The organism is Providencia sp. 2023EL-00965 (assembly GCF_033550225.1).
In the GTDB taxonomy this organism is placed as follows: Bacteria; Pseudomonadota; Gammaproteobacteria; order Enterobacterales; family Enterobacteriaceae; genus Providencia; species Providencia manganoxydans.
This window is the reverse complement of record NZ_JAWUEH010000002.1, coordinates 343587-401257: the sequence shown is the minus strand read 5'-3', so window position 1 is coordinate 401257 and position 57671 is coordinate 343587. Positions and strand designations below refer to the sequence as shown.

General features: G+C 38.8%; 53 protein-coding genes, 3 tRNA genes and 1 pseudogene. 29 read left to right on the top strand and 28 right to left on the bottom strand.

The genetic code is table 11. The features are described 5' to 3' along the window. Positions 1–23 precede the first annotated feature (23 nt). The 3 genes and pseudogenes from SC428_RS04770 to SC428_RS04760 form a co-directional block, all read right to left on the bottom strand. Positions 24–1039 (bottom strand): annotated as a pseudogene (locus tag SC428_RS04770) (ABC transporter permease). A gap of 11 nt (positions 1040–1050) precedes the next feature. Next, on the bottom strand, positions 1051–2607 hold the full coding sequence (locus tag SC428_RS04765) for a sugar ABC transporter ATP-binding protein (RefSeq protein WP_318706111.1): 1557 nt from the start codon (positions 2605–2607) through the stop codon (positions 1051–1053). A 76-nt stretch (positions 2608–2683) separates the two neighbouring features. Continuing rightward, positions 2684–3607, bottom strand: coding sequence for a substrate-binding domain-containing protein (locus SC428_RS04760; RefSeq protein ID WP_139158716.1), 924 nt, complete (start codon positions 3605–3607; stop codon positions 2684–2686). A gap of 464 nt (positions 3608–4071) precedes the next feature. Here SC428_RS04760 and SC428_RS04755 point away from each other — a divergent pair, with 464 nt between their 5' ends. Further along, positions 4072–7365 (top strand): M66 family metalloprotease, encoded by a 3294-nt coding sequence (locus SC428_RS04755; RefSeq protein WP_318706108.1) that lies wholly within the window; start codon positions 4072–4074, stop codon positions 7363–7365. A 92-nt stretch (positions 7366–7457) separates the two neighbouring features. Here the strand turns inward: SC428_RS04755 and SC428_RS04750 are convergent, their stop codons facing one another. Next, positions 7458–7799 carry an MliC family protein gene (locus tag SC428_RS04750; RefSeq protein ID WP_272579726.1) on the bottom strand — a complete coding sequence of 114 codons (342 nt, stop codon included), beginning with the start codon at positions 7797–7799 and terminating at the stop codon, positions 7458–7460. Between the two features lie 221 nt (positions 7800–8020). Here SC428_RS04750 and SC428_RS04745 point away from each other — a divergent pair, with 221 nt between their 5' ends. From SC428_RS04745 to ttcA, 3 genes are all read left to right on the top strand, one after another. Continuing rightward, positions 8021–8725, top strand: a complete 705-nt coding sequence (locus tag SC428_RS04745) for an aspartate/glutamate racemase family protein (RefSeq protein WP_318706105.1) — start codon at positions 8021–8023, stop codon at positions 8723–8725. Positions 8726–9099: 374 nt separating this feature from the next. Beyond that, the gene (locus SC428_RS04740) at positions 9100–9348 is read left to right on the top strand and encodes a helix-turn-helix domain-containing protein (protein ID WP_070929714.1); all 249 of its coding nucleotides are present in this window, start codon (positions 9100–9102) and stop codon (positions 9346–9348) included. 268 nt (positions 9349–9616) lie between these two features. Beyond that, a complete protein-coding gene (gene ttcA / locus SC428_RS04735) occupies positions 9617–10531 on the top strand; it encodes a tRNA 2-thiocytidine(32) synthetase TtcA (RefSeq protein ID WP_070929715.1) in 915 nt (304 codons plus the stop codon). Between the two features lie 338 nt (positions 10532–10869). Here ttcA and zntB read toward each other — a convergent pair whose 3' ends face one another. Further along, positions 10870–11853 carry a zinc transporter ZntB gene (gene zntB / locus SC428_RS04730; RefSeq protein WP_140179154.1) on the bottom strand — a complete coding sequence of 328 codons (984 nt, stop codon included), beginning with the start codon at positions 11851–11853 and terminating at the stop codon, positions 10870–10872. A 378-nt stretch (positions 11854–12231) separates the two neighbouring features. Beyond that, positions 12232–13854 carry a peptide ABC transporter substrate-binding protein gene (locus SC428_RS04725; protein WP_318706101.1) on the bottom strand — a complete coding sequence of 541 codons (1623 nt, stop codon included), beginning with the start codon at positions 13852–13854 and terminating at the stop codon, positions 12232–12234. Positions 13855–14558: 704 nt separating this feature from the next. On the opposite strand from SC428_RS04725, the gene tpx reads away from it, so the two are divergent. Continuing rightward, complete coding sequence (gene tpx / locus SC428_RS04720) at positions 14559–15062, top strand: thiol peroxidase (protein WP_070929718.1); 504 nt, start codon at positions 14559–14561, stop codon at positions 15060–15062. A gap of 44 nt (positions 15063–15106) precedes the next feature. Here the strand turns inward: tpx and SC428_RS04715 are convergent, their stop codons facing one another. From SC428_RS04715 to pspA, 9 genes are all read right to left on the bottom strand, one after another. Continuing rightward, the gene (locus SC428_RS04715; protein WP_070929719.1) at positions 15107–15481 is read right to left on the bottom strand and encodes an ATP-binding protein; all 375 of its coding nucleotides are present in this window, start codon (positions 15479–15481) and stop codon (positions 15107–15109) included. Between the two features lie 168 nt (positions 15482–15649). Next, the gene (locus tag SC428_RS04710; RefSeq protein ID WP_070929720.1) at positions 15650–16072 is read right to left on the bottom strand and encodes a hypothetical protein; all 423 of its coding nucleotides are present in this window, start codon (positions 16070–16072) and stop codon (positions 15650–15652) included. Continuing rightward, positions 16065–17630, bottom strand: a complete 1566-nt coding sequence (gene tyrR / locus SC428_RS04705; RefSeq protein WP_070929721.1) for a transcriptional regulator TyrR — start codon at positions 17628–17630, stop codon at positions 16065–16067. The genes SC428_RS04710 and tyrR overlap by 8 nt, the downstream gene beginning before the upstream one ends. 235 nt (positions 17631–17865) lie before the next feature. Further along, entirely contained in the window at positions 17866–18921 is a 1056-nt protein-coding gene (locus SC428_RS04700; protein ID WP_318706097.1) for a YcjF family protein, read from the bottom strand. Beyond that, positions 18918–20315 carry a YcjX family protein gene (locus SC428_RS04695; RefSeq protein ID WP_318706095.1) on the bottom strand — a complete coding sequence of 466 codons (1398 nt, stop codon included), beginning with the start codon at positions 20313–20315 and terminating at the stop codon, positions 18918–18920. Before SC428_RS04695 ends, SC428_RS04700 begins: the two co-directional genes overlap by 4 nt. 256 nt (positions 20316–20571) lie before the next feature. Continuing rightward, positions 20572–20754 carry a hypothetical protein gene (locus SC428_RS04690; RefSeq protein ID WP_070929724.1) on the bottom strand — a complete coding sequence of 61 codons (183 nt, stop codon included), beginning with the start codon at positions 20752–20754 and terminating at the stop codon, positions 20572–20574. Between the two features lie 229 nt (positions 20755–20983). Continuing rightward, a complete protein-coding gene (gene pspC / locus SC428_RS04685) occupies positions 20984–21340 on the bottom strand; it encodes an envelope stress response membrane protein PspC (protein ID WP_070929725.1) in 357 nt (118 codons plus the stop codon). After that, positions 21340–21570 carry an envelope stress response membrane protein PspB gene (gene pspB / locus SC428_RS04680; RefSeq protein ID WP_140179144.1) on the bottom strand — a complete coding sequence of 77 codons (231 nt, stop codon included), beginning with the start codon at positions 21568–21570 and terminating at the stop codon, positions 21340–21342. The genes pspC and pspB overlap by 1 nt, the downstream gene beginning before the upstream one ends. 69 nt (positions 21571–21639) lie before the next feature. Beyond that, positions 21640–22308 carry a phage shock protein PspA gene (pspA, locus tag SC428_RS04675; protein WP_070929727.1) on the bottom strand — a complete coding sequence of 223 codons (669 nt, stop codon included), beginning with the start codon at positions 22306–22308 and terminating at the stop codon, positions 21640–21642. A 243-nt stretch (positions 22309–22551) separates the two neighbouring features. Between pspA and pspF the strand changes: the two genes are divergently transcribed. The 8 genes from pspF (at position 22552) to fabI (ending at position 31303) form a co-directional block, all read left to right on the top strand. Then, a complete protein-coding gene (pspF, locus tag SC428_RS04670) occupies positions 22552–23556 on the top strand; it encodes a phage shock protein operon transcriptional activator (RefSeq protein WP_070929728.1) in 1005 nt (334 codons plus the stop codon). A 399-nt stretch (positions 23557–23955) separates the two neighbouring features. Continuing rightward, a complete protein-coding gene (locus SC428_RS04665) occupies positions 23956–24564 on the top strand; it encodes a hypothetical protein (RefSeq protein ID WP_140186534.1) in 609 nt (202 codons plus the stop codon). A gap of 477 nt (positions 24565–25041) precedes the next feature. Further along, entirely contained in the window at positions 25042–26727 is a 1686-nt protein-coding gene (sapA, locus tag SC428_RS04660; protein ID WP_070929730.1) for an ABC transporter substrate-binding protein SapA, read from the top strand. Beyond that, positions 26724–27689 (top strand): putrescine export ABC transporter permease SapB, encoded by a 966-nt coding sequence (gene sapB, locus SC428_RS04655; protein WP_070929731.1) that lies wholly within the window; start codon positions 26724–26726, stop codon positions 27687–27689. The genes sapA and sapB overlap by 4 nt, the downstream gene beginning before the upstream one ends. After that, positions 27676–28566: a putrescine export ABC transporter permease SapC gene (sapC, locus tag SC428_RS04650; RefSeq protein WP_070929732.1), complete on the top strand. Its 891-nt coding sequence runs from the start codon at positions 27676–27678 to the stop codon at positions 28564–28566. Before sapB ends, sapC begins: the two co-directional genes overlap by 14 nt. Next, entirely contained in the window at positions 28566–29561 is a 996-nt protein-coding gene (sapD, locus tag SC428_RS04645) for a putrescine export ABC transporter ATP-binding protein SapD (RefSeq protein WP_070929733.1), read from the top strand. Before sapC ends, sapD begins: the two co-directional genes overlap by 1 nt. Next, positions 29561–30364, top strand: a complete 804-nt coding sequence (gene sapF, locus SC428_RS04640; protein WP_070929734.1) for a putrescine export ABC transporter ATP-binding protein SapF — start codon at positions 29561–29563, stop codon at positions 30362–30364. The genes sapD and sapF overlap by 1 nt, the downstream gene beginning before the upstream one ends. Positions 30365–30514: 150 nt before the next feature. Continuing rightward, entirely contained in the window at positions 30515–31303 is a 789-nt protein-coding gene (gene fabI / locus SC428_RS04635; RefSeq protein WP_070929735.1) for an enoyl-ACP reductase FabI, read from the top strand. Positions 31304–31357: 54 nt separating this feature from the next. Here the strand turns inward: fabI and SC428_RS04630 are convergent, their stop codons facing one another. Continuing rightward, a complete protein-coding gene (locus tag SC428_RS04630) occupies positions 31358–32224 on the bottom strand; it encodes a DUF817 domain-containing protein (protein WP_318706084.1) in 867 nt (288 codons plus the stop codon). A gap of 260 nt (positions 32225–32484) precedes the next feature. On the opposite strand from SC428_RS04630, the gene gstA reads away from it, so the two are divergent. Next, positions 32485–33090 (top strand): glutathione transferase GstA, encoded by a 606-nt coding sequence (gstA, locus tag SC428_RS04625; RefSeq protein WP_070929737.1) that lies wholly within the window; start codon positions 32485–32487, stop codon positions 33088–33090. Positions 33091–33145: 55 nt separating this feature from the next. Here the strand turns inward: gstA and pdxY are convergent, their stop codons facing one another. From pdxY to anmK, 4 genes are all read right to left on the bottom strand, one after another. Beyond that, the gene (gene pdxY / locus SC428_RS04620) at positions 33146–34009 is read right to left on the bottom strand and encodes a pyridoxal kinase PdxY (protein WP_283125830.1); all 864 of its coding nucleotides are present in this window, start codon (positions 34007–34009) and stop codon (positions 33146–33148) included. 228 nt (positions 34010–34237) lie between these two features. After that, on the bottom strand, positions 34238–35512 hold the full coding sequence (tyrS, locus tag SC428_RS04615) for a tyrosine--tRNA ligase (protein WP_070929739.1): 1275 nt from the start codon (positions 35510–35512) through the stop codon (positions 34238–34240). Between the two features lie 255 nt (positions 35513–35767). Further along, positions 35768–36421 carry a pyridoxamine 5'-phosphate oxidase gene (gene pdxH, locus SC428_RS04610; protein ID WP_070929740.1) on the bottom strand — a complete coding sequence of 218 codons (654 nt, stop codon included), beginning with the start codon at positions 36419–36421 and terminating at the stop codon, positions 35768–35770. A gap of 24 nt (positions 36422–36445) precedes the next feature. Beyond that, positions 36446–37567 (bottom strand): anhydro-N-acetylmuramic acid kinase, encoded by a 1122-nt coding sequence (gene anmK / locus SC428_RS04605; protein WP_175442583.1) that lies wholly within the window; start codon positions 37565–37567, stop codon positions 36446–36448. A gap of 579 nt (positions 37568–38146) precedes the next feature. Between anmK and SC428_RS04600 the strand changes: the two genes are divergently transcribed. Continuing rightward, positions 38147–38614 (top strand): glycine zipper 2TM domain-containing protein, encoded by a 468-nt coding sequence (locus SC428_RS04600; RefSeq protein WP_070929741.1) that lies wholly within the window; start codon positions 38147–38149, stop codon positions 38612–38614. Positions 38615–39257: 643 nt separating this feature from the next. Here the strand turns inward: SC428_RS04600 and slyA are convergent. Further along, the gene (slyA, locus tag SC428_RS04595) at positions 39258–39692 is read right to left on the bottom strand and encodes a transcriptional regulator SlyA (RefSeq protein ID WP_070929742.1); all 435 of its coding nucleotides are present in this window, start codon (positions 39690–39692) and stop codon (positions 39258–39260) included. Between the two features lie 675 nt (positions 39693–40367). After that, complete coding sequence (locus SC428_RS04590) at positions 40368–40607, bottom strand: DUF1289 domain-containing protein (protein WP_070929743.1); 240 nt, start codon at positions 40605–40607, stop codon at positions 40368–40370. A gap of 272 nt (positions 40608–40879) precedes the next feature. On the opposite strand from SC428_RS04590, the gene gloA reads away from it, so the two are divergent. Then, on the top strand, positions 40880–41287 hold the full coding sequence (gloA, locus tag SC428_RS04585; protein WP_070929744.1) for a lactoylglutathione lyase: 408 nt from the start codon (positions 40880–40882) through the stop codon (positions 41285–41287). A gap of 206 nt (positions 41288–41493) precedes the next feature. Beyond that, a complete protein-coding gene (gene rnt / locus SC428_RS04580) occupies positions 41494–42135 on the top strand; it encodes a ribonuclease T (protein WP_070929745.1) in 642 nt (213 codons plus the stop codon). 91 nt (positions 42136–42226) lie between these two features. Here rnt and SC428_RS04575 read toward each other — a convergent pair whose 3' ends face one another. Continuing rightward, entirely contained in the window at positions 42227–42574 is a 348-nt protein-coding gene (locus SC428_RS04575) for a Grx4 family monothiol glutaredoxin (RefSeq protein WP_070929746.1), read from the bottom strand. Between the two features lie 483 nt (positions 42575–43057). Here SC428_RS04575 and sodB point away from each other — a divergent pair, with 483 nt between their 5' ends. After that, on the top strand, positions 43058–43636 hold the full coding sequence (gene sodB / locus SC428_RS04570) for a superoxide dismutase [Fe] (protein WP_070929747.1): 579 nt from the start codon (positions 43058–43060) through the stop codon (positions 43634–43636). 73 nt (positions 43637–43709) lie between these two features. On the opposite strand, the gene SC428_RS22170 is transcribed toward sodB, so the two are convergent. After that, positions 43710–43793: a YnhF family membrane protein gene (locus SC428_RS22170; protein WP_139158717.1), complete on the bottom strand. Its 84-nt coding sequence runs from the start codon at positions 43791–43793 to the stop codon at positions 43710–43712. Positions 43794–44063: 270 nt separating this feature from the next. Between SC428_RS22170 and purR the strand changes: the two genes are divergently transcribed. Then, the gene (gene purR / locus SC428_RS04565; RefSeq protein ID WP_070929748.1) at positions 44064–45089 is read left to right on the top strand and encodes an HTH-type transcriptional repressor PurR; all 1026 of its coding nucleotides are present in this window, start codon (positions 44064–44066) and stop codon (positions 45087–45089) included. Between the two features lie 3 nt (positions 45090–45092). Here the strand turns inward: purR and punR are convergent, their stop codons facing one another. Beyond that, positions 45093–45998, bottom strand: a complete 906-nt coding sequence (punR, locus tag SC428_RS04560; RefSeq protein WP_070929749.1) for a DNA-binding transcriptional activator PunR — start codon at positions 45996–45998, stop codon at positions 45093–45095. A 122-nt stretch (positions 45999–46120) separates the two neighbouring features. Between punR and punC the strand changes: the two genes are divergently transcribed. From punC to SC428_RS04540, 4 genes are all read left to right on the top strand, one after another. Then, positions 46121–47344: a purine nucleoside transporter PunC gene (gene punC / locus SC428_RS04555; RefSeq protein WP_070929750.1), complete on the top strand. Its 1224-nt coding sequence runs from the start codon at positions 46121–46123 to the stop codon at positions 47342–47344. Positions 47345–47829: 485 nt separating this feature from the next. Then, positions 47830–48978, top strand: coding sequence for a cyclopropane fatty acyl phospholipid synthase (cfa, locus tag SC428_RS04550; protein ID WP_070929751.1), 1149 nt, complete (start codon positions 47830–47832; stop codon positions 48976–48978). 137 nt (positions 48979–49115) lie between these two features. Further along, positions 49116–49871 carry a helix-turn-helix transcriptional regulator gene (locus SC428_RS04545; protein WP_140179136.1) on the top strand — a complete coding sequence of 252 codons (756 nt, stop codon included), beginning with the start codon at positions 49116–49118 and terminating at the stop codon, positions 49869–49871. A gap of 26 nt (positions 49872–49897) precedes the next feature. Further along, positions 49898–50185 (top strand): putative quinol monooxygenase, encoded by a 288-nt coding sequence (locus tag SC428_RS04540; protein ID WP_070929753.1) that lies wholly within the window; start codon positions 49898–49900, stop codon positions 50183–50185. A 155-nt stretch (positions 50186–50340) separates the two neighbouring features. Here SC428_RS04540 and SC428_RS04535 read toward each other — a convergent pair whose 3' ends face one another. Further along, positions 50341–50997, bottom strand: a complete 657-nt coding sequence (locus SC428_RS04535) for a riboflavin synthase subunit alpha (RefSeq protein WP_318706072.1) — start codon at positions 50995–50997, stop codon at positions 50341–50343. Positions 50998–51279: 282 nt separating this feature from the next. Here SC428_RS04535 and SC428_RS04530 point away from each other — a divergent pair, with 282 nt between their 5' ends. From SC428_RS04530 to SC428_RS04505, 6 genes are all read left to right on the top strand, one after another. Continuing rightward, positions 51280–52653 (top strand): MATE family efflux transporter, encoded by a 1374-nt coding sequence (locus SC428_RS04530; protein WP_070929755.1) that lies wholly within the window; start codon positions 51280–51282, stop codon positions 52651–52653. 159 nt (positions 52654–52812) lie between these two features. Further along, positions 52813–52889, top strand: a tRNA-Val gene (locus SC428_RS04525). Positions 52890–52915: 26 nt separating this feature from the next. Then, positions 52916–52992 (top strand) — tRNA-Val (locus tag SC428_RS04520). A 26-nt stretch (positions 52993–53018) separates the two neighbouring features. Then, positions 53019–53095: transfer RNA gene (locus tag SC428_RS04515), tRNA-Val, on the top strand. Positions 53096–53505: 410 nt separating this feature from the next. After that, the gene (gene pykF, locus SC428_RS04510) at positions 53506–54918 is read left to right on the top strand and encodes a pyruvate kinase PykF (protein ID WP_070929756.1); all 1413 of its coding nucleotides are present in this window, start codon (positions 53506–53508) and stop codon (positions 54916–54918) included. 659 nt (positions 54919–55577) lie between these two features. After that, complete coding sequence (locus SC428_RS04505; protein WP_070929757.1) at positions 55578–55817, top strand: major outer membrane lipoprotein; 240 nt, start codon at positions 55578–55580, stop codon at positions 55815–55817. 85 nt (positions 55818–55902) lie between these two features. On the opposite strand, the gene SC428_RS04500 is transcribed toward SC428_RS04505, so the two are convergent. After that, positions 55903–56979 carry a L,D-transpeptidase family protein gene (locus SC428_RS04500; protein ID WP_070929758.1) on the bottom strand — a complete coding sequence of 359 codons (1077 nt, stop codon included), beginning with the start codon at positions 56977–56979 and terminating at the stop codon, positions 55903–55905. 227 nt (positions 56980–57206) lie between these two features. Beyond that, positions 57207–57623: a cysteine desulfuration protein SufE gene (sufE, locus tag SC428_RS04495; RefSeq protein WP_070929759.1), complete on the bottom strand. Its 417-nt coding sequence runs from the start codon at positions 57621–57623 to the stop codon at positions 57207–57209. Positions 57624–57671 lie beyond the last annotated feature (48 nt).

The following is a 57671-nucleotide window of genomic DNA, read 5'->3' as shown; positions in this document are numbered from 1 at the left end:
GTTGATACAAAAAGCTCACTATTTTAATGTGCACCACGACGGTTTTTAGCATAAGTATCAAATGCAACTGCTAAAATAATAATTAAACCTGTAATTATTTGCTGATAATAAGCTGAAACATTCATTAAGACTAAACCATTAATTAATATACCCATAATAATTGAGCCAATAATCGTTCCCCCAATACGGCCATATCCTCCCATTAATGAGGTTCCGCCAATAACCACAGATGCGATCACACGTAGCTCAATGTCATACCTGCAACGGCTTCAGCACTTCCTAAACGTGCACTCAATACAAATCCTGCCAATCCCGCTAAACAACCAATCACAACATAAACGCTGACTAATACACGTTTGACATTAACCCCTGCTAGTCTAGCAGCTTCTTGATTGCTGCCTACGGCATACACAAAACGTCCCCAGCGGCTTTTATGCAGAGCCAAATAACCAATCAATGCAACAATAGCAAAGATCCAAATCGGTACAGAAATACCCAGTAATTCTCCACGTCCCCACCAGCGATAGCCTGCATCAAATCCAGAAATAGGCGCACCATCATTAATCACTAATGTTAAACCGCGCCAAATTGTCATACCGCCTAACGTCACAATGAACGGCGGTATATTCAAGCGAGTGATACCTAGTCCTTGTAAGAAACCAATAACGGTTCCAACCGCTAAACAAATGACTAAACCAACTAGCCAGCTCATTCCCCCCCACGCATTAGCATCTAAGCCAACTAAATTGTCCCCCTTAATAATAAAGGCCGCCGTCATCGCACTAACAGCAAGTATTGAACCAACCGATAAATCGATCCCCGCAGTTAAGATAACTAATGTCATGCCAACAGCCATAATGCCGTAAATAGACACTTCAGTTAGAATATTAGTCACATTGCGTTCTGTCAGAAAATTACTATTTTGTGTTTGGAAAAATAATACCAATAACACCATAAAAATTAGCACGCCAAAACGTTCAAAAAATGCAATAAAATCAATTTTATTACGGCTAACCGCCGTAGAAGATTGTTGTAACATATAAACCTCTCTTATACGGCAGTTTCAATCATGGAGTTTTGATGACAAATTGCCATCATCATCATTAATTTTTCCTCTGTCGCATCATCACCTAAAATTTCGCCTGTCATCCGCCCTTCACTTAAAGTAATGATCCGATCTGAAATCGCCATCACTTCAGGCAAATCAGAGGAAATAACGATCACGGCCACCCCTTTCTTAGCCATTTCAAAAATAACCTGATGCACTTCAGATTTAGTACCTACATCAATACCTCGTGTAGGTTCATCAACAATCAATACCTTCGGGGACATCGCCATACAACGAGCAAGGATCACTTTTTGTTGATTCCCGCCTGACAATTTACGCACTTCTTGTTCACTACTTGCCATTTTAATTTGTAAGGCTTGTTTATAACTTTCTATTAATGCATTTTCTTTATTGGTATCAACCATCCAACCCATTTTTAATAACTGGGATAAACCTGATAAGGACAAGTTATAACGAATCGATAACCCTAAAGCTGCACCTTCTTTTTTGCGATCTTCAGGAACTAAGGCAATCCCTTTATCTAACGCATGCATAGGCGTTGTTGGCTGGTAAGGTTGCCCATCAAGGGTAAACTCTCCTGATGTATATTTGTCAGCACCAAATAAGCAACGAGCAACTTCTGTTCTCCCTGCCCCCATTAACCCAGCAATACCTAAAATTTCCCCTTCATGAACATCAAAGTTAATGTCATGTAATGCAATACCATGCGGGTCGAGAGGAGGTTTTTCTTTATATAAATGCTTAACGGACAAGCGAATAGGTTTGTCTCGATGATAGGTTTCGCTCGCAGGACGTCGTTCAAAAATAACATTACGACCCACCATCATACGAATAATCTCTTGTACTGATGTGTCAGCAACATTCCCTGAGCCTGTATATCGCCCATCTTGGAATACCGTAAACTTGTCACAAATTTGAAAAACTTCATGTAAACGGTGAGTGACATAAATAACGCTAACACCTCGATGTTTTAATTCTCTGACGACACGATGTAAGCTTTCTACCTCAACATCACTTAATGCCGCTGAGGGTTCATCCATCACAATTAATTTAGCATTCAGTGTTAATGCTCTCGCAATTTCTATCATTTGCTGCTGTGCAACGCTTAAACGTGCGACTTGCGTGGTGGGTGAAATGGCTAGCTGCAAATAATCAAGAATGACTTTTGCTTCTTGATTAAGTACTTTTTCATTCACCATCCAGCGCATTTTTAGCGCCTCTCGCCCCAAAAACATATTTTCAGCAACTGTCATATTGGGCAGTAAATTAAATTCTTGGTAAATCGTGATGATCCCTTTTTGCTGGCGAACAACAGGAGAATCTGTTAATGAGAGTATTTCGCCATTAAACCAAATATCACCGCTAGTTTGTGGTTGAGCACCCGCTAAAGCCTTTAAAAACGTTGATTTACCTGCCCCATTTTCTCCTAATAAAGCGTGTACTTCCCCTGGCATCACGGTCATTTGAGCTTGGCTCAATGCCCAAATTCCTGAAAAGCTTTTCGCTAAATTGGTAATTTTAAGTAGTGGCTCTGACATAAAAACTCCTTTTCAGGAAATCAGGGATTTACTGCTAAAGAGGGATAACCATCTGCTCCCTCTTTAGCCCCTGAAATTATTTCAATTCACCGATACGTTCTGCTTGGTCTAGGTTGTCTTTACTGATAATGGTCGGGGCGTAATCAGCGCCTGTAATTTCTTTTTTATCGCGGATATTATCCACTAGTTGTCCCATCGCCATTTTCACCGCATAACCTGCTCGTTGATCGGCAGTCACCGCCATCCAACCTTCTTTAATTCGGCCTAGCGCTTCAGGACCTGCATCAAAACCAGTAACGAGTACTTCTCCTGGTTTAAAGCCTTGCGCACTCAATGCCTCAATTGCCCCTAATGCCATATCATCGTTAGCAGATAAGATCACGTCGGGTTTTTTAGGTAATGAAGGTAGTAAACTTTCAGTGATACGCATCCCTTCCGCTCGCATCCAGTTACCATTTTGATCAGCAACTAAACGGTATTTAGTACCACCTTCTTTTAAGCTATCTCGAATACCTTTAGTACGTTCAATATTTGAGGATGAACCAGGCTGACCCGTAATTAAAATAAGATCCGCTCCATCAGGAAATTGCTGTTTAACATATTCAGCAATGGCATAACCGCCTTTGTAATTATTGGCACCGAAGTGTGGGACTGGTTTTTGTGCATTGATCGTTCTATCAAGTGTCACGACAGGAAGACCCGCGTTTTGAATTTCAACTACCGCATCAGCAATAGCATTAACATCATTTGGTGAAACAATAAAACCTTGAGCACCACGTGTAATCGCATTCTCAATATCGGCGACTTGTTTCGGTGAACTGCCTTGGCCGTCTAAAACTTGAATATTAACATCAAGCTCTTTGGCTGTTTTTACCGCAGATTTTTGCATATGAACTTCAAATGGGCTCGCCAATGTTGGTGGACTAAAAACGATCTGTTCATTTTTTGCCATCGCCTGCGTCGTTAGCCCAAGAACAGCAACCAGCGCGGTTAATTTCATGATTTTCTTCATTTTGCCCTTCCCACTGATTATAGATGTGTGTTGTGTAGATTTTCGCCATCCGTTAACAAGGCGATAACATAGATATACAACAATGAAACATATATTCCAATTTTTGTTATATGAAAATTTTATTTTTGTTGAGCTGATAACGAAAACAGCGAGAAAGTGCTTAAAAAGTGTTAGATGGGTCACGATTTTCTCTGAGGGAGCGAACCATAGGAGATGATTGACGATAAAAATTTACTTCATACTTTCAATTTTAATGATGATTGAAATTTTCATTTTATTTCTGAACGAATTGATTTCTAGAACGAGTTGATATAGCAATAGTTACAATTACATTAATAAATTAAGAATGACTCTTAAATAATTTACTTATTATTTTTTTATTTTTCTATAGTATATCGACAAGTCAATTGGATTGATTAAATAGCCAGAGCTAATAAATAAAAAGGAATTATATGTTAGTTTGTACAGTTTGTATTTGCCAAAACCAGCAATCAAGTATTCTGCCTTCAACTGTTGTTGATAATAGTCATTCACAATCACTTATAAATTTGCAAAATGATAGAATAAATAATGGTCAGCTGAATGAAATATGGCAATATTTGCTGGAGCATCACACCGTGCTCAAAACATTAGATTTATTATTAAATAACCAAAATTTAAGTAAAAATACTGATAAGGAAAACAAACACTACAGTGCATTGATGCTAGAATATAAAAAAGAAATTGGAAAGTTATTTTATTTTAATACCAGTGAGTTCCCAAGCGATATTCAAGGAGAGCTTAAAGGAAATGTATTCTATGCTCAAAGTAGTATTATTCCAGCAGCTTACCATATAGATGATGATCAGCATCCTCATCTTGTTGCTGATCGTAAAACACTAGTCATTTTTAAGCCACATATAAAAATTGAAAATAATGGAAATTTAGAGCTAAAAATACTTAATAAAGATGATGAAGAGATATACTCCGCTAAATTAGCTCCCCCATCAGAGCTACCGAGATTACCTAACAATAAGAGTGATTTTATTGAACTAACACCAGACGATTTTTTTATACCAACTATTTTTGATGCTGATATTAACTCACCTGATCTAGTTAATCAAATATCTAAAGATCCATCTTATTTAAATCAGTTCTTAACTCAAAACACAACAATAAACTTAAACATACATGAAACAAGCTCACCATTTTTTCTATCATTTGATTCTTTAGCTAAGCATCCAAATAAAAAAATCATTTTTAATATTAAGAATAATGTTGATGCTAAAATAAAATACAATAATAAACTCATCAAAATGGCTAATGATCGGTCAATTGTTATAGTAAGTGATGCAGACGGTAATTGGCATACTCGTGAAGATGCTCGTTTATCTCAGCATTATAAACATGCATTAAACCATTATTCACAAAATAAAATTCCTACCTCTTTTGATATAAAGCTTGATACTAATGATAAAATTAACAAATATTCTAAAAACACAGAGTATTTTCATGAAATTCTGAATAAAAATAATTTAATAAAAATTTCAACTGGAGATGGATATTGGGCAAAAAACTTTCACTTCCCCAATGAAAAAAAATATGCAAACAAAAAAATACTCTTTTCATCACAAGCTTCCTTTCATAGCGATATCACTTATGACGATAATAAAATCAGAGTTTCTACTGGTGAGGAGCAATTATTGGTCAGCGATAACAATGGAGTATGGTCAATAGCAAATAATAGATATAAAGACCCTACTGACTATTCAAAACCTGATTCATTTGATATAAAAATAGACAATAATGAACAAATTCAGAAAATTTCTAAGAGTACAGAGCACTTAAATAAAATAATTTCCATAAATGATAGTATATCTATATCCACTTCTGATGGGAATTGGGCCTCAACCTTTATCCTAGATACAAACCCTAAATTTGCTAATAAGAAAATCTACTTTTCATCTTCTGCCAGTTATAATAGTGATATTTATTATGGTGATAAAAAAATCACGATAAAAACTAACCAAAGTAAACTGTTCGTCTCGGATAAATTTGGTTTTTGGCGCACAATTGAAGATGAAGCATTAATTTCTACTGAAGAAGAAATACAATATATTGAAAATGGTTGGTCTACCATTATTCCTAAAAGTCATATTAAACCAGAAATAAAATTGAGCTTTCACTATAAAAATAAGCAAGGCTCATTACCTACAATTAAAGTTGGAGCACCGTCCTCTTTATTACTGCATACTATTGATATTGGTATGTTAACACCCTATCGAGATAAACTCAGATTCCAAGATGATCCTGAATTACACCGCCAACTTTTACAGCAACTCCCCACCAGTCGATTAATAGTGACTAAATATAAACCTGTTCAACTCAATGAAGTTGTTTTACCAAATGGTACCCGCTATACACAAAAATCCGCTGATAGCGGTGGAGGACACAGTGGTGATATGCGAGAACAGATTGCTAAAGATCTCATCTCTGATGGTATTAACTTAGCGAATTATGGTATCAATTCCTCAGCACCGAATGAAAATAGTTATTTACCTACGCCGCAAATAACGATTCACAATGCTATTGGTAACTATAACAATGGTGTTCAAGTACATGGCTGGTCAGGTGGATCGGGTAAAGCGACACTTTATGAGTCCACTGGAAACGAATTTAGCCATGAATTAGGTCATAATTTTCAAATCGGACACTACCATAAAGGATTTCATGGTGGCGTACATGCACATGCTAATCATAAAAACTCAACATGGGGATGGGATGCTGATAAGAATATTTTTATTCCCAATTTTGAAAAAGAGAAAAAAAATGAATTAGTCTATCTAGACGATAGAAACACAACCAATCAACCCACGGCTCATCCCTATAAAAAACACACCATGTCTAAAGATGCGATGTCAGGTGGAAAACCTTATGACCCATCTATTAATGCATTTACCCTTTATACACCCGCTACAATGCAATCAATTCAACAATATTTTGAAAATCATATTGAATTTAATCAAGATTCGCCAACCGGTTATAAAAAATGGGATCCTAAAACGCAGAAAATGGAAGACTATGAACTTAGCCTAAATATTGCAAAATTGAGTATTAAGATTAAGAACGGAACCAATATTGAACAAAATGATCTAAATTATTTTTTTAATAAAAACGATTATTTAAAAATTCATAGCTATAATAGCCATTATACACCTAATATTTATATCCCTGATGCCACAGAGAAAAATAAAGGTAATATTATCGAGGTCTTTAGAGAATCCGACTATAACATGAAAATTCATATTAATAGTGATAAAATAAATATTAAACATGGTGAAAAATTATACTTTAAATCTAATGGGCAATCATGGGAGCAATTATCAAAGGTCATTCATAGCAAAAAACCATATAAACAAGGTATTCCTGTCGTTACCCTAATTGGATATTATGACCCTGAAAATCAACTACAACATTTTATTGCCCCCGCATTAGAAGGCTCGTATGGAATGGTTTATCATCCAGATGCAGAAAACCAACAAGGCGCATTTTTACGCATAACACTCGCCAATGGGCAAATTAATGATTATAAACTTAATCAATCTAGGGCGGTTAATAATAAAATGAATAAATTTCATATTAATATTGAACGTAAGCTGTCCCCAATAAAAGCAGAATTATTCATTAAAGGAAAATCTATTTTAACTCAAGAGATACAACTGGATAACGAAGAGCTCACAACCACAATAAATGGTATCACGCAGTAATTTTTTCTTACCCCTAGTATTCACTAGGGGTAACTGTAAAATTTCATTTCGCTATTGTTCAAACATAATTGTTTGCCATGCGAATATACGCATTAGTTCGATGACTTAACCAATGTGCACGTACGGCCTTTATCATCAGAAACGCGGTTATTGACCACATCGTCTTCAGCAATAGTGGCTAGATTAAATTCATTTTTTCCTCGTGCCCAGATCTGCATATTTTCGCCCACATAACGGGCACCACTGGCGGAAGGAACACTTTTAAGCACAATTAACTCATCGCTGTATAACATAGCTGCCGTGTTTTCATCTGGGAAAGAGACTTTTATTTTCTGGCCTTCACAGTTATAAGTATCCGTTTTTGCGGCATAAGCTGAAGATGCTGTGAGTGCGGATATCAGCGCTAACGTAGCAACCGAAATAACTTTACGCATACTTGCTCCTTGAATAAATTGGTTTAATTAAAATTCAACATAAGTATCATAGTAAAGATAGCACTTAGTATCATAATATTCTTCCTTAAATAGACCTTTTTTGTATAATCATTTTATGTCTTGAGTCATTGATAAGTAGTTACACTTACTTCTGAACTGATTAATGACTTATTCAAACAATGCTTTCCCTTGTACAACGGGATCATAATTAAGGAACATACATGAAAACAATCGGCTTAATTGGGGGAATGAGTTGGGAATCTACACTACTTTATTACAAACAACTTAATGAAGGTGTTAAGCAACAGCTCGGAGGTCTTCACTCTGCTAAGATTGTACTTTATAGCGTGGATTTTGCCGAAATTGAACATTTACAAGCAGCGGGACAATGGCAACTTGCCGGACAATTACTTGCACAGGTTGGTAAAAATATAGAGCAAGCAGGTGCTGATTTTATCGTCCTTTGCACCAACACCATGCACAAAGTTGCCGAGCAAATCGAGAATAATACTAATATCCCGTTACTGCACATTGCAGATGCCACTGGTGAACATATTGTTGCTGCTGGAATAAAAACAATTGGCTTACTAGGTACTGCTTTCACAATGGAGCAATCTTTCTATAAAAACCGCCTTCAGGAAAAATATAATTTATCTGTCCTCACACCTTCAGATGAGGATAGGAAGATCATTCATGATATTATTTATCAAGAACTGTGTTTAGGGAAAATTAATAATCATTCTAAAAAACAATATCAAAGAATTATGGCATCATTGGTGGAGCAAGGTGCTGAAGGGATTATCCTTGGATGCACTGAAATTACTCTTCTTGTTGGTCAATCTGATACCTCTGTACCACTATTTGATACAACAGCACTACATGCAAGTAAAGCTGTTGATATAGCCTTAAACAAAAAACAGAGATGAGTTTATAAACCTTTTTATATAACTCATAAAATTCTTTTATTACACAGTGACATGGGCTAAATATAATAAATATAGCTCATTAGATTCCACTATCATCAACATCCAATTGAGATCTTCTTTATGTGAGTATATTTACTTACAATTAAAATATGGAAGAGAAAATTTATGTAAACCCTCTAGTTTTAATATCTGTAAATATCTAAATTTGATATTTTTTAAGTTAACTTATCTTTTTTTTTATTATTTAATAAAGATTAAATTTCTTAGATATTAAATTTCAATTTTATTAACCCTATTTACCAGAAAATGACTATTGAATTACTTGTTTTATATCTGATAATAGTTATTACATTCTATACTTGGAATAAATACTCATGAAATCATCAAAATCTAGAGGTGTTTCTTTAGGTAAATATATTAAGCAGTTACGTACTTCTCGGAATATTTCGACAACGGCTATGGCTGCTGCATTAAAAATACCTGAAAGTAATTATATTCAATACGAATCAGGTACTCTTTCAATTTATGTGGAACACTTAGTGATTATTGCTAGTCTCCTTGATGTCGATATCATCTATTTATTAGAAGCATTTGAAAATCCTAAAAAAGATATTTGGATCTGAGTAAATTCGCTAGCATCAGTGTGTTCCACATAAACATTTAGCTCTACCAACCTCGATGCATGTTTCTAACTAAAAATAATGCGCCTTCCACCGTTAACCGTATCAAAAGGCACCTTCCTTCTGTTATCATGAGTTCCTTTTTGGTATTTTGCCGTAAATTTGTGCGCTTTAACTTAGTCGCTCTGAGAGTTACCATGAGTATAGGCGCCTTCAGGACAATTTATCATCAGTTAATTTATTTATCAGCAACGGTATAGAACAGTAGAAAATGAACGCACAGAAAGAACAATATAACTTTAATAAGTTACAAAAAAGATTACGCCGCGATGTAGGGCAAGCTATTGCCGATTTCAACATGATCGAAGACGGCGATCGCATTATGGTCTGCTTGTCTGGCGGTAAAGATAGCTATACTCTACTTTCTATCCTACAAAGTTTGCAAAAAAGTGCGCCTATCTCTTTCTCTCTGATTGCCGTCAATTTAGATCAAAAACAGCCTGGTTTTCCTGAACATATTCTTCCTGAGTATCTCGATAAACTGGGTGTTGAGTATAAAATAGTTGAAGAAAACACCTATGGGATTGTCAAAGAAAAAATTCCTGAAGGAAAAACCACTTGTTCATTGTGCTCTCGCCTACGCAGAGGGATTTTATATCGCACTGCCACTGAACTTGGTGCAACAAAAATCGCATTAGGCCATCACCGCGATGATATATTGCAAACCTTATTCCTAAATATGTTTTATGGCGGGAAATTAAAAGGTATGCCACCAAAACTAATGAGTGATGATGGCAAACATATTGTTATCCGCCCTCTTGCTTATTGTCGCGAAAAAGATATTGAGCGTTATTCACAAGCAAAAGCGTTCCCGATTATCCCTTGTAACCTTTGTGGTTCACAACCTAACTTGCAACGTCAGGTGATCAAAGATTTACTGCGCGATTGGGATAAGCGCTACCCTGGACGTATCGAAACGATGTTTAGAGCGACACAAAATGTTGTACCATCACACTTATGCGATACTGAACTGTTCGATTTTAAAAATGTATCTCACGGCGGTGAAGTGATTAATGGTGGCGACCTTGCCTTTGATCGTGAAGATATCCCTACACAGGTTGAAATTGATGAAGATGACAGACCTGAATTTATGGCTGCGCGTTTAGATATCATCGAAGTGAAATAATTTTATTGCCACCTTCTGGTGGCATATACTGAAAATGACTTGTAAAGACGGCTAGGCGACACGTAACTATCGCTCACCATACCTGAGCCCAAAGCGCTGCAACTTGAAGTCTAATGAGTCTATTTTGAATGCAAAAAAAAGCCGATGTGATATATACATCGGCATTACAGTGGTCAATTATTCTGTATAAGAACTCAATATGAGAAAAACTACAATTATGGAGCACAACGTTCATCGCTCAACGTTGCATTCACCTGCGGAACTAATAGTGCCTTAAAACGACGTGCTTTTTATTGATTTACCTCAAAAGAGATAAGGTTAGTCGTAATAACTTATTTTTAAAGCCAACGGCTACGTCTCAACCACCAGAAAACCGTACCAATGAGCGCAGCAAGTAAAAAACAAAATACACTGAAAGCAAATCGGAACTCATTACCGGGGATCCCCCCTAAATTGACCCCAAACAACCCAGTCAAAAATGTAGTTGGCAAGAAAATCATAGCGAGTAATGACATGGTATAAATACGACGATTCATCATCTCAGTCATCATATTGGTAATTTCATCAGACATAATGGCCGTTCGAGATACAAAGCCGTCTAAATCTTCAATACAGCGCCCTAAACGATCAGAAATCTCCTGTAAACGCCTTCGGTCTGTTTCATCAAGCCACAATAATTTTTCTGTTGTCATACGCGCCAGCATATCCCTCTGCGGTGCCATATAACGACGGATCACAATGATTTGTTTGCGCAATAGTGCCAACTCACCACGCTCAGGGATTTCACCGTTTAAAATGAAGTCTTCCATTTCAATCAAACGTTCATGTAATGTATCCGTAAAATCGCTGATTTCATCAGTGATCGCATCTGCGACCGCTACCAGCCAATCACCTGTGCTTTCAGCGCCAACACCTTCTTGCAAATCGGTTATCACTGTATCCAGTGAATTCACTTTTCTGTGACGACTTGAGATGATTATACGCCCATTAATAAATACCCTGAATGCAACTAACTGTTCAGGCCTTTGGCCAACATTGGTATTTAGTGTTTGCAAGGTTAATAAAACACCATCACCAACTCTTAAGATGCGCCAACGCCCTGCATGGCCACAAAGTGCAGATTTGACCTGTTCATTAAATAATTCTGAGCCTTCGATCCATTTCTCACTATCCCGATTTTTATAATCATAATGTAACCAAAATGGATTTTGTTGTGTTGCACTTGCATTCACATCGAGAGGAAAAAAACCACCATCTCCATTTAACTGAAATGCATGTACAGGGCTAGAGCTCTGAAATAATGAACCATAGATCAGCGCCATGCTGCTGTCTCCTTCCATAAAAATATGTATTAGCTATAGCATAGAGGGAATATAACAGTAATATCAAGAAAACAACGGTATATTAAGAATTGTGCACTACCCGCTTTCAAATAACGTCATCGCCATTTTCGTTAAATAGCCATACGCAATTTGCCACAAACGAACAATAAATTAACATGCGATTGCATTAGTATCACTCAGGTAGTGTTTATTCCTTTTTTGGTCCTCCTTCTGACTCTCCAGCAGAAGGAGCTTTTTCGTGATGAAATGACAGTAGCCGATTAAATATAGACTTATCTTCCGTTGCAGCGCGGTGACCTTCACTTTTCGCCTACCTGCCTCTTCAAGTTCTCTGGAATATATAAACCAGAATGTTAATCAATGTGCTGTAATATAAAAACTATGGCTATAAGCAACATCTTCTGGGTTTTCAATTGGATAACCTTTTAGCCACGGTTTAATTAATCGTGCATTGGTATATTGGTAGATAGGTGCGATTGGTGCTTCTTGCGCAATAATCGCCTCAGCTTGGTTATAATAACGATTTCGTAAGTCTGCATTCGTTTCAATACTCGCTGACGCAATCACTTCATCGTAGCGTTTACTATTAAATTTTGGAATATTGCCATTATGTTGTGAAGTCAACAGTGATAAAAATGTTGATGGCTCATTAAAATCACCAATCCATGATGCTCTGATCACATCAAAATTACCGGTATTACGGCTGTCAATATACGTTTTCCATTCCTGATTAACTAATTTGACCTCAACACCAAGTTTTTTCTTCCACATTGAAGCAACAGCAATAGCAATTTTTTGATGATTTTCCGAGCTATTATATAACAGTACCAATTCTAATGGTTTATGAGGGCCATATCCTGCTGCTTGTAATAGTACTTTAGCCTGCTCATCTAGCTCTTTCTGGGTGTAACTTTCATAAATTCCTTTTTGTGGCTTAAAGCCATCAGTGACATCAGGGGTAAAGTGATTGGCAGGTTTCTCACCTGTGCCTAATACTTTTTTAGCAATGAGTTGACGATCAATTGCCATAGATAGCGCTTTGCGCACACGTACATCGTTAGTGGGTGCTCTTTGTGTATTAAATGCATAATAATAGGTTCCCAGCTGATCTGGCGTGAAAACCTCATTTGGAATATCAGCAAGTAACTTTTGATAACGCTGTTTCGGGAAGGATTCTGTGATATCCAAATCACCCGCTAAATAACGATTCGTCGCATGTGACTCTTGGTTAATCGGCACAAATGTCACTTTAGTGATCACCGTATTTGCATGATCCCAATAATACGGATTTGGTGTTAATACAATTTTTTCATTCACTACCCTATCAGAAAGGCTAAATGCACCATTTCCAACTAAATTGCCCACCTTAATCCAATCTGCACCGTACTTTTCAATTGTCTTTGCATGTACCGGAAATAAGCTAAAGTTAGCCGTTAAAGAAGGGAAATAAGGAACGGGTTTGTCTAACACAACTTTAAGGGTATGTTTGTCAAGGGCTTCAACACCAAGTTGTTCTGCGGGAAGCTTGCCATCGATAATTTGTTGTGCGTTATTGATCCCTGCTAACGCGCCAAACCAAGCAAACGGCGATGTATTTTCAGGTTTAACTAACCGACGCCAACTGTATACAAAATCCTCGGCTGTAACTGGTTCACCATTTGACCAACGTACATCAGGACGTAGTTTGAAAAGCCATGTTTTGTTATCTGTGGTGCTCCAACTTTGGGCAACTCCAGGTATTGGGCGACCATGGTTATCTTGATTAACTAAACCTTCAAACAAGTCACGCATTACCTGAGCTTCAGTTAAACCAACTGATTTAATTGGGTCTAATGATGCAGGTTCATCTTTTAGATGACGTGTAACTTCTTGATTTTTTGCAAGTACAGTACCGGCTGGGATCACCGCAGAGATAGCCGGAGCCGCGGTAAATATCGCTGTGAAAATAATCGCTAAAGATGAAAGTGAGCATTTATGCATTTTTGGAATTCTGTCTTATTAGCAAAAGAATCAGCTAAGTATTTCGTCACCGAGACAAAAATAAACTCAACCATGATAAAGATATTTTAAACAATAAAATACCTCAGCCGGAAGCTTTAGATCGTACGTCATACCTAGAGCTTTTTATACTCTATATAATTCGAGGTGCAGTTAGGCGACAAGTGAATGAGTCGTTAGGAGCATATTTAAGTATGTAAACAATGTGAATTGATATTAGTCACATACTCAACACAAGTTGCTGCAACTTGAAGTATAACGAGTTATAGGCATCATATTCGTTCATTGACCAAAAATCCATACAGTATCGATTAATCTGCATATTAATATCACTTGCAGGTTTATATTATCTAATTTGCATTTATTCACATCATATCAAGTTAGCTAGATCCCTTTAACTAATGAATAGTTTTCTTTATTCATTATTAGAAAATATTAATCAAATGATAGAATACATATTACCTTATCATTTGCACTTTCTCATGCATCATCAAGCGCTAACTAAGGTATAATAAAAACCGATAAAGCCAAATGGCACATATCAATAGGATTTAATATCCAAACTGGTCAAAAATCGCTATGTGGGGTTTAAACTAATATAAATGATGAGTTTTATCGCAACTCATTGCGAATTGATGTTAGTCTAATAACTTGCACGTTGACTCACTAATGGGAGAACATAAATTATGTCACAATCAGTAAAATTAAAAGGTAATGACGTCTCTGTTGACGGTGTATTTTTACAAGCAGGACAGCAAGCAAAAGCATTTACCTTAGTTGCTAAAGATCTTTCTGAAGCAACACTTGATAGCTACAAAGGTAAGCGTAAAGTGCTGAATATTTTCCCTAGTGTTGATACCGGTGTTTGCGCTGCATCAGTTCGTAAATTTAACCAATTGGCTAATGACTTAAGCAACACAGTTGTTCTTTGCATTTCAGCAGATTTACCTTTTGCACAAGCGCGCTTCTGCGGTGCCGAAGGTTTAGATAATGTTGTCACGCTATCTACTTTCCGTAACCCTGAGTTTGCTCATAACTACGGAGTAGCATTAACCAGCGGCCCATTGAAAGGTCTAACGGCGCGTTCAGTCGTGGTATTAGATGAAAATGACAACGTGATTTACAGCCAGTTAGTTCCTGAAATCACTGAAGAGCCTGATTACGACAAAGCACTTGCTGCACTGAAGTAATTTAGCTGAGCAGCCAGTTTTATACTGGCTGCTTATTGATGGCTTTAGTCAACATAAAGCCAATTTAATGTTTTATGATGTTTTGCGTTAACAACATTCGCGAATAGTTTATTATCACCCATCATGTTTACCAACGAGTGGGAGCAACAACTGAGGATCTTCATCGCCTGTTCTTTATCAACAGGGCAAGATGAGGTAAGAATATCGATAATCAGATCTCTCGGTTTATTACCATTTTTAACTAACGCTTCCCAAGTAAAGCGATGACGCTTTTCCAGATAACGGGCTGCTGCTCGATTCATTAAATAGAGCTCAGCAGCTGAAGCCGCAACCTCAAACATATCATTTTTATAGTGGCGCTGGTTGAGATAATTGCGCAGTTTAGTCGTAACAATAAAGTTAAGAGCGAATTGATCCATAGCAACTCCTTGCAGGCTCTTAAACAGCCTTGCGACATCGGTTATCATCAATCAAAACAAAGCGAAAATATGGATGTGCTAACTTCAGTATAGTGTGCTTTTTGTGCTAAAAGATACCGCTGGCGATGAAAAATTCGTCAGCGATCACATTAATCATAAAAGGATTGTTTAATCAGGGAACATTCTAATTTCTAACTTAGTACCTTCTGATTGCTCAATAAACTTATACAACGTCTCTCCCCCTTCAAACATTAAGCTGATTTCTAACTGTTTAGAATTTGGCCAATGATAATCCGCTTCAATACAACCGCCTTGACTACATTTCACCTTAATATTTTTATTGGGTACCAATTTTTTAACCAAATTATAGCGATCTTCACTATCAAGCTGCTTATAACGCTCAAAGGCAACAGGTATATTTGCATTAGCAAAATCACATTCGATCAAATAGCCATTCTCATAAATATCATCAGGTTGTTGCTGTGGGGTGTGACAATACTTATCCATTTCAGCAGATTGAGTGAGCTCTTGCCCAATACTTTGGTGATTAAAACAAAATAACAAAAAAACCAGCAGTGGATAGTTATTCATTATCTTGCTCTTTTTTCTGATTCAAACCATATTCACGCAATTTGTTTGCAATTGCCGTATGAGATACCTCTAAACGTTTTGCCAATTTACGCGTACTTGGATAATCGCGATATAAGCGTGATAGTACCGATGCTTCGTAACGTTTAGTAATTTCATCCAATGATCCATTTAAAGAATCTATTGCAATAGCGGGTAAGCTGTCCGTATCCGGTAAATCAATATCATGGGCATTTAATACATCACCTTCTAACTGCGTTAAGCCTTGATAAATTGCATTTCGTAATTGTCTAACATTGCCCGGCCAATAATAACGGCTTAAGTAATCAATCAATGATGGTGTTAGTCGGGGTTTGGCAATATTCAATTCTTTAGAAAAGTTAGTAACGAATACTTCAGTGAGGGGTAAAATATCTTCTTGTCTGTCTCGTAGTGGCGGAATAGTCAGTGTTAGCACGTTTAAGCGATAATAAAGATCTTCTCTAAACTTTTTCTGTGCAACCAATTCAGGAAGATTTTTCTGTGTCGCACAAATCACTCGTACATTGACCTTTACTTCACGCTCTTCTCCTACACGCCGAAATGTACCATCATTGAGAAAACGTAGTAATTTAATTTGCATCTGTGGTGACATTTCGGCAATTTCATCTAATAAAACGGTGCCACCATTTGCCTGTTCAAAAAAGCCTTTTTTGCCATCAAGCGCATTTGGATAAGCGCCTGCCGCATAACCAAATAATTCACTTTCTACCACATCATCAGGCATTGATGCACAGTTTAATCCTAAAAAAGGTGCATTTCCTCGGGCACTGTGTAAATGGCACGCTTTTGCTAGCAAGTCTTTACCCGTTCCGGTTTCACCAACGAGTAATAATGGCTCATCTAACATGGCAATACGCTTTGCACGTTCGATGACATGTGACATCGCAGGGCTACTCGCAACAATCAAATCAAAGCCATCCACATCAACACCAACAATTTGCTGACGCTGTTTTTCTAAGATAGCGGCTGATTTAAGTAATAATACCGCACCAGTGCAATGTGATTTACCGTTTTCATCGTCCAAAATAATTGGAGTAACTTGCATCAAATAATCATTGCCTTTTACAGTCACCCTTTCGGTATAGGCTTCAGGCTCTTCTCGCTCAAACCAGCGCTGTAGCCCGTGATTATTGACTAAATTTGAAAAAGTTTTCTGTTTGATTTTGTTTTCATCAACACCAAATAATTGCAATGACATTGGGTTGACTAATTCAATATTTAGTTTGTTATCAATAGATAGGACAGGCTCTGGGAATGAATTTAACAAAGCCCAAACAGCTTTATGCTCTCTCTCTGAAGGCATAAAGAAAATACGCCGAACATCAATGACACCGTTAATACGGCGGATCTCTGCCATCAGTGTACTAAATACCTGAAAATCAACGGGGGTAAAATTAAGGTAGATCCGCCTTTGCGCTGATATTTCAATGCCTTTAAGGTCAATGTTTTGCAAGACGAGCAAGTCTAATAATTCACGAGTGAGACCGATACGGTCTTGGCAAGTCACTTCAAGGCGCATGGATTAAGAACCTTTAACGGAAATAGAAATAGTTATTAAATATTTTAGCGTATTTACAGCTGGAATACAGCAGATGTGTCACATATTATTGACAGCAATGATTTACAGCCAACAAATGACAAAGAAATTATTATAATAACGATGGAAAATAAAGCGTTATGATGAAATGAAAAAATGACGTTCTTTTCTACTGGCAAGTGTTGTTTACTATCAACGCAACCTGCCAGCAAAAGGTTTATTTCGTGCTTTTTTTACTAGGCACTGCATTTTTAAGTTGGCTTAATAGCTGCCCGCGAAAATCAGCTAAACGTGGTTTATCATCGATCCAAGGCAATGGGCGACATAACTCCATCGCTTTAATACCCAACCTTGCCGTTAATAAACCGGCTCCAATACCTTGCGCGGCACGAGTTGATAAACGTGCAGTAATATCCTGAGACAGCCAATCCATACCGACCTCACGAATTAATTCAGACGCCCCCGCAAATGCAATATTGATTAATACCATTCTAAACAAACGAATACGGCTATAGTAACCGAGTTCAATGCCATAAATGGCAGCAATACGATTAATTAAACGGATATTCCGCCATGCAATAAAAGCCATATCAACAATTGCTAGTGGGCTAACTGCGATCATCAGTGCTGATTCCGCAGATGACCGGCTGATTTCTTTACGTGCCTGCTCATCTAAGATCGGCTGAACTAGTTTGCTATATAATTCGATGACTTCGCGGTCGTTATGCGTTTCATGTATTGTCGTTTGCCAGCGCTGTATCGCGGGGTGTTGTTCTGAAAGAGCCGATTGTTTGGCCAATTTTTCACAGAATGCTTTACCCTGCCCCATACCATGGCTATGCAGTAATTCCCTCGCGATATCACGTTCTTGCGCTCTTTCTCTTAAGCGATATAAACGACGCCACTCTGTGATAACAGAGCCAACACCAGCAACAACAATTAAACCACCAGCGGCGGCGGTACCTAACGCGGTCCAATCTTGAGTAACCCAAGAGGTATGGATCCATATGCCTAATTGAGCGATAACACTGACACCAAACACACCTATCGCAGCACCAACCAGTCGACGCCAAAAGCTACGCTTAGGTTTCAAAGCTTCATTAATTAAGCTTTCAACTTCGCCCTCTTGAACGTCTTGTTCTGCTTCAATTTCAACAGATACAAAATGATGTTGCTCTTGCGGATCAAAGTATTGCGCTTTTCGCAATTTTTCATCATGTTCAGCCGCTGCCTGCTCAGAAAAATCGACTCTTGGCTTAATGGGCTCACTCATTTTAATTTATCTCCCAATAAGAACTCTAATGCACTATCCATTCGAATATGCGGTAGTGGCTGATCAAGGGGTATTTGCCGAGGACGGAAATTTTCAAATTCAAACTGCTGTTTTTGCCAAAATTGTTCATTTGGCAACCGCTTAGGAACCTCACCTGGATAAAAGGTCATCGTTTGGCCATCGCTCAAGCGCTCTCCTTTTAACGCAGGCAATTTTTCTCCTCGATAATCGATAATACCGCTGTCTGTCGCTTGAATAGAAGCCAAACCGATACAATCCATACTAATCCCTTCGAAAGCCGCATTTTGCCAAGCCTCTTGAACTAGCTGCTGTAACAATGAAACTAAATTAGTATGTTGATCGGGGGTAACATGATCCGATTTACTGGCCGCAAACAGTAATTTGTCAATGCAAGGTGAAAACATGCGCCTTAACAAAGTACGTTTACCATAATGAAAACTACGCATTAATTGAGTTAATGCCATACGCATATCATTAAAGGCATCAGGACCGCTATTTAATGGTTGTAAACAATCAACCAATACAATTTGGCGGTCAAAACGCTGAAAGTGATCTTTATAAAACCCCTTAACTACATTTTCACAATAATATTGATAACGACGCTGAAGCATACCAATGTTGGTCTGCTTATCGGCTTGAGCCAGCTTCTTTTCACCGTATTTTTCGATATTTGGCCACGGAAAAAATTGCAATGCAGGCGCTCCAGCCAAATCTCCAGGAAGCACAAAACGCCCCGGTTGAATAAAGTGCTGCCCTTCCGCTTTGCATTGCTCTAAATAAGTTGTATAAACTGCTGAAATTGCAGCGAGTAAATTCTCATCTGCCGGTGCAAATGGATCACATGACTCACACAGTTGTAGCCATGATTGTGCTAATTGGCTACGTTTTCCTTTTTGTAGCGATGCCATCTGTGCCGACCACTCAACGTAATGTTGATCAAGCATAGGAAGATCAAGCAACCATTCCCCGGGGTAATCAACAATTTCTAAATATAACGAAGAATTATCAACAAAATGACGGAAAAAGGAGTCCTCTGAGCGGTAATGTAACTTCAAACGTATTTCGCTCACACCACGGGTAGGTGTTGGCCACTGAGGAGGATCTCCATATAACTGAGAGATGCCCTCATCATAAGTAAAACGTTGGATTGAAAAATCACGCTGTGGGATACGTTTAACACCAAGTAAACGCTTATCGCGCGCAGCGGAAAATAGCGGTAAACGCGCACCACTATTGACATTCAATAATTGGTTAACAAGGGAAGTAATAAAAGCCGTCTTTCCACTACGGCTAAGTCCAGTTACGGCAAGCCTGACATGACGATCAACACTGCGATTCATCAAGTCGGTCAATTCATTTTGTAGCCGTTTCATAATTCTCCCACTCGCTCAATAATATTGATATCTAATTTAACATATACTCTAAATAATTCGAGGTTCAGGTAGGCGACAAGTCAAGATAGACGGGGAAGTATAGATAAACTATGCGACTCGGTAAACGTTGCATCGCCACTGATACCTTGAAGAAAAGCCCTGTAACTTGCCGTATGACGAGTATCAATTCGCTCATCACGAATTGCAAGAATGCAAGAATGCAAGAATGCAAGAATGCAACCATAGTCGCTATTTTTTAACGGGTTAGACGTTTTGTTAGGTAACTGATGACCCATTTGCTGCCAACGATTTTAATCACTTTGCCAATGACTCCACCTGGGCCATAGGTCATCGCTAATGTTACAACGACCTTCAATACCTTACCGACAGCCTGCTTTTTCACTTGCTGCTGGAATTTGCGTTTGATATGAGTATGCATTGTTTTACCGTATAAATTTCAATAAGTAATCATGTTCTACATAATTCGCGGTACAGCGAAGCAACAAACAAACGAGCCGCTAGGCGTATAGAAAACACGGTAGCTGACGCGAATGCCCCTATTCACCATACCTCAACGTAAAGCACTGCAACTTAGAGTATGACGCGTATACGTTTTAGGGAATAATGATTTCCATTATCCCCCGAAAACGCAGATGGGGGTGTTTGAATTATAAATCACGAAACTTACTATTTACCGTATAGGTATCAGAAGTCACATAACGCTCTATTTGGCGTAAACGTAATTCCCCTGATTTTAATTGAGCATCCACCTCATTAAATAAACTGGTCACCTCTGCACTAATATCTTGTTCGGCACGATAGCCACTTGGCGCATTAGGAACAACAAAGCACATAACAATATAGATGACCAGTGTGATACCAAAGCTCATAAATAGAGCCAATACTGTCAATGCTCTGACCAATGCAACCGGTACGTCAAGATATTGCGCAATACCGGAACACACACCGCCAAATACTCGGCGATCAGTTAAACGATATAATTTACGGTTGCGAAAATGAGTCATTATTTTTGCCTCCAATTTGGATGTTCCGCATCCAGAATATCTTCTAACGTTTTAATGCGTTGTTGCATACGTTGTGATTGCTCAGCAAGCTGCATTAAGCGCTGAATTTCATTTTCTGTTAGCTGGCTCTCCTGACCGCTTTTTTGTTTGCTGTAATGCAGCCACAACCAAAACGGTAGAATAAAGATAACAAAAATAATTAATACGAGAGACAGAAAAACATAGCCCATCACATTTCCTTATATCAAATGGTAATATTATCTTTTTCCCCTAATGCAGCATTAGGGGAATTATCATAACTATTCTTTGTTAGTATTAATTTTAGCTTTAAGCGCCGCTAATTGCGCGCTAATTTCATCGTCTGCTTTTAGTTCAGCAAACTGCTGATCTAAAGATTTCTGTTTGCCGATACCATAACTTTGCGCTTCACCTTCCATATGGTCAATACGACGCTCAAATTGCTCAAAACGTGCCATTGCTTCATCCAGCTTACCGCTATCTAATTGGCGACGAACATTACGGCTTGATTGTGCAGCCTCTAAACGAACCGTCATCGATTGCTGTTTAGCGCGCGTTTCTTGCAATTTATTTTCTAGCTCAGTGATCTCACCTTTCAAACGAGCTAAGGTTTCTTCAACAATAATATGCTCATGTTTCAGTGTATCAACCATTGCGCTCACTTTTTGTTTTTCAATCAGTGCAGCGCGAGCTAAGTCTTCTTTATCTTTAACCAGTGCTAGTTCAGCTTTTTCTTGCCAATCTGCCACTTGCTTTTCGCCCATTTCAATGCGACGTTCTAAGCCTTTTTTCTCAGCTAAAGTACGCGCAGAGGTTGAGCGGATCTCAACTAGCATATCTTCCATTTCCTGAATCATCAGGCGGATCATTTTTTGCGGATCTTCTGCTTTATCTAGCAAAGATGCGATGTTTGCATTAATGATGTCGGCAAAACGTGAAAAAATACCCATTATTTATTTCCTCTTGATGGATTATATCATTCAGTAGAGCCTCAACCCGATTTTGGCTTCCCACCAATACGTGATGCTCCGTTTAACTATTACATAAAACATATAGCAAGCAGCATGCCAACTTTCAATAAAACTCATTAACCATATGAATAAAAAGAAATAAATTATTTTTATATCATTTTCTCGTACAGTAAACTATAGTTGAGATCAGGTCAATAAAACCAACTGTTGGTGAAAATAACCATGAAAAATACTAACGATACCATTATTGGTAATTCATCTAATTTCTTAGATGTCCTTGAACGTACCTCTGAGTTAGCCAAACTTAACAAACCTATTTTAGTGATTGGTGAACGAGGTACAGGTAAAGAGTTGATTGCCGACCGCTTACACTTTCTATCCCCCCGCTGGCAAGAGCCTTTTATCTCTCTTAATTGCAGTGGACTCAATGAGAATTTACTTGATTCTGAGTTATTTGGTCATGAGGCAGGTTCTTTTACTGGTGCCCAAAAACGCCATCAAGGCCGTTTTGAACGGGCAGATAAAGGTACTTTATTTCTAGATGAACTCGCCACAGCCCCCATGTCTGTACAAGAAAAATTACTACGCGTCATTGAATATGGTGAATTAGAGCGTGTTGGCGGCAGTCAATCTCTCAAAGTTGATGTACGACTCGTTTGTGCGACTAATGCAAATCTCCCTGAATTAGCAAAAGAAGGTCGTTTCAGAGCTGATTTACTCGATAGGCTTGCCTTTGAAGTGATCCGCATCCCACCGCTACGTGAACGTGTCTCCGATATTATGTTGCTAGCTGAATACTTTGCGATAGCCATGAGTGGTGAACTCAAACGCCCTTATTTTAGTGGCTTTAGTACAAAAGCTCGACATGCTCTCGAACACTATTCTTGGCCGGGAAATATTCGTGAACTAAAAAATGTTGTCGAACGCTCAGTGTATCGTCATGGTGAAAGTGAAGAACTTGTTGAGACGATTATATTTGACCCCTTTGGTGAAAAATTATCTGAGCTTGCAGGCCCCAAACAATCTGAATTTGATAATATCTCCCCACTACCTTCACTTCCTTGTGATTTACGTTTATGGCAACAACAAAGTGAAAAACAATTAGTTGAGCATGCGTTACAGCAATGCCAATTTAATCAACGTAAAGCAGCTCAGCGATTATCATTAAGTTATGATCAAATTAGAGGATTAATTAAAAAACATCAAATTGAAGTAAATAACATTTAATGAGTAAAATTTAAATGCTAGGTTAATATTAACCTAGCTAAAATGATAGAGATTATATTGATTGCTCCCTACTTGAAATTTCAGAGTAAATACTGAAATACATTGAAAAAACTAGAATTAAATATAATACCGCCATAAATTTTAAGTGACTTAGCGGCTATTTAGACTATGACAGAGATTATTTACACTATAATATTGTTATTATTTATATACCATCCTATTATTAATTGGTAAAATAACTTGCTAATTATATCCATCAACAACTATAAGTAAAAACACTTAGCCACATAATAAACATTAAAATTAAAATCGAATAATCACCTTACTTTAATTAATGCTAATAATTAATTTTATGACTTTATGAACATTTCTTTTCTGACTACATTAAAGGGTAAAAAAATGACTGCCTTAAAAAAAATGATATTATTTTTTTTATTTATGGGTATTAGCTACTCTAGTCATGCAATGGATATTATAAAATTACTTTCTAAGTGTGACAATTCATTCTTTAAACAAATAAATCAAAATAAGCAATTTACCATGATCCCCGATGCCATCAGTCCATCAGAATTATTCAGTGACAACGGCATTTCAATTCCTTTACAGCATACCACTGAAGAAGGTATTGAGATTGATCATTTTATTGCCATCGCTATCGACCTCGATCGCTATAAAACCATCCCTAGCGATAATATAAGTGGCAAATTCTATTTTTGGGGATTTGAAACCTCACAAGCAGAGCTTGATGTTATACAACGTGTATCAACCAAACTCCCTCTAATTGAAGGGGGTGGATATTATGTCGCTAACTCCATGATGCGTAATACCAATGAAGATCCTTGGCAACATAATTTAGCGCCAGTCAGTGGTATTGCACCTACAGGAAACTCAGCTGAGAAGCTGTTCTTTATAGAAGCAAACAAGGAAAATGGAACGGTTAAACTAATGTGCACATTACAAGGAAATGTTAATGACGAAGACCTAAAAGCTATTGGACTTATTCATTAATAAATTTAATAAATCAACCAAGTTTTAGATAAAAAAAAGCCAGCACCCATGCTGGCTATAAAAAAAACACTGGAAGCAATGTGAGCAATGTCATGCCTAGACCTAAGCTTTTGCTTAGGCGGCAAAGAGAATGATAATAGTTATCAGTAGTATTTGTAAAGCGCTTTAATGAGATTTTTTCTCATTAAAGAATAACAGTTTGATATTTAAACAATTAAATTTTATTTCGTGTTTCGCTCGCTGATTCAACAATCTCGATTTGCTCCATACTCTAACGAATTCCTGTTGCTGGTAAACAGGTCGCTATAAGCACACAGATTTAGGTGGCTAGCGCCAGTGAATGCAGCCACCATCCTTAATAAAAGGCACTACAACTTGAAGTAGAGTGGGTATAAAAAATAGCTAATATTTTGCTTATACCCTGTCGACCCATTTTTAAGCTACAATAGGTCATTTCAGGTTAACGATATCAGTGATATGCGCCTAATAACTCTTTGGCTTCTATTTACTCTTTCACTAACAGCCCAAGCTCTTAGTGGCAATGTCTCATACAGAGATACCGTAGCGAATGATGTTCCTAAAAACATTCGGCAAAATGGCTTTATCTACTGTGTTAATGGCATTGTCACGACATTTAATCCACAGCTAGTGAGTAGTGGCCTGATTGTCGATCCACTTGCGGCACAAATTTATGACCGCTTGTTGGATGTAGACCCATTCACCTATCAGCTAATTCCTGAAGTCGCTTCTCACTGGAAAGTGCTCGATAACGGTGCGACTTATCGGCTAACACTGCGTAAAGATGTCAAATTTCAAGAAACGCCTTGGTTTACTCCTACGCGCAATATGAACGCAGATGATGTTGTCTTTAGTTTCTCACGCATGTTTGAAGTCCATCATCCTTATCATTATATTAATGGTGGCCGTTATCCCTATTTTGATAGCTTACAATTCGCCAATAGCGTGCAAAGTATTCGCAAACTTAATGACTATACCGTTGAGTTTCGTTTAAATGCGCCTGATACCTCTTTTTTATGGCATTTAGCTACCCATTACGCACCTATTTTATCGGCTGAGTATGCGGATTACCTTTCGAGTATCAATCGCCAAGAAATGATTGACTGGCGCCCTGTTGGTACAGGGCCATTTCGACTTGACGATTACCAAGCAGGCCAATTTGTACGTTTGATGCGTAATAATAACTACTGGAAAGGTGAACCACGCATGCAAGAAGTGGTTATTGATATGGGTGCCGGGGGAACAGGTCGTATTTCCAAACTGCTAACCGGAGAGTGCGATGTATTAGCTTACCCTGCTGCGAGTCAATTACCTGTTTTACGTGATGATCCACGATTACGTATCTCAATGCGCTCAGGCATGAACATTGCCTATTTAGCCTTTAATACCAGTAAGCCCCCTTTAGACCAACTGAAAGTGCGTCAAGCTATTGCTTACGCAATTAATAATGAAAGATTAATGCAATCTATTTATTACGGAACCGCAGAAACCGCAGCTTCAATCCTTCCACGTGCATCTTGGGCTTATGATAATCAAGCTAAAGTGACGGATTATAATCCTGAGTTGTCGAAAAAAATGTTGCAAGAGCTTGGTCTTGAAAACCTCAAACTCGACCTTTGGGTTCCTGTTTCTTCACAATCCTATAATCCTAGCCCACTAAAAATGGCAGAGCTGATCCAAGCAGATTTAGCTCAGGTGGGGATCATTATGAATATTCGCTCTGTAGAAGGACGCTTTCAAGAAAATCAATTGATGGATCGCTCTCATGATATGACATTGGCCGGTTGGGCTACCGACAGTAACGATCCTGATAGCTTTTTTCGTCCATTATTAAGCTGTGCAGCGATCGCCTCGCAAACTAACCTAAGCCATTGGTGTAGCCCAACTTTTGATGAAATATTACATAAAGCGTTACTCACTGAGCAATTAGCTGAACGAATTGACTACTATCATCAAGCTCAACAAATATTGAGTCATGATCTTCCCGTGTTACCTTTGGCTTATTCATTACGCTTACAAGCTTATCGTTTTGATATGAAAGGATTAGTCATTAGTGCATTTGGTAATACCTCATTTGCTGGTGTTTATCGAGATATGAATGAAAATAGCCCCCAAAATGACCGTAAGCAGGAGCAGCAACCATGATTATTTACTCGCTGCGTCGCATACTATTATTGTTCATCACGCTATTTTTTCTTTCTTTGGTCAGTTTTAGTCTGAGCTATTTTACCCCTAATGCACCATTGAGTGGCGCTTCACTTTATGATGCTTATTTATTCTATTTTGATGGCTTATTGCACTTCGATTTTGGTGTTTCTAGTATCAATGGTGAACCTATTTCAGATCAGCTAAGAGATACCTTTCCAGCGACCATGGAGCTATGTATCTTAGCTTTTATGTTCGCTTTAATTGTGGGGATACCATTAGGTATGATTGCCGCTTTTTGGCGTAATAAGCCCGCAGATATCGCGATTAGCACATTTGCTTTACTCGGCTTTTCAGTACCCGTTTTTGTATTAGCATTAGTTCTAACGCTGTTCTTCTCACTGCGTTTAGGCTGGCTTCCTGTTTCTGGAAGAATCGACCTGCTCTATAATTTAGAATCTGTAACTGGGTTTGCATTAATAGATGCTTGGCTTTCTGATTCACCTTATCGCCAACAAATGATCATTAATGTTTTGGAACATATGATTTTACCTGTATTAACATTGGCTTTAGCACCTACGACAGAAGTTATTCGCTTAGTTCGTAATAGCACCGAGGAAATTGCTAGTGAAAATTATATTAAGGCCGCTGCAACACGTGGATTATCAAGATTAACAATTATTCGGCGACATATATTTCACAATGCAATCCCCCCAATTATTCCAAAACTGGGGCTACAATTTTCAACGATGTTAACCCTGACAATGGTTACAGAGTTAGTATTTAACTGGCCAGGGCTTGGTCGTTGGCTGGTAACCGCCATCCGCCAGCAAGATTATTCGGCTATTTCTGCTGGCGTGATGCTAATAGGGGCTTTAGTGATCACCGTTAACGTATTGTCTGATATTTTAGGGGCGATGATGGATCCGTTGAAACATAAGGATTGGTATGTCCTCAGATAATTTTTATCGTGAACAGAAGATGCCATCCCCAACACGGGTGGTTTGGAATATTTTTTCTTCTGATATCATTTCTATGATCGGTTTCTACGGGGTACTATTTCTATTAATACTGTGCTTCGTAGGGCCGTATCTTGCGCCTTATACCATTGATCAGCAGTTTTTAGGCTATCAGTTATTGCCACCATCATGGTCTCATTACGGTAATGTCGCTTTTTTCCTTGGAACTGACGATCTAGGGCGAGATATCCTGAGTCGTTTGATCATTGGCACAAAATCCACTTTTGGCGCAGCACTCCTCGTGACATTTATTGCCACCTTAGTTGGCCTAATACTTGGTTGCCTTGCTGGTATGACCCGCGGTTTAAAATCTGCGGTTTTTAATCACGTACTTGATACCCTACTGTCTATTCCATCATTGCTACTTGCCATTATCGTTGTCGCTTTTATGGGAGCAAGCTTACAAAATGCCATGCTTGCTATCTGTTTGGCGTTGATCCCACGTATGGTCAGAACAATTTATGTCGCCGTTCATGATGAATTAGATAAAGAATATATTGTTGCTGCACGGTTGGATGGTGCATCAAATATTTTTATTTTGTGGTATACCGTATTACCGAATATTACCCCGATCCTTGTTACTGAGCTGACACGAGCGCTATCCATTGCCATTTTAGATATTGCTGCACTAGGGTTTCTTGATCTTGGCGCTCAGTTACCTTCTTCTGAATGGGGAGCGATGTTAGGCGATACTTTAGAGCTGATTTATGTTGCACCTTGGTCAGTGATTTTACCCGGTGCTGCAATTATGATCAGTGTCCTGTTCGTCAATTTGCTTGGTGATGGATTGCACCGAGCTATTAATGCGGGAGTTGAATAATGCCTCTGTTAGACATCCGCAATTTGACCATTGAGTTTTTGACGGCTAATGGCCCTGTTAAAGCGGTCGACCGTATTTCCATGACCCTATCTGAAGGGGAAGTACGTGGATTAGTGGGTGAATCAGGATCAGGCAAAAGTCTTATTGCTAAAGCCATTTGTGGTGTCACTAAAGACAATATTCGAGTGACCGCTGACCGTTTTCGTTTTCAAGATATTGATTTATTAAAACTTAGCCCACGAAAACGACGCAAATTGATCGGTCATAATATCTCAATGATATTTCAAGAACCGCAATCTTGCCTTGACCCTTCTGAAGACATCGGTAAGCAACTGATACAAGCGATCCCCGGCTGGACTTATAAAGGCCGTTGGTGGCAACGCTTTAATTGGCGAAAGCGTCGCGCTATTGAATTATTACATCGTGTAGGCATTAAAGATCATAAAGATATCATGCGTAGCTACCCTTATGAACTCACCGATGGTGAGTGTCAAAAGGTAATGATCGCGATTGCTATTGCCAATCAGCCACGCTTATTGATTGCTGACGAGCCCACAAATGCTATGGAATCAACCACTCAAGCGCAGATTTTCCGTTTACTCGATAAACTAAATCAAAATAATAATATGTCCATATTATTAATTAGCCATGATATGGAACTAATGTCCAAGTTAGTGGATAGAATTAACGTGCTTTATTGCGGGCAAACTGTTGAAAGTGCGACTCCTGAGGATATTCTACAACGTCCACACCATCCCTATACACAAGCGCTTATTCGTTCAATTCCTGACTTTGAAAGCCCTATTCCTCATAAAGGACGCTTAAATACGTTACCTGGAGCCATCCCATCATTAGAGCATTTGCCAATTGGTTGTAGGCTTGGCCCGCGTTGCCCTTATGCACAACGTACATGTATTGTCGCCCCACCACTGCGTAATATTAAAAACCACCTATTCGCTTGTCATTATCCGCTGAATACGGAGGAGCAATCTTAATGGAGGCACTACTTGAGGTACGTAACCTCACAAAAACGTTTCGTTTTCGTGAAGGACTATTTCGTCGTTATGAATTAGAAGCGGTGAAACCACTCAGTTTCAATTTGCAAGCAGGACAAACCTTAGCCATTATTGGTGCTAACGGTTCGGGAAAATCAACACTTGCTCGGATGTTATCAGGCGTCACAGAGCCAACCGCGGGGGAAATTATGATCCGTGGGCATCAGCTCAACTATGGCGATTATGGCTATCGTAGTCAGCGAATACGCATGATATTTCAAGATCCCAGTACTTCATTAAACCCAAGACAACGTATCGGCCAAACACTTGAGTTACCTTTAAAACTCAATACTGAGTTGACAGGTATTGAACGAGAACGGCGTATTATTCAAACCTTACGCCAAGTTGGTTTATTGCCTGACCATGCAGAGTATTACCCACATATGCTAGCTTCTGGGCAAAAACAACGTGTTGCATTAGCTAGAGCGCTAATTTTACAACCTGAAATTATTATTGCTGACGAAGCATTAGCTTCCCTAGATATGTCGATGCGCTCGCAAATAATTAACCTAATGCTCGAATTACAAGCAAAGCAAGATATAGCCTATATTTATGTCACACAGCATTTAGGTATGATGAAACATATTAGTGATAAAATGTTGGTAATGGATAAAGGCGTTGTCGTTGAGCGCGGTAATACTGCTGAGGTATTAGCAGCTCCGCTGCATGATGTTACTCGCCGATTAATTGAGAGTCATTTTGGTGAACCTCTTTCAATCGATGCATGGCGTCAGGATCTTTGACTGCTCCGACAAGCGCAGCAAAATATCCTTCTTGATATAATACATGGTAATATATAGCCGATTCATCAATAAGAGATGCGAAAACTACCCAAGACACGGTGTCTTCTGTTATATTCGCGTTTTCAATAGAAAATAAACAAGGATAATGCTATGGGTTTTTTAACCGGCAAACGCATTCTAATCACTGGCGTTGCCAGTAAATTATCAATTGCATACGGTATTGCAAAAGCAATGCGTGAACAAGGCGCTGAATTAGCGTTTACTTATCAGAACGAAAAACTGAAACCACGCGTTGAAGAGTTCGCGGCATCTTTAGACTCTAACATCGTTATTGAATGTGATGTGGCGGTTGATGCAAGTATTGACGCTCTGTTTGCTGAATTAGGAAAATCATGGCCTAAATTTGATGGCTTTGTGCACTCAATTGGTTTTGCTCCAGCAGATCAATTAGATGGCGACTATGTTGATGCCGTTACCCGTGATGGTTTCCGTATTGCTCACGACATCAGTGCATATAGCTTTGTTGCGATGGCAAAAGCATGTCGTGACATGCTTAACCCAGATGCAGCTTTACTTACTCTGACTTACTTAGGTGCAGAGCGTGCGATCCCTAACTACAATGTCATGGGCTTAGCTAAAGCTTCATTAGAAGCTAACGTGCGTTATATGGCGAACGCGATGGGTCCTCAAGGTATCCGTGTTAATGCTGTTTCTGCCGGCCCTATCCGTACATTAGCAGCATCTGGTATCAAAGACTTCCGCAAAATGCTGGCACACTGTGAAGCTGTAACACCAATTCGTCGTACTGTCACCATTGAAGACGTTGGTAACACTTCAGCATTCCTTTGCTCAAACCTTGCAGCCGGTATCACTGGTGAAGTGGTTCATGTTGATGGTGGTTTTAGCATCGCGGCAATGAATGAATTAGAGTTGAAATAAGTTATACTCTAGTTCGATGACGCCATCTTCGGATGGCGTTTTGCTATCTTGGGACTAGCGCGCAATAGCCACATTTGCTTTGATATGCTTAAGATGAACGACAATCGTGAAAGTGACAATCACTAATAACGACCACGCTCCCCATTTACCTGCATGCACAACTGACCATGCCCCAATCTGATTAGGGTACTGCCAGACCCCAAAAAATGTTCCAAAATTTTCAGCTAACCAAATAAAGAAACCAATTAACATAAATGCAAGTAATAATGGCATCTTACGTTCTTTATCTAACGGAGTATAAAAAACCATACTTCGTGCATATAAACCAAAAATAAACGCGGTAAGATACCAACGATAATCTTCAATATAATGATGACTAAAAAAGTTAATATAAATGGCTAGTGCAACAAGTGTCGCCATCCAATAGGGTGGATAATGTTGAATACGTACTTTAAAGAAACGCCATGACTGAATAATATAACTCCCCACCGCTGCATACATAAAGCCAGTAAATAAAGGGACACCCCATAATTTAGTATAAGCTTCATCAGGATATTGCCATGACGCGATCGTTGCTGATGTTTTGAATAGTTCCATAATAAAACCGACCATATGAAACACACAAATCGCCTTTAGCTCATCCCAAGTTTCCAGTTTTGACCACACTAGTAGAGCTTGAAAAATAACAGCAAAAACTAACAAAACATCGTAACGCGGTACCCCTAAAATCCCTTTTGCAGGCACTAAAAAAAGTGCTAAGAAAAAGAAACCGGCAAATAAGCATGATCTGGCATTAATCAACCCAAAAAACCAAAACTCTAAAACAAAACGTTTTAACCCTGTAATGTTATGAGGTCTATGCGCCATTAACAGATCATCAAGCCTACGAAGAACATTCAGCTTCTGGTACTCACTATCCATTCAGTTTACCTACACTTATTTTGAGCATTTATTTTTGATGTGGCGTTTTTGACTCAAATTTTAGCAGGTATGAAACTAAAAAAGATAAGAATCACTCTTAATAATTGATTCAAGAGGATAACCCCTCATGCCCTTACAAACTGATAGTAACACTGACATCTTAATACAAATTTTTTTATTTAAGCATGATATACTGTGATTCACTGGATTTAAGCTTGCTCGTTATCATTGCCAACATAACTATTTTTAGGGGTTTTATGATGAAATTGTATTATTCTCCCGGTGTTTGCTCCCTTTCTCCTCACATCATTTTGCGTGAAACAGGTCTGGATTTCAGCATTATACGTGTCAATTTAAAAGACAAAAAAACTGAAGATGGTGAAGATTTTTTAGCAATTAACCCTAAAGGCCAAGTCCCTGTGTTACTTTTGGACAATGGTGAGCTGCTAACAGAAGGCGCGGTGATTGTGCAATACCTAGCAGATCAAAAACAAGACAGGAATTTAATCGCACCCGCTGGCACGCTAAAACGCTATCATCAACTCGAAGCACTCAACTTTATCTCAACAGAACTTCACAAGAGCTTTGCACCTTTATTTACTCCGGGTACACCTGAAGACTATAAAGACATTGTTAGAGCGAATCTCGTTAAAAAATTCCAATATGTTGATGATGTATTGGCAAAAAGAGCTTTCTTTGCTGATGATAATTTCACCGTTGCTGATGCTTATCTATTTACAGTAACTAACTGGACTAAATTAGTTGGTGTTGATATTTCTCACCTTAAGCATTTAAGTGAATACTGCGGGAAAATAGCTAAACGACCTAAAGTACAAGAAGCATTGTCTGCGGAAGGCTTAATTTAATAGAGCCGTAGCGCTCCGTTTTTGTGAGCGCTACGGGTTTTACTGGAAGCCCTATTTAGTCAATTTCAGTTGCGCAAAATTTGTGTTCTGGCTTCACCATCTTGTCTTGAGCGGCCACCAACTGAAGTTCATACTCTCCCATTTTCTTAGTTTGTATCATCACTTCATACACAGCAGCAGCAACATGCTCTAATGCTTTAGGTAAACTTTCACCTTTTAGTAGATTAACCAACATCAATCCACTAGTTAAATCCCCAACACCAACTGGCTGTTTTTCACCAAAATCCACCAGCGGACGGCTCACATGCCAACTATGTTCTTCAGTCACTAAGATCATTTCAAAGCGGTCAGCTCTGTAACCCGCTCGGCTCAAATGCTTCACTAAAACAATCTTAGGGCCTTGACGACATAGCTGACGAGCAGCCTGTACTGCTTGCTCAACAGTTGTAATTGTTTCTCCTGATAAGGTTTCTAACTCAAGCAAATTAGGCGCAATAACATCACTTGCTTGTAACGCTTGTTGGCAAAGAAACTCCGCGACACCTGGAGCAACAATACAGCCTTTTTCTGGATGTCCCATAACAGGATCACAAAAATAGAGTGCTTGTGGATTAACTAACTTAATTTGCTTCACGATAGACAGAATATCGTTACCTTGTTCAGCAGAACCGATATAACCACTTAACACTGCATCACAAATTTCTAGCTTATGGATCTTCGCTAACCCTTGCACAATATCCGTTAAATGTTGCGCAGGAAATACAGTACCAGTCCATTGAGGGTACTGAGTATGATTGGAGAATTGAACAGTATTTAGCGGCCAGACATCGACCCCCATTCGGCACATAGGAAATGCAGCAGCACTGTTTCCTGCATGACCGAAAACAACATGGGATTGAATTGAAAGAACACTTTTCATGGGAAACCCAAAAGAATTGTAAGTCGAATGAAGAGAAATCAGTGATTAGCCATAGTGGAATAGACGTTCACCATTCTTTGTATTGCGGTAAGCAAATAGAGCATCCCAGCAACAAGCAAAAAATCTACTCAGAATCTGAGTGCTCTTAGTGATGCTACCATAAAAAGTATGATGACTAGAAATAGCCCGAAGTTTTCTTCGAGCTATTCTCACCATGGTTAGTCAGAGCTATTTCCAGTTGATCAAGCAGTCGTTTTTCTTACCACGACGGATCAGGGTGAAACGCCCAAACAAGCGATCTGTATCTGTAAATACATACATTGGGTCAGTTTGTTTTTGACCATTCACAGCAACAGCATTTGAGCTAATTGCCGTTCTAGCTTGACCACGAGAAGGCGTTAACTCAGAATCAACCAGTGCTTGTTGTAAATCAGCACCCGAATCCAGAGTAATACATGGCATGCCATCTTGTGCGAGCTGTTCAAAATCAGCTTCCGTTAAGTCAGAAACCGCACCAGAGAATAAACTCTCAGTAATACGACGAGCCGCCGCTAAGCCTTCATCACCATGAACTAATCGAGTCACATTTTCAGCGAGAACATATTGTGCACGAGGCGCTTTACCGCTGTTTTTATCTTCTTCTTCAAGTGCATTAATCTCACTGAGTTCCATAAAGGTGAAGAATTTCAAGAAACGATAGACATCAGCGTCTGCGGTATTAATCCAGAACTGGTAGAATTTGTATGGGCTGGTTTTCTTAGGATCAAGCCACACAGCACCACCTTCTGTCTTACCAAACTTAGTGCCATCTGCTTTCGTAATCAGCGGTACTGTCATCCCAAAGACTTGGTTTTGGTGTAAACGACGAGTCAGATCAATACCTGATGTGATATTACCCCATTGGTCTGAACCACCAATTTGTAACTCCACACCATGTTCTTTATTCAGGTTTGCAAAGTCATAACCTTGCAGTAAGTTATAAGCAAACTCAGTAAACGAGATACCAACATCATCACGATTTAGACGCTGTTTAACGGCTTCTTTATTAATCATTTGGTTAACAGAAAAATGTTTACCAATATCACGTAAGAAAGTCAGCACATCCATTTTACCAAACCAATCGTAGTTATTGGCTAATGTTGCGCTGTTATCGCCACAATCAAAACTCAGAAAAGGAGAGACTTGGTTACGGATTTTTGCTACCCATTCTTGGACGGTCTCTGCGGTATTTAATTTACGCTCAGAGGCTTTAAAACTTGGATCACCAATCAGACCCGTTGCGCCACCGACCAACGCCACAGGCCTGTGCCCGGCTAGTTGGAATCGTTTTAAACACAGCAAGGGAACCAGATGCCCCAAATGCAAGCTGTCAGCGGTAGGATCGAAGCCACAATAGAGAGAGATAGGGCCTTGCGCCAGTCTCTCTGCTAACGCATCCTCATCCGTTACCTGGGCAACGAGGCCCCGCTCTTGCAATTGTTTAATCAGGTTATTGCTAGACATCAATGACTCCATCAGTTGTATTTTGTCTATCTATACTTTAAATCATCCAAAGCACAGCTAAGCAACAAGTGAAATAGCTACTCTTTCTTAACGAAACACGCTGCGACTTGAAGTATGACGAGTATATTTTTTATTAAAAGTGCCACAAGACCGCCACCTAGCGGTTGTTCTCGTGAACATAGCTTGTCAGTTTTCGTAAACGAAGCTATAGCATAAAGCGCCTAGCTTTTAAGTGCCAGTTAAAAAAACGTTTTATTATGGTGCTAATCTATCAATTTTCCAACCATCCTCTTCTCGTTGGTAAATAAAGCGATCGTGTAAACGATTTGCACCACCTTGCCAAAACTCAACACTATTAAATACCACGCGAAAACCACCCCAAAAACTCGGTAATGGCACTTCGCCATTTTGAAATTTTTGTTTTAGCTCTAAAAACTTGCCTTCAAGAATACTGCGAGCTGAAATGCGTGATGATTGTTGTGATGCCCATGCAGCAATCTGACTATCTTTAGGGCGACTATGGAAGTACTTTACTACCTCAATCGGATTTAAACGTTCTGCAACCCCTAAAAAATTAACTTGTCGCTCAAGGGGATACCATGGAAAGTGTAAGCTTATCTTATTGTTTTTTCCTAACTGCTGCGCTTTACGACTTCCCATATTGGTGTAAAACACCAAGCCTTTTTCATCAAAATGCTTTAATAAAACAATACGTTGATAAGGTTGGCCTGTTTCATCAACCGTAGCAACACACATCGCTGTTGGGTCACTAAGGTTAGCTTCACAAGCTTGCTTCAACCACCGTTCAAATAAGTCAAGAGGATCCGCAGTTAGGTCTGCTCTACGCAGTCCCCCTCTTGTGTATTCACGGCGTAACGCAGCCAACTCTTGATTTTGTACCTCGTTCATCGTATTTCTATTTCCTTAACGCCATCATTTTTCATCAGTATTTGTAGGATAAATAGCACCAAGAACGGTTTCACGCTCAGCCCCCGTTACTGAAGCCAGATTACCCGATAAATTCGCGATAGTTCTTGCAGCAAGCCAAGCAAAAGCTAAGGCTTCCATATCATCACCACTTAATCCATATTTGTCACTCGTGCCAACCTCTGTTCCTGGCAACAATGCAGCAAGCCGATGCATAAGAAATGTATTTTTTGCACCGCCACCACACACAATCAGACGCTCACAACCACCACAAAGCAAAATTTGTTCAGTAATAGAAACAGCGGTCAACTCACATAAAGTTGCTTGTACATCATCAGGAGACACATCGTCAAAACCAGCTAACTGTTGGTCTAACCATTGCATATTGAAATATTCGCGCCCCGTACTTTTAGGTGCAGAACGCCTAAAATAAGGGTCACGTAACATATTTTTGAGCAATGCCTGATTAACCACACCAGAACTGGCCCAATGACCATTTTCATCATACGGTAGTTGTTTATGCCGCCATATCCAAGTATCCATCAACATGTTTCCTGGGCCGGTGTCATAACCTTTAACATAAGCTCCAGGGAAGAGTGCTGTAATATTGGATATGCCACCAATATTGAGTATGACTCGTTTTTCAGTTGGATGTCCTAATACAGCTAAATGAAATGCAGGTACCAACGGAGCACCTTGTCCACCATACGCCATATCTCGCCGTCTAAAATCGCCAACAGTAGTGATACCTGTTAATGCCGCTACCCGATTATTATCGCCAAGTTGCATGGTAAAAGGTGCTTCTCCGTCGGGTTCATGCCAAACCGTTTGTCCGTGACAGCCAATTGCAATGATATCTTTTGCTGCAACCCCTGTTTCTTTTAATAACTGTTCCACAGCCTGAGCATAGAGAGAGCCAAGTTCACGGTCTATTTTACCAACTTCAGACAGTGTTGTTTCTTGGCCTTGGCAAATATTAAGCACTCTTTTTTTTAGTTCCACAGGAAAGCCAATGCTTACGCTTGCTTGTTCAGCAACAAATTTATCACTAATCGCTGCCAGAACGACATCAACCCCATCTAAACTGGTTCCAGACATAATCCCTATATAACGGCCGGACTTTATCATCATCACTGTTCCTTTAGGTTTCACATACTCTATTGGTTGCTTAACTACATACCATTTTCATTCAGCGCTAAACGATTCTTAGACTTCAAAAGATTGTGCTTTGGCTGATACTTTTGTCAACCGAACATTAAAATTTCTCGTGCTAGCTCGCAGAAAAAAATCTTTAAGCAAAATAAGAAAGCCTAAAGTACAAAATACAGACAATGCAATTTACTTTTACGCACTAATACCCATCTCGTTAATTATAATTTATAGTATAATTATCAGACCAAGGTATTTCTCGATGAGATAGTGAAGAAACATCGGTATTAAGAGAATACTTTTTGTACGATGAACATCGAATGATGATTATATCGTGAATTTATTTAAGAGAAGTATTTAACAAAGTGTGCCTTACATTAGGAAATATTTCCTACTTTGAGATATTTTACCTAGTGTTTATGCCCCGTTTAAATCAGAATCAGTAGCCTGATAACCGTTTAAAACTTGGCATAACTTAAAGACATACCTAATATGGTAGTTAAAAGCGCTATTCATGCTACGTTATTGCCACAGACAGCCAGTCTCATAGGAGTAATTATGCTTAAGAAAGTTTTCGTTGGTGTTGTTGCAGTCGTTGTGTTATCTGGCTGTGTCAATACTAGTACACTTTCTGGTGATACTATTTCAGCCAAAGATGCAAAACAGGTACAAACCGTCACTTACGGAACAATACTCAATGCTCGCCCTGTTACTATCCAAGCCGGTGAAGACGAAAACGTCATCGGTGCAATTGGCGGTGCAGTTTTAGGTGGCTTATTAGGTAATACTGTAGGTGGTGGTACTGGTAAAACACTTGCAACAGCAGCGGGAGCAATTGCTGGTGGTTTAGCAGGCCAGCAAGCACAAGGTGCTCTGAATAAAAGCCAAGGTGTACAGTTAGAAATCCGCCTTGATAGCGGCAAGAATATTGTCGTGGTTCAGAAACAAGACCCTAGTGCTTTCCGTACTGGGCAACGTGTTATGATTGCTAATAGTGGTGGTACTGTTACTGTTTCACCTCGCTAATATTAGTATTAGAATATGTTCACCGGGTACTCTCGGTGAACATACATGTTTAGTTTGGGTTATGTGAAGCTCTTTTTTAAATACTGCTATACTCGTCCTATTTCAGATTGCAGCGTTGTGGACGCTATTCACTCGTGCCAGTCACATAGTTTATATGTTCCTCACCGTTCGTTTACTTATCCCCCTTCTGCTCCTCAATTTATTTCGAGTATATACATCAAACCATCGCTTTGTTGACTCATTCGCTCACATTATTCATATATCTATATGATCATTGTGTTAGGCTCAATCAGTCTCCTAGCCAATAGTGATATAATTAGAATATAGAGCTTCATATACAATTGTTAATTGAATTTTAGTTATTCATACTTGCTGTGTTTACTTATCCCTCAAAAAACGGTTAATCTGAAATATCGTATTTTCATTAAATTTCATGATGTTTTGACTTTAATAGCCATTTATATTCAATAAAACAGTTAAACCATTAACGATTTATCATTAAATAATAAACCATATTAATAATTAATTATACAATCAATTTACTTTATAAACATCAAAAAAAATAGATATCATCAGAAAAAGTAAATAATCTTTCAACATAATTTAAATTTGAATAATATATATAGGTCATAATATTTCTAGATTATAGATCTCCTTGTAGGCGAGAAATGTTTTTCTCTAACTTTAAAAGTAGTAATGATAACTGCCCTAACTCATCAGCAGTGATATTACCTAAGATTTCTTTACGCGTATTGTCAATAACTTCATCAACCGTTTTAATAAATGGCTCAGATTCATCAGTGAGCTTTATTCTCTTAGCACGTCGATCATTAACACAAGTATGACGAGAAATTAATTTCTTTTCCTCTAACTGATCAAGCGTTCGTACTAGTGAGGGCTGTTCAATGCCAATCGCTTTTGCCAGTTGGATCTGCGACTGTTCTGGCGGTAATTGACTAATGTTATGTAAAGTAATCCAATGTGTTTGTGTTAATTTAAGCGGTTTTAAGCGATGATCAATCAATGATCTCCACATGCGAACAACACGCGATAAATCAGTTCCTATTTGTGACTCCAATGTTCCCTCCTTATACAATACTATTTGGTTTAACAAATATACAAGTTATAAATTATATTTTAAATTATATATTAACTCCTTCTTGCTATGACAACCAATTATTATGAAAAACCATGATAAATACCTATTTATAGTCAATGTCAATCATTTGATTCGTGATATCAATCACTAGCAGAATTCACTCGTTTTATATATTAAAATCCATTTTATTTACTCGCATAAACTATCAATTATCTTGTTAATAAGAATAGCCTTACTCCTGTTTCAAATCTATCTATTTTAACCCTTATAGTAATTACAATTAACAATAAAAATAACAATTCTCAATTAACCCTTTAAAAACAATAAAATATAGTTAATCTTAAAATCATGTTATTTTGGGTTATATTACTTCTATTTAATCATCATTTTGAATAAATAAAAATTAATTGAAGAGTGCAAATGTAAATTAACAACAATGAATTAATTAACAATTAAATCATACTAAAAACAATACTAAATATTGCTGAATGATAAGAGAGCAGCATGCTAAGTTCATTAAAAAACAATATAATGAGTAGCTGATAAATATAATCATCATATTTCAACGTAAAATACTTCAACTTGAAGTATTTTGAATATAAAAATTATACTTGATAGATATTCAATCAGTGGAAGGCTAGGTAGGTGAACCGGTCAAAACAGCTCTTGTTGTGCTGTAGGTGGATCCTCTTGTGTTTTTTTTATCGCAAGCGAGCGCATATAACGCTGGCGACATAAACGTAAAATATTACGCTTCTGGGGATCTGTAAATTTTAACCAACCAAAACGCTCTTCACGAGAGCGATAGCAACCTCGACAATAGCCTTGTTCGTTAGTTTGACAAATTCCGCGACAAGGGCTCTGGATTTCAAAAAACTCAAGTTGCTCCGCCATGTAGATACCACCTAACGATAAACATTAAATAATGATATACTCCATAAATACGATTATATCTATCATTTACTAATAAAAATTAAATAATTCGAAGTACAGTTAGATGACACCAATGTGTACAAGTGACGCAATATGAGCTTGTTCGACAATAATACTGCAACTTGAATTACCTCAAGTATAAACCCATTTCGTTGTGCTCAAGAGCACAGATACGTTATATTAATCGTTAAAACGATTCAGTTTCACTCAGTTACTTTTTAGGGAGTCTTAATATGCGCTTATTACATACCATGTTACGTGTGACAGACATGCAGCGTTCGATTGATTTTTATACCAAAGTATTAGGTATGCGATTACTGCGTACGAGCGAGAATCCTGAATATAAATATTCATTAGCATTCGTTGGTTACAGTGATGAAAGTGAAGGTGCTGTCATTGAGCTCACCTATAATTGGGGAGTTGATAGCTACGAATTAGGTACAGCTTATGGCCACATTGCCCTTGGCGTCGATAATGTCGCTCAAACCTGTGAAGATATCCGTCATGCAGGAGGTAATGTCACACGTGAAGCAGGCCCGGTAAAAGGTGGTAATACCATTATTGCTTTTGTTGAAGATCCTGATGGCTATAAAATTGAATTAATTGAAAATAAAAGTGCTAGCAAAGGTCTTGGCAACTAATTAATTCGAGTTATTTAAGTTAAGCAGTAAATATTACTGCTTAGCTTAATACTATTAATAATTCGAGGTGCAGCAAGACAGCCAGTAACAGTAGTCACTGAACCTTAATGAAAAAGTGCTTCAATTTGAACTATGACGGGTATATGCAAAATTTTACTGGGTTTGGCATAATAACCAACAACTAGAAACTCTAATATGAATGTCTAATGTCTGATAAAAATAATCCAAATGCACTGGTGAGTCGCTTCAGGGGCTATTATCCTGTTGTTATTGATGTTGAAACTGGTGGATTTAACGCTAAAACAGATGGCCTACTCGAGATAGCCGCCATCACCTTAAAAATGGATAAAGAGGGTTGGCTATCACCCGATGAAACACTCCATTTTCATGTCGAACCATTTGAAGGGGCAAATTTAGAGCCAACAGCCTTAGCATTTACAGGAATTGATCCCACAAATCCTCTACGTGGCGCTGTCAGTGAATATGATGCACTCCATGCTATTTTTAAAATGGTACGAAAAGGCATGAAAGCCACTGATTGTAACCGTGCCATAATCGTCGCGCATAATGCAACGTTCGATCATAGTTTTGTCATGAATGCAGCTGAACGTGCGGGCCTAAAACGCAATCCTTTTCATCCATTCGCCACTTTTGATACTGCTGCACTAAGCGGTCTAGTCTTTGGTCAGACTATCTTAGCAAAAGCGTGTGTTACCGCAGGGATCCCCTTTGATGGTAAGCAAGCACATGGTGCGCTCTATGATACTAACCGTACAGCCCTACTTTTCTGTGAATTAGTCAATAAATGGAAAAAGTTAGGTGGGTGGCCATTAGCCGAACAAGACTAGTTGATTCAACGTCTCATAGCAAAAAACCGTATTAGCCAATCAGGGACTAATACGGTTTCTTAGAATTATTTAGACTATCTCTACAGGGAAATTACTCTGCACTTGCCTCATCAGCTGAGCGATACTTATCAGCTGTTTCTTTAATCAGTGCTTGTAATTCACCACGCTGATACATTTCCATGATAATGTCACAACCCCCTACTAACTCACCATCAACCCACAATTGTGGGAACGTTGGCCAATTAGCATATTTTGGTAGTTCTGCACGGATATCAGGATTTTGCAGAATATCGACATAAGCGAAACGTTCACCACAAGCAGATAGAGCTTGAACTGCCTGAGCAGAAAAACCACAGCTAGGAAGCTTAGGAGAGCCTTTCATGTACAGCAGAATTGGATTTTCTTTGATTTGGCGTTCGATTCTTTCAATTGTCGTCATTTTTTTACTTCCTTAAAGCTTGGGTGCTGGTTTTGCAGTCAGTAAACAATCGCAAATGCAGATGATGCAACTGTTACTAAGCGAGAATATTTGACCGAAAATATTACTACACATTGTTTCATACAATATGCCAGTTTTACAGGGGCATTACTATAGCACCCTCAAATAGAAAAAGGGATTTTTTCTCTATCAGTCTTTTAAAGATAGTTAAATCAAATTAGCTTTATTCTAGCAAACGCATTTTGCGATTTTAGGCTTTATTATCTATATGATTTTACGATGTATTTATATGCTGAATTTGTTAATATAGTACAATGATGCACATGACCATATTTTTATTGTGGTATAATGCGCTAATGACGATAAAATGATACATACAGTGCGCTATATTTTAGTATGTACATGATTAAAAAGACAATTACTCGCTCAATTTTGAGCACCACACCCATACGTGTTGTTTAAAACGCAAACAAGGAGTACGCAATGTCATTTGAACTACCCGCTCTACCTTATGCAAAAAATGCTCTAGAACCTTATATCTCTGAAGAAACGTTAGAGTACCACTATGGCAAACATCACAATACTTATGTTGTTAACCTCAACAACTTAGTAAAAGGTACCGCTTTCGAAGGTAAATCCCTAGAAGAAATCATTAAAACTTCTGATGCTGGCATTTTTAACAATGCTGCACAAGTGTGGAACCACACTTTCTATTGGCACTGTTTAGCACCAAATGCAGGCGGCGAACCTACAGGTAAAGTTGCTGATGCAATCAATAAAGCATTTGGTTCATTCGCTGAATTCAAACAACAATTTACCGATGCAGCAATCAAAAACTTCGGTGCTGGTTGGACTTGGTTAGTGAAAAAAGCAGATGGTAGCTTAGCAATTGTTAATACATCTAATGCTGCAACACCAATCTCTGGTGATGATAAGCCTATCCTGACAGTCGATATTTGGGAGCACGCTTACTATATTGACTACCGTAATGCACGTCCAAAATATTTAGAAAACTTCTGGTCACTCGTAAACTGGAAATTTGTTGAAGAAAATCTTGCTTAACTGATTTTTGGCAACATTTAGGGCGAGCAGTGCTCGCCCTTTGTGATCTTACCTTTGCTATTTAAAGGCAAAACTAAAAAATATGTATTGCAAATGTGATGATCACTGCCAAAGAACCAATTGCTGCTAATAATCCGAATTTAAAATCTGTATCCATGAGTTCCTCTCATTATCAAGAACAGTTAACCAGCCATTTGACCCTATATTGTATAAGGTTAAATAAGTATGACATGACGATTTATAAAAACCAGTGTCTATATCACAGGTTATAACATCAATTATTTCTTTTGTTTTTGCGCTAGATCAGACAAAATCCATAACAAATCGCTAAATTATTGCCAGTTAAGTAACTATGCCTCAATATGCTGGTAATTTTTAATAAGTATTCATAACAAGACCGATTATTGGTCAGGAGTTTTTTTTTCCCATGGCAACGATTAAAGATGTGGCGAAGCGTGCTAATGTCTCCACCACAACCGTATCCCATGTAATTAATAAAACGCGCTTCGTAGCCGATGATACTAAGGCTGCTGTTTGGGCTGCGATAAAAGAACTCAACTATTCGCCAAGTGCTGTTGCTCGTAGTTTAAAAGTTAACCATACTAAGTCGATTGGCTTACTTGCCACATCGAGCGAAGCCCCTTATTTCGCAGAAGTTATTGAATCTGTCGAAAACAGTTGTTATGAAAAAGGTTACACACTCATTCTTTGTAACTCACATAATAACTTAGGTAAACAGCAAGCTTACTTACAAATGCTTGCTCAAAAACGTGTTGATGGCCTTCTGGTGATGTGCTCTGAGTACCCAGAAAAGCTCATTAGCATGTTAGAAGATTACCGTAATATCCCTATGGTCGTTATGGATTGGGGGACGTCGCGAGGTGATTTTACTGATAGCATTATTGATAATTCATTTCATGGTGGTTACTTGGCGGGTCGTTACTTAATTGATCGTGGGCATCGTGATATTGGGGTGATCCCAGGCTCACTTGAGCGGAACACGGGGATTGGTCGCCTCACCGGCTTCCGAAAAGCAATGGAAGAAGCCAAAGTCACTTTACGTGATGAGTGGATTGTACAGGGAGACTTTGAACCTGAGTCCGGCTATAAAGCAATGATGCAAATCTTAAGTAACAAACAAAAACCAACAGCGGTCTTTTGTGGTGGTGATATTATGGCTATGGGAGCCATTTGCGCTGCCGATGAGATGGGGCTGCGTGTTCCACAAGATATTTCTATCATTGGCTATGATAATGTGCGTAATGCACGCTATTTTACCCCTGCACTCACCACTATCCACCAGCCCAAAGAACGTCTAGGCCAAATGGCCTTTACTATGCTACTCGACCGTATCGTGAATAAGCGTGAAGACGCACAAACCATTGAAGTGCACCCACGTTTAGTCGAGCGCCGTTCTGTTGCTGATGGACCATTTATTGATTATCGCCGTTAACCGTTAAGGTGCTAACCACTCAGCGTTGAGAGTTTGACTGTCTCCAAGATATTCAAGTAACCAACTCAACGCTGGTGATGTATTTTTTTCAACCCAAGTTAAGCAGCAAGGGCTTGGTGGAAAAGGCTGTGATAACTCTAATGGGACTAACTTACCCTGCGTACAATACGGCGCTGCGCGATGTTCCGGAACCATGCCGACACACAGCTCATTAACTAAACACACCATACCATCTTCCCAATAAGGTACCACAAGGCGCCGTTGGTTATCTAATGCCCATGTATCTCTTTTGGGAAGATTTCTTGAAGTATCTTCAAGGCATAAACTCGGGTAATCACGCATTTGATCATCTGTTAGTTTCCCTTCAATTTTTGCCAATGGGTGATTTGGCGCTGCAACACACCACCATGACATAAAGCCCATATCACGAAAACTGTAACGTTCTCCGATGGGTGAAGCTCTGGTTGCCCCAATTGCTACATCCACTCGACCATCGGCCAATGCATCCCATACACCATTAAAAACTTCAGGGTGAATATATAATTCGATATCCGGAAAATGACGATAGAAATCTAATATCAGTTGCTGTGTCCGTTGAGGTTTCACAATACAATCAACAGCAATACTAAACTGCCCTCTCCAACCATTAGCTGCCTGTTGGCATTGATGACGCGTTTGTGTCATTTTTTTGATGACTGAGCGTCCTTGCTTGATAAATATCTCCCCAGCTTCCGTCAAGACGACATCGCGATGACGGCGTTCAAATATTGGTACAGCAAGCCATTCCTCCACTTGCTTAACGGTATAGCTAATTGCGGAAGGGACACGATGTAATTCCTCTGCTGCGCCACTAAAACTCCCGGTTCTTGCAACCGCATCAATCACTTCTAACGCATGCGCTGACCACATAACAATACCTTTCAAAAATTTTGATAGCAAGATCCAAATATTACCGTTTCACAATGTAAAAATATAGCCTATACAATAGCGTACATATTAACAATTTTGTAAACTCTAGAAAGTAAATCGCTATGACAAATACTGTGACGAAAAACTCCCCAGGTTTTATGCTCTACCTTGCTGGACTGAGCATGTTAGGGTTTCTAGCCATCGATATGTACCTCCCTGCATTTGGCTCTATGCAAACGGCATTAAATACCACTGAAGGGGCAATTAGCGCCTCCTTAAGTATCTTTCTTGCTGGTTTTGCCTTCGCACAACTGCTATGGGGACCTTTGTCAGACAAACTTGGACGCAAGCCTATTTTAATTGCTGGCTTATTACTGTTTATTCTCAGCTGCTTAGGTATTCTTTGGGTAACCGATGCGACACAGTTACTGATCCTACGTTTCTTGCAAGCTGTTGGCGTTTGTAGTGCCGCTGTTCTTTGGCAAGCATTGGTTATTGACCGTTATGATGCGGCGAGTACCCAAAAGGTATTTGCATCTATTATGCCGCTCGTTGCATTATCACCGGCATTGGCGCCATTATTAGGTGCATGGGTATTGGAACATTATGACTGGGAAATTATTTTTATCGTTTTAATGGCTGTGGGTATTTTATTATTACTTCCAACACTGTTATTAAAAAACGTCACCCCCAAAGCGATGACTACTGACGCGACAGAAAGTAAATCTATTTCCTTTTTCACTTTACTGAGCTCACGTATTTTTAGTGGGAACGTTTTAATTTATGCATCTTGTAGTGCAGGATTTTTTGCTTGGCTAACAGGATCACCGTTTATTTTACGTAATATGGGCTTCAACCCAGCAGATATTGGATTAAGCTATATTCCACAAACATTAGCGTTTATTGTCGGTGGGTATGGTTGTCGTTTTATTTTAATCAAACTACGAGCTGAAGTATTATTTCCATTACTATTAGTAGGTTATGCAGTCAGTATGATTATCTTATTTTTAATATCTATGTATGCTGAACCAACACTGACCATGATACTAATACCATTCTGCTTTATGGCAACCATGAACGGAGCCTCTTACCCAATAGCGGTATCCAAAGCATTGAATGCCTATCCACAAGCTAGCGGTAAAGCTGCTGCTTTGCAAAATTCTTTACAACTTGGGTTATGTTTTTTAGCCAGCCTCTTGGTTTCAGCGTTACCTTTCGACCCACTCTTAGCCACCACAGGGGTGATGGCGGTGACAATAATTCCGATGGTTATCGGTTATTTTCTACAACATACAAAAGATCACTCTAAATCATCACAAAAAAGCTCTGAATATCAGCCTCAATAACTACTTTTCTGATCAGCCACTGTATTTTAGTGGCTGATTTTGATAAAAAATCAAAAATTGACACTCTTTATTTGATCTTCCAGACATTATTAGAAACTCTAATTGCGCGTATTTACTCTAAATTTTACTTTTCTATCAAAAGTGACATTTTTCGCCATTGTTAAATAAAATTATCACTTCTATACTCGGAGAGTACTTAGTCCGAAGTGATTTTTGAGTTAATACTGTACTCTAAATAATTCTAGTTACAGCGAGGCGATTAATGAATCAGCTGTTAGGTGCGTACTAAAGTATGTAACCGACGCCTATGAACGTAGTCACCGTACCTAATAAAAGGTCCTGCGACTTGAAGTATGACGAGTATACTCAGGGTCGATAATATTTATTACCAAACCCTGTCTTTGCGAAGCTATTTCTTCGCAGCCCTACACTTTCAGCAAGTTAAAATTCTATCTCAAAAACCTTCATCTCAAGTTGGAGAGCATATGAGCACTTGTGTAGATGAAACCAAAAGTAAAGTTTCAAATTGGCAAAGAATTGCAGAATCGTTATTAAGCCAAGCTGGCATCGAAGTCAACGGTTCCCGCCCATTTGATATTCAAGTTCATAATACCGATTTCTTTAAAAGAGTTTTGCAAAAAGGCTCTCTGGGCCTCGGTGAAAGTTATATGGATGGCTGGTGGGATTGCGAGCGTCTTGATTTATTTTTCTATAAAGTCTTACAGGCGAAACTCGATACTAAGCTACCCAATAATCTTACTGATATAATGAAAGTCGCAATGGCGCGCCTAAGGAATTTGCAAACTCAGAAGCGTTCATGGATTGTCGGAGAAGAGCACTACGATTTAGGTAATGATCTTTTCACCCTAATGTTAGATCCTTATATGCAATATTCCTGCGGCTATTGGAATGAAGCAACTACGCTTGAGCAAGCGCAAATCAATAAATTAGATTTGATCTGCCGTAAGCTACAAATAGAACCGGGTATGCGCTTACTCGATATTGGTTGTGGTTGGGGAGGCCTTAGCGCTTATGCTGCACGTTATTATGGCGCATCCGTCACTGGTGTCACTATTTCGAAAGAGCAACAAAAATTAGCTCAAGAGCGTTGTAGTGGGCTTGACGTTAATATTATTTTGCAAGATTACCGTGAATTAAATGATAAATTTGATCGGATTGTTTCAGTTGGCATGTTTGAGCACGTAGGCCCTAAAAACTATTCCACTTATTTTGATGTGGCACGTAAGAATATTAAAGATGATGGTTTATTTTTATTACATACCATCGGCTCAAATAAAAACAAAGTGAATGTTGATTCATGGATTGGCAAATATATTTTCCCAAATGGAGTGCTCCCTTCTATTGAGAATATTGGCCAATCCAGTGAAGGGAAATTTGTCATGGAAGACTGGCATAATTTTGGTTCTGATTATGACAAAACACTAATGGCATGGTATCAGCGATTTTTAGACAGTTGGCCTGAGCTTAGCGATAATTATACACCACGCTTTAAACGCATGTTCACTTACTATTTGAACTCATGTGCTGGGGCATTCAGAGCCAGAGATATTCAATTATGGCAAATCCTTTGGAGCCCTAAAGGCGCTAAAGGAGGAATACGCGTACCAAGGTAATTCGTTATTAATCAACCTGAACTAGGGCGCTATCTTTTGATATAGCGCCTTAGTTCATCTATAAATACTATTTTCATTAGTTTTTCCCCTAAAAATGGTTATCATGGGCTAATTATATAACTCACCATGGGTAAACTATGCTCAAACAGTATTATCCGCCTGCTGAATTGAATGGTTTTATCAGCTCAGTGTTAATTCTTAAAAAATTTACGGTACCAATAAAAGTGTTTCCGGGTACTGGCGCGGAGATTTGGGTTTCATCCAAAGAGTTATGCATATCTACTGAAAACCATATAAAAACAAATAAATATCAACTTGTTATCCCTCGCATTGATACCTTCACAGCTAAACCGAATAATGGAAACTTGATGGTATTGCGTGTTCGCCATGATGCGGTGCGTTTTCTGCTCCCTGAACGAACATTATCTTATACTGATAAGCCAACCGCCTTAGCTGACATTTGGCAAGAGCCTTGGTATCTAGATTTAGCAAATTCCTCTTTTAAAGGACTGTTAGACTGCTTTGTCCGTACCAAAGCGTTAAAACAGCCTCAATTAATCGATGATATACTCAATATTCTTTATCGCAATCCCACTAAAAAGATCACAGATATTGCCGATGAAACGGGATATAGCGCACGTTTTATACAAAAAGAATTTTTAAAAGAATATGGTATTACCCCTAAGAGATATCAGATTAATTGTCGTTTAGAACAATTACTTAAAGCTATGCTGAAAGAGCAGGATACCTACCGCTGGCTAGAAACAGGTTATTATGACCAATCACACTTCTATCGTGATTTTAAACGATATTTTACGATGACACCTTCCGCATTCTTAAAGTCTGATTATTCGTTTTTTTACAATACAATCGCAAAGCAAACTTTAAGATAGTTCTCAATACACATAAGGAGAACGGAATGAGTATTGTTGTATACGCACAAATCACAACGGAAAATAAAAACGGATTTTTAACTAAAGACATCGTCAAAAATTTAGCGAAATTAAGTCGACGTGAGCAAGGATGCATCAAGTATGATCTGATTACTAAAGAGGATGGCTATATCGTTTTTGAAGAATGGGAAAGCACCGCAGCCCTTGAAATGCATAAAAAATCAGAGCATTTTAAACGTTTAGTCGAAGCAATTGAACGTGACAATGCGAGTATTTCAATTAACTTCAGCGAAAATTACCAACGAACTGTTTAACTAAACAAATTAACGATAGGTATTAGAGCAATACCCACGAATAGTCAACTACAAAATACACAGGGCTGATGCCCCCTCCCCTAACTTTTAAATGCTATAACACCGATACAATACGGGTGATATAGCATTTTTTAGTGAATATCTAAGACTTCAATTTACATATCATTCTCTTGCGACACAGCCTGCTGTGCTTTTTTCTCTTGCTCTTTTTGTAATAGCACACGCTCTACTGTATCAACAATTGCTTGGGTTTGTGGGTCGATCTCGATATTAACTTTATCACCTAAGCGTTTTTTCCCTAAGGTTGTTCTCGCTAAGGTTTCAGGGATCAAGTGAACACAAAAGCGGTTATTGATGACATCTCCAACCGTTAAGCTAATACCATCAATTGCCACAAAACCTTTGTGCAAAATGTATTTCATCAGTGATTTATCATAAATAGATAACCAAATCTGGTGATTATCTTCTGAAGTGAAGATCTTGCTGATTTCAGCGGTCGTTACAATGTGCCCCGACACAACATGACCACCAATTTCATCACCATACTTAGCGGCCCTTTCTATATTAACCACATCACCGACTTGCAGTTCACCAAGGTTGGTCAGCCTAAGAGTCTCTTTGATTAAATCAAAACTAACCTGTTCACCTTCAATTTTTGTGACTGTCAAACAACAACCATTATGCGCAACAGAAGCGCCAGTTTCTAAACCAACGAGTAGCTCTGGTGTGAATTTCATTACATGGGTACGAAAATTGGCTCTCTCTGTAATTTCAATAATTGGGGCCGTGCCCTGAACAATACCTGTAAACATAATGATTCTCAGTAGGTTGAATTAATAGACTCAGTTTACCTAACATTTTTGAGAGATCTATCTGATTTGAGCGGTTTGTTGATGGCGATAACTATTCAACTTTATGCTTTACGCATGTCAATAAATGCCTTTATTTGAAATTCATCCTTATGAGTCATTGGCTAACACTATTAAAAGAGTTAAAATATAACGTTAACAGTAAGTATTTGATTTATCGTAAATCATTGGCATTTCCTTCTTTATATTCTTTTTATTAGCATTTATTACTCTAAAGGTGTGTGCGTGCAGAAATATTTTACAGAAGCGCGTAGCTTGCTTGCTCTCGGCATCCCGATCATTCTTGCCCAATTTTCACAAACTGCAATGGGGTTTGTGGATACGGTTATGGCAGGTAGTGTCAGTGAAATTGAGATGTCAGCAGTTGCTGTCGGAATTTCAATTTGGTTACCGGCTATTCTTTTTGGACAAGGGCTATTAATGGCACTGACGCCTATCGTGGCGCAAATGAATGGTTCAGGTCGCCGTAATTTGATAGGGAATCAAGTTCAACAAGGGCTGTGGTTAGCGTTTTTCTTATCACTTGGCGTGATCTTTTTGCTTTATAATAGCAAACTTATTATTGGCAATATGCCGCATATGAATGCGGAATTAGCGGATAAATCGGTTCGTTTTTTACATGCTATCATGTGGGGTGCGCCGGGCTATTTATTCTATCAAGTTTATCGTAGCCAATGTGAAGGATTATCCAAAACAAAGCCAGGTATGGTCATTGGCTTCCTAGGTTTAATGGTCAATATCCCTATCAACTATATCTTTATTTATGGGCATTTTGGCGCACCTGCATTAGGTGGCGTAGGATGTGGTGTTGCAACAGCATCGGTTTATTGGGTGATGTGTATCTTAATGCGTTGGTATGTCAGAAAAGCGCCTTCGCAGCGTGACATCCATGCAACGCAGCGGTTTGCTTCCCCTGACCCACTTATCCTAAAACGTATTTTTGTTTTAGGTGTGCCTATCGGATTAGCATTATTTTTTGAAGTGACCTTATTTGCCATTGTTGCATTATTAGTTGCACCACTGGGCGTAGTCGCTGTTGCTGGGCATCAGGTCGCATTAAACTTTAGTTCGGTGATGTTTATGTTCCCGTTATCATTGGGTATCGCGGCAACAATCCGTGTAGGTTACAACCTAGGTCAACAGTCAACTGAAGCTGCAAAAATATCGTCCTATACGAGCTTAGCGGTCGGTTTATTATTAGCTTCCTTGACCGCAATTGTTACCGCAGCCCTGCGCGAACCCATCGCACTGATGTACAACAAAAACCCTGAAGTTGTCGTATTGGCATCAAGTTTGATGCTATTTGCAGCAATCTATCAACTTTCAGACTCAGTACAGGTTATTGGCGCAGGTATTCTGCGTGGTTATAAAGATACACGTTCGATCTTCTTTATTACTTTTACTGCTTACTGGCTATTAGGATTACCAATTGGCTACGCTCTAGCGTTAACGGATCTGTTTGCCGAACCAATGGGCCCTCAAGGTTTTTGGATTGGTTTTATTATCGGTCTGAGTGCTTCTGCAATTGGTATGGCAGGACGTATTTGGTGGATCCATAAGCAGCCTGATAGCTTCGTTTTATTACGTTCAACACGTTAATTGAACGAATAATCAGCAGGTTAATATCTTAGGGAGATGTATTTTTCGCTTAGTCGCTGTAAATACGAGCAAACTATCACGAAAATACATTTTCCCCTTGCCAGAACGACAACAGGACGTTAATATTCGTTCCCGTTGTCACCTTGACAGTTTTGAAGCGCGTCCGTAGCTCAGTTGGTTAGAGCACCACCTTGACATGGTGGGGGTCGGTAGTTCGAGTCTACTCGGACGCACCATTTCATAACGTCAACGAAATCACGATGCGTCCGTAGCTCAGTTGGTTAGAGCACCACCTTGACATGGTGGGGGTCGGTAGTTCGAGTCTACTCGGACGCACCATTTCACAACGTCAACAACATCACAATGCGTCCGTAGCTCAGTTGGTTAGAGCACCACCTTGACATGGTGGGGGTCGGTAGTTCGAGTCTACTCGGACGCACCATTCTAGAATATTCATTATTTCAATACGCTACCTCAACGATTATCAATATTTCAGTCTTTCTCTTTTGTTGCGCAACTCATTCACCTAAAATCATCATTTCTTTTGATCTGTATTGCCTCTTAATCTAATTTTTAAAAATTTGATTTGTCTCACAGTTTTTTGTTGTCTATAATAAGCGCACAAGCTGAAAGGTTTCACTAGAAACAAATCAGTAAGTTAGCTTTTGTGTATTAGATCAGAACTACAATAATGACAATAAAATATGAGATCTAATTCACAACATAATTGCATTAAACACCAGACTGTCGCCTATTCTTACTACAATACGTTGCGCAACACTGACAAGTCAGTGTGCTTCATGAGATCAGGCGACAATACCGATTTCTTTTATAACCTTTAGATAGACTGCCATGAAAAAAACGAAAATTGTTTGTACCATCGGCCCAAAAACCGAATCAGAAGAAAAATTAAGTCAACTTCTTGATGCAGGCATGAATGTCATGCGTCTTAACTTCTCTCACGGCGACTATGAAGAGCATGGTCAACGCATTAAAAACCTACGCGCAGTTTGCGCAAGAACAGGTAAACAAGCAGCTATCTTGCTTGATACTAAAGGCCCAGAAATCCGCACTATGAAATTGGAAGGCGGTAATGACGTCTCTCTCGTTGCAGGCCAGACATTCACATTTACTACTGATACCTCAGTAATTGGTAATAAAGATAAAGTTGCTGTCACATACTCAGGTTTAACTTCAGATCTCAACGCAGGCGATACTGTTTTGGTCGATGATGGGCTCATTGGCATGAAAGTCAAAGATGTCACTGCGACTGAGGTAATCTGTGAAGTCTTAAATAACGGTGATTTAGGCGAGAAAAAAGGCGTTAACCTACCAGGTGTTTCCATTGGTTTGCCTGCACTTGCAGATAAAGATAAAGAAGATTTGGTGTTTGGTTGTGAACAAGGCGTTGACTTTGTTGCTGCCTCCTTTATCCGTAAACGCTCTGATGTTGAAGAAATTCGTGCTCACCTGAAAAAACATGGTGGAGAAAACATTCAAATCATTTCTAAGATCGAAAACCAAGAAGGTTTAAACAACTTTGATGAAATCTTAGAAGCGTCTGACGGCATCATGGTTGCTCGTGGTGATTTGGGTGTTGAAATCCCCGTTGAAGAAGTTATTTTTGCACAAAAAATGATGATTGAAAAATGTGTTGCTGCACGTAAAGTTGTTATTACTGCAACACAAATGTTAGATTCAATGATCAAAAATCCACGCCCTACCCGCGCAGAAGCTGGTGATGTTGCTAACGCAATTATCGATGGGACCGATGCGGTTATGCTATCGGGTGAAAGTGCCAAAGGTAAATACCCTATTGAAGCTGTCACCATCATGGCAACAATTTGTGAACGTACCGACCGTGTTATGCCATCACGTATTGATAGCCAAAAACCAGGTCAGCGCTTACGTGTTACCGAAGCCGTTTGCCGTGGCGCAGTTGAAATGTCTGAAAAATTAGATGTTCCTCTGATCGTCGTCGCAACTTTTGGTGGTAAATCGGCAAAATCAGTACGTAAATACTTCCCAACAGCCCCTATTTTAGCGTTAACTACCAATGAAGAAACCGCGCGTCAGCTATTATTAGTCAAAGGCGTAGTACCTATGATGGTAGGTGGTTTTACTTCTACTGATGATTTTTATCGTGAAGGCAAGCGTGCAGCACTGAATAGTGGACTAGCGAAAGAAGGTGATGCGATTGTCATGGTGTCTGGTGCGTTAGTGCCAAGTGGTACGACAAATACCTCTTCAGTACATGTATTATAATAATCGATTCTACTGTTTAATCACGGTATAAGGTTTCGATATTTGATGAAAGCGGGGACATTTGTGTTTCCGCTTTTTATTTTGGTTATATTCATCCTACTGCAAGTTACAACGCTTTTGGTTAAACATTAATGATCGAGCTCACTCACGTCGAACACTTTCTTTTCTATGTGCCTGCTCGCCCTCTAATTATTTGGAATGCCAAGTCTTGATACTTTGCTCTCACCGATTTTTATCCAACCAATAAATCCTCCCCTCTATTAACTTAAGTTAAATCTCCCACTTGAAGCAAAACTGAGGTGCTATTTTCGGTTTAACATAAAATGCTTTCATTAGAGAATTTTTCAATTTATGGCTTTATTGCAATCTATTATTCATTTGCTATATTAGACGTATATCTCAGAATGCAACTGATTTGATTAAATAATAGCCGCGTGAGCCAAAAATTAAATTTTTTCTTATTTTTCCTACTCTCCGGCGTAAAGTATTTCTAGCAAAAACGGAAATTAAGTACTAGCATAAGACTAAGTGAGCACCATTCCATAAATGCATAACGTTGTTCATATGGAATAAGTAGATGTAGAATGACTGTCTGATATCTATTTTGTTGGTAGCTTACTTTTATATTTTCAAGATAAATCTATCTAGAGGGTAAAATAATGATTCGTACTAAAATTGTACTGGGCTCTATCGTATTAGCTTCAGCATTACTGGCGGGTTGTTCTTCTAACAGCACTGAAGTGCAAAAACTCTCTTCAGACGTGCAAACGCTGAATGGTAAAGTTGATCAGCTGAGCAACGATGTTCAGACTATCCGTGCTGAAGTACAAACTGCACAACAAGAAGCAGCTCGTGCTAACCAACGTCTAGACAACCAAGTTCGTTCTTACAAAAAGTAAGTTTGAACTGGCAATGAGTTAACGGAATGTTCTTTAACTCATTTCTTTATAAAGGGCCTTAATTTAGGCCCTTATTTTTTGCTGGTTAGTTTATTGATTCGTTATAGATTGGCTGTGGTTGAGAAATAGTAAACGAGTCAATTGGCTTTAGCTCTGGATATTTGCCTTGCTCATTAGCACTTTCATCCTGCTGATCTTCGCTTGATGCATATTCAGGCTCATACTGAGACTGTATTTCCGCGCCCTGTCCTTTATTTACCTTAACTGGCAGCCCAGAACGTCTTGCCAGCTCTTTTTCGACTAGCGCTTTATCTATTTCTTCATTTTCAAGAAAGCGTTTAAAATCATCACTCAAAGCAATTGGCATTGTCTGAGGATCATCACTTGGCTTTTTAGACAGCGGTTGGTGCACTTCAATATAATAGCTACCGTCTGGCTCTTTAGAATATTTAACCGGCTGGTTCACAACTTGAACACGTGTTCCTTTAGGAACGGTTTTAAATAACGCTTCAATATCGTCAGGACGCAAACGAATACAGCCAGAACTAACGCGCATGCCGATACCAAAATCAGCATTAGTACCGTGGATCAAATATTCACCATGACCATAGGATAGACGCAATGCATATAAGCCCATTGGGTTATCTGGTCCCGCAGGAACAACCGCCGGCAATGTAATTCCTTCTTTAGCGTAATTTTTACGAATATTCGCTGTAGGTGTCCATGTCGGATCTTTAATTAACTGGCTGACTGATGTGACCATTTCAGGTGTATCACGACCTAATTGACCAATTCCTATTGGGTAGACCACCACCTCATCCTTTCCTGCTGGATAGTAATAAAGTCTTAATTCAGCGAGGTTAAGGACTATGCCGCTTCTTTGTGTTGAAGGCAGTAGCATCTGTGAAGGGATGATCAGTTCTTTGCCTGCCTCAGGTAAATAGGGATCAGTACCGGGATTAGCTTCTAACATTGCAAGTAATCCAATTTGATGCTCACTGGCAATCATTTCTAACGAGCGACCATCATTAGGAACAACATAAATTGAGTTTTCCCCGATCAGGCGTGTATTGCCATCAGGTAATGGATAATCCATTGCTTGCACTGGTGACAGCAATGCACTCGCTACAAACAAACTTGCTGCAGTTAACACTTTTTTCATACCGACTCCAAGGAAAAAACAACATGTGTATCACGCTAAGATGTACATAATAGCAACTATACTACATATCTTTAATACCTATTGAATATATTATGAGTAATAATCATTGCTTTGCTTATGAAACAGCGAGATACAGTCAGCAAATAAATTAACAATTTAAGGCAAAAATGTTGATAGGATTAAGGCGAAAACGAGTGGAGAAACCATCTCCTCCACTCATTGGATAGTTATTGTAATTGTGCTGCGCGCGTAAGGATTGTGCGGATCATCGCGTTTAAACCTTGAGTCCGCGAGGGAGTTAAATGCTGCTCTAGCGCAAGCTGAGAGAAAAAAGCTTTAACATCCACAGCTAAAATTTGCTCTGCAGTTTTACCCTGAAAAAGAATAATTACGATTGCAACTAGCCCTTTTACGATTGCCGCATCACTATCACCCGCAAAAATAATCTGCCCATCGGCTTGTTTTTGCATATCAATCCAAACTTGGCTTTGACAACCCGCAATCAGATTACTATCACTACGCTGTTGTTCTGTTAAAGCAGTTAAACGTCCACCTAACTCTATCATATACAGATAACGTTCTTCCCAGTCCTGACAACGTGAGAAATTGCGCAGTAATTTATGTTCATCGGGCAAAGCTGGCATACTACTTTCCTTATTTAATCTAAGTTCTAAGGTTACATTGATTGTTGA

What these genes read in the sequence shown, in the direction of transcription:
- SC428_RS04765 (WP_318706111.1), bottom strand. Translation starts at nt 2,607, where the DNA reads ATGTCAGAGCCACTACTTAAAATTACCAATTTAGCGAAAAGCTTTTCA.
- SC428_RS04760 (WP_139158716.1), bottom strand. Translation starts at nt 3,607, where the DNA reads ATGAAATTAACCGCGCTGGTTGCTGTTCTTGGGCTAACGACGCAGGCG.
- SC428_RS04755 (WP_318706108.1), top strand. Translation starts at nt 4,072, where the DNA reads ATGTTAGTTTGTACAGTTTGTATTTGCCAAAACCAGCAATCAAGTATT.
- SC428_RS04750 (WP_272579726.1), bottom strand. Translation starts at nt 7,799, where the DNA reads ATGCGTAAAGTTATTTCGGTTGCTACGTTAGCGCTGATATCCGCACTC.
- SC428_RS04745 (WP_318706105.1), top strand. Translation starts at nt 8,021, where the DNA reads ATGAAAACAATCGGCTTAATTGGGGGAATGAGTTGGGAATCTACACTA.
- SC428_RS04740 (WP_070929714.1), top strand. Translation starts at nt 9,100, where the DNA reads ATGAAATCATCAAAATCTAGAGGTGTTTCTTTAGGTAAATATATTAAG.
- ttcA (WP_070929715.1), top strand. Translation starts at nt 9,617, where the DNA reads ATGAACGCACAGAAAGAACAATATAACTTTAATAAGTTACAAAAAAGA.
- zntB (WP_140179154.1), bottom strand. Translation starts at nt 11,853, where the DNA reads ATGGCGCTGATCTATGGTTCATTATTTCAGAGCTCTAGCCCTGTACAT.
- SC428_RS04725 (WP_318706101.1), bottom strand. Translation starts at nt 13,854, where the DNA reads ATGCATAAATGCTCACTTTCATCTTTAGCGATTATTTTCACAGCGATA.
- tpx (WP_070929718.1), top strand. Translation starts at nt 14,559, where the DNA reads ATGTCACAATCAGTAAAATTAAAAGGTAATGACGTCTCTGTTGACGGT.
- SC428_RS04715 (WP_070929719.1), bottom strand. Translation starts at nt 15,481, where the DNA reads ATGGATCAATTCGCTCTTAACTTTATTGTTACGACTAAACTGCGCAAT.
- SC428_RS04710 (WP_070929720.1), bottom strand. Translation starts at nt 16,072, where the DNA reads ATGAATAACTATCCACTGCTGGTTTTTTTGTTATTTTGTTTTAATCAC.
- tyrR (WP_070929721.1), bottom strand. Translation starts at nt 17,630, where the DNA reads ATGCGCCTTGAAGTGACTTGCCAAGACCGTATCGGTCTCACTCGTGAA.
- SC428_RS04700 (WP_318706097.1), bottom strand. Translation starts at nt 18,921, where the DNA reads ATGAGTGAGCCCATTAAGCCAAGAGTCGATTTTTCTGAGCAGGCAGCG.
- SC428_RS04695 (WP_318706095.1), bottom strand. Translation starts at nt 20,315, where the DNA reads ATGAAACGGCTACAAAATGAATTGACCGACTTGATGAATCGCAGTGTT.
- SC428_RS04690 (WP_070929724.1), bottom strand. Translation starts at nt 20,754, where the DNA reads ATGCATACTCATATCAAACGCAAATTCCAGCAGCAAGTGAAAAAGCAG.
- pspC (WP_070929725.1), bottom strand. Translation starts at nt 21,340, where the DNA reads ATGACTCATTTTCGCAACCGTAAATTATATCGTTTAACTGATCGCCGA.
- pspB (WP_140179144.1), bottom strand. Translation starts at nt 21,570, where the DNA reads ATGGGCTATGTTTTTCTGTCTCTCGTATTAATTATTTTTGTTATCTTT.
- pspA (WP_070929727.1), bottom strand. Translation starts at nt 22,308, where the DNA reads ATGGGTATTTTTTCACGTTTTGCCGACATCATTAATGCAAACATCGCA.
- pspF (WP_070929728.1), top strand. Translation starts at nt 22,552, where the DNA reads ATGAAAAATACTAACGATACCATTATTGGTAATTCATCTAATTTCTTA.
- SC428_RS04665 (WP_140186534.1), top strand. Translation starts at nt 23,956, where the DNA reads ATGACTGCCTTAAAAAAAATGATATTATTTTTTTTATTTATGGGTATT.
- sapA (WP_070929730.1), top strand. Translation starts at nt 25,042, where the DNA reads ATGCGCCTAATAACTCTTTGGCTTCTATTTACTCTTTCACTAACAGCC.
- sapB (WP_070929731.1), top strand. Translation starts at nt 26,724, where the DNA reads ATGATTATTTACTCGCTGCGTCGCATACTATTATTGTTCATCACGCTA.
- sapC (WP_070929732.1), top strand. Translation starts at nt 27,676, where the DNA reads ATGTCCTCAGATAATTTTTATCGTGAACAGAAGATGCCATCCCCAACA.
- sapD (WP_070929733.1), top strand. Translation starts at nt 28,566, where the DNA reads ATGCCTCTGTTAGACATCCGCAATTTGACCATTGAGTTTTTGACGGCT.
- sapF (WP_070929734.1), top strand. Translation starts at nt 29,561, where the DNA reads ATGGAGGCACTACTTGAGGTACGTAACCTCACAAAAACGTTTCGTTTT.
- fabI (WP_070929735.1), top strand. Translation starts at nt 30,515, where the DNA reads ATGGGTTTTTTAACCGGCAAACGCATTCTAATCACTGGCGTTGCCAGT.
- SC428_RS04630 (WP_318706084.1), bottom strand. Translation starts at nt 32,224, where the DNA reads ATGGATAGTGAGTACCAGAAGCTGAATGTTCTTCGTAGGCTTGATGAT.
- gstA (WP_070929737.1), top strand. Translation starts at nt 32,485, where the DNA reads ATGAAATTGTATTATTCTCCCGGTGTTTGCTCCCTTTCTCCTCACATC.
- pdxY (WP_283125830.1), bottom strand. Translation starts at nt 34,009, where the DNA reads ATGAAAAGTGTTCTTTCAATTCAATCCCATGTTGTTTTCGGTCATGCA.
- tyrS (WP_070929739.1), bottom strand. Translation starts at nt 35,512, where the DNA reads ATGTCTAGCAATAACCTGATTAAACAATTGCAAGAGCGGGGCCTCGTT.
- pdxH (WP_070929740.1), bottom strand. Translation starts at nt 36,421, where the DNA reads ATGAACGAGGTACAAAATCAAGAGTTGGCTGCGTTACGCCGTGAATAC.
- anmK (WP_175442583.1), bottom strand. Translation starts at nt 37,567, where the DNA reads ATGATAAAGTCCGGCCGTTATATAGGGATTATGTCTGGAACCAGTTTA.
- SC428_RS04600 (WP_070929741.1), top strand. Translation starts at nt 38,147, where the DNA reads ATGCTTAAGAAAGTTTTCGTTGGTGTTGTTGCAGTCGTTGTGTTATCT.
- SC428_RS04590 (WP_070929743.1), bottom strand. Translation starts at nt 40,607, where the DNA reads ATGGCGGAGCAACTTGAGTTTTTTGAAATCCAGAGCCCTTGTCGCGGA.
- gloA (WP_070929744.1), top strand. Translation starts at nt 40,880, where the DNA reads ATGCGCTTATTACATACCATGTTACGTGTGACAGACATGCAGCGTTCG.
- rnt (WP_070929745.1), top strand. Translation starts at nt 41,494, where the DNA reads ATGTCTGATAAAAATAATCCAAATGCACTGGTGAGTCGCTTCAGGGGC.
- SC428_RS04575 (WP_070929746.1), bottom strand. Translation starts at nt 42,574, where the DNA reads ATGACGACAATTGAAAGAATCGAACGCCAAATCAAAGAAAATCCAATT.
- sodB (WP_070929747.1), top strand. Translation starts at nt 43,058, where the DNA reads ATGTCATTTGAACTACCCGCTCTACCTTATGCAAAAAATGCTCTAGAA.
- SC428_RS22170 (WP_139158717.1), bottom strand. Translation starts at nt 43,793, where the DNA reads ATGGATACAGATTTTAAATTCGGATTATTAGCAGCAATTGGTTCTTTG.
- purR (WP_070929748.1), top strand. Translation starts at nt 44,064, where the DNA reads ATGGCAACGATTAAAGATGTGGCGAAGCGTGCTAATGTCTCCACCACA.
- punR (WP_070929749.1), bottom strand. Translation starts at nt 45,998, where the DNA reads ATGTGGTCAGCGCATGCGTTAGAAGTGATTGATGCGGTTGCAAGAACC.
- punC (WP_070929750.1), top strand. Translation starts at nt 46,121, where the DNA reads ATGACAAATACTGTGACGAAAAACTCCCCAGGTTTTATGCTCTACCTT.
- cfa (WP_070929751.1), top strand. Translation starts at nt 47,830, where the DNA reads ATGAGCACTTGTGTAGATGAAACCAAAAGTAAAGTTTCAAATTGGCAA.
- SC428_RS04545 (WP_140179136.1), top strand. Translation starts at nt 49,116, where the DNA reads ATGCTCAAACAGTATTATCCGCCTGCTGAATTGAATGGTTTTATCAGC.
- SC428_RS04540 (WP_070929753.1), top strand. Translation starts at nt 49,898, where the DNA reads ATGAGTATTGTTGTATACGCACAAATCACAACGGAAAATAAAAACGGA.
- SC428_RS04535 (WP_318706072.1), bottom strand. Translation starts at nt 50,997, where the DNA reads ATGTTTACAGGTATTGTTCAGGGCACGGCCCCAATTATTGAAATTACA.
- pykF (WP_070929756.1), top strand. Translation starts at nt 53,506, where the DNA reads ATGAAAAAAACGAAAATTGTTTGTACCATCGGCCCAAAAACCGAATCA.
- SC428_RS04505 (WP_070929757.1), top strand. Translation starts at nt 55,578, where the DNA reads ATGATTCGTACTAAAATTGTACTGGGCTCTATCGTATTAGCTTCAGCA.
- SC428_RS04500 (WP_070929758.1), bottom strand. Translation starts at nt 56,979, where the DNA reads ATGAAAAAAGTGTTAACTGCAGCAAGTTTGTTTGTAGCGAGTGCATTG.
- sufE (WP_070929759.1), bottom strand. Translation starts at nt 57,623, where the DNA reads ATGCCAGCTTTGCCCGATGAACATAAATTACTGCGCAATTTCTCACGT.